Source organism: Corallococcus sp. AB018 (assembly GCF_003986945.1).
GTDB lineage: Bacteria > Myxococcota > Myxococcia > Myxococcales > Myxococcaceae > Corallococcus > Corallococcus exiguus.
Genome location: NZ_RAWR01000012.1, coordinates 1 through 56,619, shown reverse-complemented (window position 1 = coordinate 56,619; position 56,619 = coordinate 1). Strand labels below are relative to the sequence as shown.

The 56,619-nt window shown below is 67.2% G+C and carries 48 protein-coding genes (1 of these 48 only partly in view); 22 read left to right on the top strand and 26 right to left on the bottom strand.

The annotated features are described in order from the left end of the window. A protein-coding gene (locus D7Y11_RS04665; protein ID WP_126933118.1) for a DUF1800 family protein crosses the window boundary here: on the bottom strand, nt 1–180 show its beginning. It extends 1,503 nt beyond the left edge of the window; 180 of the gene's 1,683 nt are visible here — the first part of the coding sequence; the start codon lies at nt 178–180; its stop codon lies off the left edge, out of view. A gap of 190 nt (nt 181–370) precedes the next feature. Between D7Y11_RS04665 and D7Y11_RS04660 the strand changes: the two genes are divergently transcribed. Further along, entirely contained in the window at nt 371–991 is a 621-nt protein-coding gene (locus D7Y11_RS04660) for a hypothetical protein (protein ID WP_233597257.1), read from the top strand. On the opposite strand, the gene D7Y11_RS04655 is transcribed toward D7Y11_RS04660, so the two are convergent. Beyond that, the gene (locus D7Y11_RS04655; protein WP_233597256.1) at nt 972–1,622 is read right to left on the bottom strand and encodes a hypothetical protein; all 651 of its coding nucleotides are present in this window, start codon (nt 1,620–1,622) and stop codon (nt 972–974) included. The two genes, D7Y11_RS04660 and D7Y11_RS04655, sit on opposite strands and share 20 nt — an antisense overlap. Here D7Y11_RS04655 and D7Y11_RS04650 point away from each other — a divergent pair. Continuing rightward, on the top strand, nt 1,621–2,364 hold the full coding sequence (locus D7Y11_RS04650) for a hypothetical protein (protein ID WP_121752453.1): 744 nt from the start codon (nt 1,621–1,623) through the stop codon (nt 2,362–2,364). The genes D7Y11_RS04655 and D7Y11_RS04650 overlap by 2 nt on opposite strands. Nucleotides 2,365–2,373: 9 nt before the next feature. On the opposite strand, the gene D7Y11_RS04645 is transcribed toward D7Y11_RS04650, so the two are convergent. The 6 genes from D7Y11_RS04645 to D7Y11_RS04620 form a co-directional block, all read right to left on the bottom strand. Beyond that, a complete protein-coding gene (locus tag D7Y11_RS04645) occupies nt 2,374–2,574 on the bottom strand; it encodes a hypothetical protein (protein ID WP_120580979.1) in 201 nt (66 codons plus the stop codon). Beyond that, a complete protein-coding gene (locus D7Y11_RS04640; protein ID WP_120580980.1) occupies nt 2,571–3,428 on the bottom strand; it encodes a hypothetical protein in 858 nt (285 codons plus the stop codon). The genes D7Y11_RS04645 and D7Y11_RS04640 overlap by 4 nt, the downstream gene beginning before the upstream one ends. After that, complete coding sequence (locus tag D7Y11_RS04635) at nt 3,425–4,543, bottom strand: pilus assembly protein (protein WP_233607198.1); 1,119 nt, start codon at nt 4,541–4,543, stop codon at nt 3,425–3,427. The genes D7Y11_RS04640 and D7Y11_RS04635 overlap by 4 nt, the downstream gene beginning before the upstream one ends. Further along, nucleotides 4,516–6,150 (bottom strand): pilus assembly protein, encoded by a 1,635-nt coding sequence (locus D7Y11_RS04630; protein WP_126933117.1) that lies wholly within the window; start codon nt 6,148–6,150, stop codon nt 4,516–4,518. Before D7Y11_RS04630 ends, D7Y11_RS04635 begins: the two co-directional genes overlap by 28 nt. 35 nt (nt 6,151–6,185) lie before the next feature. Next, the gene (locus tag D7Y11_RS04625) at nt 6,186–7,010 is read right to left on the bottom strand and encodes a TadE family protein (protein ID WP_121752455.1); all 825 of its coding nucleotides are present in this window, start codon (nt 7,008–7,010) and stop codon (nt 6,186–6,188) included. 174 nt (nt 7,011–7,184) lie between these two features. Then, the gene (locus tag D7Y11_RS04620; protein WP_169819810.1) at nt 7,185–7,808 is read right to left on the bottom strand and encodes a TetR/AcrR family transcriptional regulator; all 624 of its coding nucleotides are present in this window, start codon (nt 7,806–7,808) and stop codon (nt 7,185–7,187) included. 107 nt (nt 7,809–7,915) lie between these two features. Here D7Y11_RS04620 and D7Y11_RS04615 point away from each other — a divergent pair, with 107 nt between their 5' ends. Then, on the top strand, nt 7,916–8,902 hold the full coding sequence (locus D7Y11_RS04615) for an NAD-dependent epimerase/dehydratase family protein (RefSeq protein WP_126933115.1): 987 nt from the start codon (nt 7,916–7,918) through the stop codon (nt 8,900–8,902). Nucleotides 8,903–8,912: 10 nt separating this feature from the next. On the opposite strand, the gene D7Y11_RS04610 is transcribed toward D7Y11_RS04615, so the two are convergent. From D7Y11_RS04610 to D7Y11_RS04595, 4 genes are all read right to left on the bottom strand, one after another. Further along, nucleotides 8,913–10,802, bottom strand: coding sequence for a chloride channel protein (locus tag D7Y11_RS04610; protein WP_126933114.1), 1,890 nt, complete (start codon nt 10,800–10,802; stop codon nt 8,913–8,915). Then, a complete protein-coding gene (locus D7Y11_RS04605) occupies nt 10,789–11,292 on the bottom strand; it encodes a MarR family winged helix-turn-helix transcriptional regulator (RefSeq protein ID WP_233597469.1) in 504 nt (167 codons plus the stop codon). The genes D7Y11_RS04610 and D7Y11_RS04605 overlap by 14 nt, the downstream gene beginning before the upstream one ends. Nucleotides 11,293–11,524: 232 nt before the next feature. Beyond that, on the bottom strand, nt 11,525–11,830 hold the full coding sequence (locus D7Y11_RS04600; RefSeq protein WP_126933113.1) for a hypothetical protein: 306 nt from the start codon (nt 11,828–11,830) through the stop codon (nt 11,525–11,527). A gap of 65 nt (nt 11,831–11,895) precedes the next feature. Continuing rightward, nucleotides 11,896–12,879, bottom strand: coding sequence for a LysR substrate-binding domain-containing protein (locus D7Y11_RS04595; RefSeq protein WP_126933112.1), 984 nt, complete (start codon nt 12,877–12,879; stop codon nt 11,896–11,898). Between the two features lie 123 nt (nt 12,880–13,002). Here D7Y11_RS04595 and D7Y11_RS04590 point away from each other — a divergent pair, with 123 nt between their 5' ends. Beyond that, nucleotides 13,003–13,917, top strand: coding sequence for a DMT family transporter (locus D7Y11_RS04590; protein WP_120577911.1), 915 nt, complete (start codon nt 13,003–13,005; stop codon nt 13,915–13,917). Between the two features lie 4 nt (nt 13,918–13,921). Here D7Y11_RS04590 and D7Y11_RS04585 read toward each other — a convergent pair whose 3' ends face one another. Further along, nucleotides 13,922–14,731, bottom strand: coding sequence for an SAM-dependent methyltransferase (locus D7Y11_RS04585; RefSeq protein WP_158641890.1), 810 nt, complete (start codon nt 14,729–14,731; stop codon nt 13,922–13,924). A gap of 68 nt (nt 14,732–14,799) precedes the next feature. On the opposite strand from D7Y11_RS04585, the gene D7Y11_RS04580 reads away from it, so the two are divergent. Further along, nucleotides 14,800–16,176 (top strand): HEAT repeat domain-containing protein, encoded by a 1,377-nt coding sequence (locus D7Y11_RS04580; RefSeq protein WP_120577913.1) that lies wholly within the window; start codon nt 14,800–14,802, stop codon nt 16,174–16,176. Between the two features lie 8 nt (nt 16,177–16,184). On the opposite strand, the gene D7Y11_RS04575 is transcribed toward D7Y11_RS04580, so the two are convergent. Then, the gene (locus D7Y11_RS04575) at nt 16,185–16,712 is read right to left on the bottom strand and encodes an ureidoglycolate lyase (RefSeq protein ID WP_120577914.1); all 528 of its coding nucleotides are present in this window, start codon (nt 16,710–16,712) and stop codon (nt 16,185–16,187) included. 343 nt (nt 16,713–17,055) lie between these two features. Here D7Y11_RS04575 and D7Y11_RS04570 point away from each other — a divergent pair, with 343 nt between their 5' ends. After that, nucleotides 17,056–18,276: an MxcI protein gene (locus D7Y11_RS04570; RefSeq protein WP_120577915.1), complete on the top strand. Its 1,221-nt coding sequence runs from the start codon at nt 17,056–17,058 to the stop codon at nt 18,274–18,276. Nucleotides 18,277–18,293: 17 nt separating this feature from the next. Next, the gene (locus D7Y11_RS04565) at nt 18,294–18,926 is read left to right on the top strand and encodes an MXAN_6652 family MXYO-CTERM-anchored protein (RefSeq protein WP_120577916.1); all 633 of its coding nucleotides are present in this window, start codon (nt 18,294–18,296) and stop codon (nt 18,924–18,926) included. Between the two features lie 68 nt (nt 18,927–18,994). Here the strand turns inward: D7Y11_RS04565 and D7Y11_RS04560 are convergent, their stop codons facing one another. Both D7Y11_RS04560 and D7Y11_RS04555 read right to left on the bottom strand, forming a co-directional pair. Then, a complete protein-coding gene (locus tag D7Y11_RS04560) occupies nt 18,995–21,277 on the bottom strand; it encodes a hypothetical protein (RefSeq protein ID WP_126933110.1) in 2,283 nt (760 codons plus the stop codon). A gap of 85 nt (nt 21,278–21,362) precedes the next feature. Further along, nucleotides 21,363–22,178, bottom strand: a complete 816-nt coding sequence (locus tag D7Y11_RS04555; protein WP_126933109.1) for a hypothetical protein — start codon at nt 22,176–22,178, stop codon at nt 21,363–21,365. 314 nt (nt 22,179–22,492) lie between these two features. Between D7Y11_RS04555 and D7Y11_RS04550 the strand changes: the two genes are divergently transcribed. Further along, nucleotides 22,493–23,356: a caspase family protein gene (locus D7Y11_RS04550; RefSeq protein WP_120577919.1), complete on the top strand. Its 864-nt coding sequence runs from the start codon at nt 22,493–22,495 to the stop codon at nt 23,354–23,356. Nucleotides 23,357–23,372: 16 nt separating this feature from the next. Here D7Y11_RS04550 and D7Y11_RS04545 read toward each other — a convergent pair whose 3' ends face one another. Then, nucleotides 23,373–23,729 carry a GFA family protein gene (locus D7Y11_RS04545; RefSeq protein WP_126933128.1) on the bottom strand — a complete coding sequence of 119 codons (357 nt, stop codon included), beginning with the start codon at nt 23,727–23,729 and terminating at the stop codon, nt 23,373–23,375. A gap of 85 nt (nt 23,730–23,814) precedes the next feature. On the opposite strand from D7Y11_RS04545, the gene D7Y11_RS04540 reads away from it, so the two are divergent. Then, entirely contained in the window at nt 23,815–25,470 is a 1,656-nt protein-coding gene (locus D7Y11_RS04540; protein WP_126933108.1) for a hypothetical protein, read from the top strand. Between the two features lie 56 nt (nt 25,471–25,526). On the opposite strand, the gene D7Y11_RS04535 is transcribed toward D7Y11_RS04540, so the two are convergent. Next, the gene (locus D7Y11_RS04535) at nt 25,527–27,188 is read right to left on the bottom strand and encodes an invertase recombinase-like protein (RefSeq protein ID WP_126933107.1); all 1,662 of its coding nucleotides are present in this window, start codon (nt 27,186–27,188) and stop codon (nt 25,527–25,529) included. A 213-nt stretch (nt 27,189–27,401) separates the two neighbouring features. Between D7Y11_RS04535 and D7Y11_RS04530 the strand changes: the two genes are divergently transcribed. The 3 genes from D7Y11_RS04530 to D7Y11_RS04520 all read left to right on the top strand — a co-directional run bounded on the left by D7Y11_RS04530 (nt 27,402) and on the right by D7Y11_RS04520 (nt 32,767). Beyond that, entirely contained in the window at nt 27,402–27,716 is a 315-nt protein-coding gene (locus tag D7Y11_RS04530) for a hypothetical protein (RefSeq protein WP_126933106.1), read from the top strand. A gap of 59 nt (nt 27,717–27,775) precedes the next feature. Beyond that, nucleotides 27,776–28,549, top strand: coding sequence for a TylF/MycF/NovP-related O-methyltransferase (locus D7Y11_RS04525; protein ID WP_199753689.1), 774 nt, complete (start codon nt 27,776–27,778; stop codon nt 28,547–28,549). A 126-nt stretch (nt 28,550–28,675) separates the two neighbouring features. After that, nucleotides 28,676–32,767 (top strand): ELWxxDGT repeat protein, encoded by a 4,092-nt coding sequence (locus D7Y11_RS04520; RefSeq protein WP_158641889.1) that lies wholly within the window; start codon nt 28,676–28,678, stop codon nt 32,765–32,767. Between the two features lie 137 nt (nt 32,768–32,904). Here the strand turns inward: D7Y11_RS04520 and D7Y11_RS04515 are convergent, their stop codons facing one another. After that, a complete protein-coding gene (locus D7Y11_RS04515) occupies nt 32,905–33,810 on the bottom strand; it encodes a LysR family transcriptional regulator (protein ID WP_120577924.1) in 906 nt (301 codons plus the stop codon). A 203-nt stretch (nt 33,811–34,013) separates the two neighbouring features. On the opposite strand from D7Y11_RS04515, the gene D7Y11_RS04510 reads away from it, so the two are divergent. From D7Y11_RS04510 to D7Y11_RS04500, 3 genes are all read left to right on the top strand, one after another. Further along, nucleotides 34,014–35,213, top strand: coding sequence for an MFS transporter (locus D7Y11_RS04510; RefSeq protein WP_121752465.1), 1,200 nt, complete (start codon nt 34,014–34,016; stop codon nt 35,211–35,213). Next, complete coding sequence (locus D7Y11_RS04505) at nt 35,210–36,286, top strand: alpha/beta hydrolase (RefSeq protein ID WP_233597118.1); 1,077 nt, start codon at nt 35,210–35,212, stop codon at nt 36,284–36,286. Before D7Y11_RS04510 ends, D7Y11_RS04505 begins: the two co-directional genes overlap by 4 nt. A 351-nt stretch (nt 36,287–36,637) precedes the next feature. Beyond that, on the top strand, nt 36,638–37,279 hold the full coding sequence (locus tag D7Y11_RS04500; RefSeq protein WP_121752469.1) for a DUF4386 domain-containing protein: 642 nt from the start codon (nt 36,638–36,640) through the stop codon (nt 37,277–37,279). Here D7Y11_RS04500 and D7Y11_RS04495 read toward each other — a convergent pair. The 3 genes from D7Y11_RS04495 to D7Y11_RS04485 all read right to left on the bottom strand — a co-directional run bounded on the left by D7Y11_RS04495 (nt 37,257) and on the right by D7Y11_RS04485 (nt 41,437). After that, nucleotides 37,257–37,862, bottom strand: coding sequence for a Crp/Fnr family transcriptional regulator (locus D7Y11_RS04495; protein WP_121752466.1), 606 nt, complete (start codon nt 37,860–37,862; stop codon nt 37,257–37,259). The genes D7Y11_RS04500 and D7Y11_RS04495 overlap by 23 nt on opposite strands. A gap of 38 nt (nt 37,863–37,900) precedes the next feature. Beyond that, nucleotides 37,901–39,922, bottom strand: coding sequence for a hypothetical protein (locus D7Y11_RS04490; protein ID WP_233597119.1), 2,022 nt, complete (start codon nt 39,920–39,922; stop codon nt 37,901–37,903). 195 nt (nt 39,923–40,117) lie between these two features. Continuing rightward, nucleotides 40,118–41,437, bottom strand: a complete 1,320-nt coding sequence (locus tag D7Y11_RS04485) for an amidohydrolase (RefSeq protein WP_120577930.1) — start codon at nt 41,435–41,437, stop codon at nt 40,118–40,120. A gap of 304 nt (nt 41,438–41,741) precedes the next feature. Here D7Y11_RS04485 and D7Y11_RS04480 point away from each other — a divergent pair, with 304 nt between their 5' ends. Continuing rightward, entirely contained in the window at nt 41,742–42,827 is a 1,086-nt protein-coding gene (locus D7Y11_RS04480; RefSeq protein WP_126933104.1) for a hypothetical protein, read from the top strand. A 33-nt stretch (nt 42,828–42,860) separates the two neighbouring features. Here D7Y11_RS04480 and D7Y11_RS04475 read toward each other — a convergent pair whose 3' ends face one another. Together D7Y11_RS04475 and D7Y11_RS04470 are read right to left on the bottom strand one after the other, a co-directional pair. Then, nucleotides 42,861–43,790 carry a methyltransferase domain-containing protein gene (locus tag D7Y11_RS04475; RefSeq protein ID WP_158641888.1) on the bottom strand — a complete coding sequence of 310 codons (930 nt, stop codon included), beginning with the start codon at nt 43,788–43,790 and terminating at the stop codon, nt 42,861–42,863. Between the two features lie 217 nt (nt 43,791–44,007). Further along, complete coding sequence (locus D7Y11_RS04470; protein WP_126933102.1) at nt 44,008–46,275, bottom strand: zinc-dependent metalloprotease; 2,268 nt, start codon at nt 46,273–46,275, stop codon at nt 44,008–44,010. Between the two features lie 607 nt (nt 46,276–46,882). Here D7Y11_RS04470 and D7Y11_RS04465 point away from each other — a divergent pair. Continuing rightward, nucleotides 46,883–47,899, top strand: coding sequence for a helix-turn-helix transcriptional regulator (locus D7Y11_RS04465; protein ID WP_121755908.1), 1,017 nt, complete (start codon nt 46,883–46,885; stop codon nt 47,897–47,899). A 10-nt stretch (nt 47,900–47,909) separates the two neighbouring features. Here the strand turns inward: D7Y11_RS04465 and D7Y11_RS04460 are convergent, their stop codons facing one another. Further along, nucleotides 47,910–49,037, bottom strand: a complete 1,128-nt coding sequence (locus tag D7Y11_RS04460) for an oxygenase MpaB family protein (RefSeq protein ID WP_121755907.1) — start codon at nt 49,035–49,037, stop codon at nt 47,910–47,912. Nucleotides 49,038–49,040: 3 nt separating this feature from the next. Beyond that, a complete protein-coding gene (locus tag D7Y11_RS04455) occupies nt 49,041–49,922 on the bottom strand; it encodes a hypothetical protein (RefSeq protein ID WP_158629202.1) in 882 nt (293 codons plus the stop codon). A 333-nt stretch (nt 49,923–50,255) separates the two neighbouring features. Between D7Y11_RS04455 and D7Y11_RS04450 the strand changes: the two genes are divergently transcribed. The 5 genes from D7Y11_RS04450 to D7Y11_RS04430 all read left to right on the top strand — a co-directional run bounded on the left by D7Y11_RS04450 (nt 50,256) and on the right by D7Y11_RS04430 (nt 56,293). Next, nucleotides 50,256–52,163: a CHAT domain-containing protein gene (locus D7Y11_RS04450; RefSeq protein ID WP_158629201.1), complete on the top strand. Its 1,908-nt coding sequence runs from the start codon at nt 50,256–50,258 to the stop codon at nt 52,161–52,163. A gap of 126 nt (nt 52,164–52,289) precedes the next feature. Next, nucleotides 52,290–53,360: a nucleotidyltransferase gene (locus tag D7Y11_RS04445; protein WP_126933100.1), complete on the top strand. Its 1,071-nt coding sequence runs from the start codon at nt 52,290–52,292 to the stop codon at nt 53,358–53,360. Between the two features lie 44 nt (nt 53,361–53,404). Next, a complete protein-coding gene (locus tag D7Y11_RS04440) occupies nt 53,405–55,135 on the top strand; it encodes a ThiF family adenylyltransferase (protein WP_158629216.1) in 1,731 nt (576 codons plus the stop codon). 44 nt (nt 55,136–55,179) lie between these two features. Beyond that, a complete protein-coding gene (locus D7Y11_RS04435) occupies nt 55,180–55,626 on the top strand; it encodes a Mov34/MPN/PAD-1 family protein (RefSeq protein ID WP_158629217.1) in 447 nt (148 codons plus the stop codon). Nucleotides 55,627–55,846: 220 nt separating this feature from the next. Further along, complete coding sequence (locus D7Y11_RS04430; RefSeq protein ID WP_233605309.1) at nt 55,847–56,293, top strand: ATP-binding cassette domain-containing protein; 447 nt, start codon at nt 55,847–55,849, stop codon at nt 56,291–56,293. The last annotated feature ends 326 nt before the right edge of the window (nt 56,294–56,619 follow it).

Below are 56,619 nucleotides of genomic sequence, written 5' to 3'. Positions count from 1 at the left end.
CTGCTCCAGGAAGCGGATGCTGTTCGCCTCACCGGGCGTCTCCAGGGACTCGGCGGCCTGTTCGGCCCGGCCCAGGACTTCCTGCTGTTCGGGGGGAGGGGACTCTGTTGCGGAGGGCCCTTCAGCCTGTGTGCAGGACGTGGCGCACAGGACGAGGGCCAGGGCGGTGCGACGAAGCATCCGGAACCTCCTGGAGACTGCGGGGGTGATCGACCCCGGAACGCCGGGGCCGCGACGTCGGAAAAGATTCTAAGAGATATGTAAATTCATTGAAAGCGGCTTTTTCTGGTAGTTCCGGAACCATGGGATGCCGGAGGTTTCCCGGGTGGGTGCTCGGGTCCTGGGGCTCAGGTGGTGTAGAGACAACCGGGTGAGTCGTTCCCTGGTCCCCACGCGCCCCGTCTCCACGGCCGCCTTCCATGGCGTGACGCTGGCCTTCTTCACGGGCTCCGCGGCGTGGCTCGTGCGCGAGTCGCGGGAGCTGGGAGGCCGTCCCGGGATGATGGCGCTGGCCGTGGCGGTGGCCGCGGCGGGCCTGGCGCTCGTGGCGCTGGGCGCGCTCGTGGGGCTGCTGCGCGGCGGAAGGCTCCTGGCGCTGCGCTCGCGCGCGGAGATGGGCACCTATGCGCTGGTGCTCGCGACCATGGCCGTGCTGGCGCTGGTGGGCCTGCGGCTCTTCTCGTCGGAGGGCCGGCCCGCGCTCGCCACGTTCTGCCTGGGCGTCGCCGGGTGGCTCGCGGGCGTGGGCCTGCATGGAGTGCCCGCGCTGTTCCTCGGCCCCACGGGCTTCATCGATTCGCTGGGGCGGCGCACGCCGTTCTCCCGGCTGGAGTGGTTCACATTCCAGCGGGAGACGGGCGACCTGCCTCGCGTGCGCCTCCAGGCGGGGCACGGGACGCGGCTGCTGCTGGCCGCTCGGCTCGCGAGCTCGGACGAGGACGCGGTGCGGACCGCGCTCGTCGGGGCGGGCCTTACTTCCCGGCGGAGGTAGCGTCCTTCCACGGGTCTCCGCCCACGCCGAAGGCCTCCAGCTGGAAGGACTGCGTGCCGGAGACGCGCACCAGGCCCAGCACCGGGACGCTGGGGGACCACTGGGCGGTGATGCCTCCGGCGTACGAGTACTCCGACACCGCCAGCTTCTTGCCGGCGAGGGTCTCCGTCGTCGTCCGCAGCGGGTGGGGCCTCCGCTCGGCGCCCGGTTGGTTGAACGGCGCGGGCGTGTCGTTCGGCGGACGGCCGGGCACTCGCAAACGCATGAGCAGCACGCTCTTCGCGCTGAAGCGCTCGCCCTCCACCAGGAAGTCGAAGCCCACGCGTCCGGTGGCGGGGACGTCGAGCTCAATGAGGACCCAGCGGCCACGCTTGCCCTCGTGGCGTCCCGGACCGCCCAGCTTGATCACGAACTCCGGAGGCCCGTCCGGCGACGTGTTCACGTAGCGCGCCCAGCCGCCTTCACGCACGACGAGCGGCAGGCCGAACAGCGCATCCGGTGCGCCGTCCTGCGCCCGCGCGGGCAGGGCCCCCAGGCCCACGAGCAGCAACGCGAGCAGCGTCAGCAGCCGTCCCATGTGTCCCCCGGACTTGTCCGGCGCGGAGCCCCGGACCGATAGTGCTGTTCCCATGCGCCGCCTCCTGTGTCCCGTGTGCACCGCCGTGCTGCTCTCCGCCACGCCGGCCACGTCCGCCGCGCCCGACGCGGGCATCGCTCCCGCCCCGCCCACTACGACGGTGGCCACCTCCGACGCGGGAACGCCCGCCCCCGAGGATCCGCCCATCGCCCCCGAGCGCCTCGCGGAGGCACGCGCCCTGGTGCCGCCGCTGCTGCTCTACGGCCAGCTCCAGCCCGTCGTGGGCACGTGGGTGGAATACACCGTCCGTTCGAAGCAGGTCACCTTCCCCGTGCGCGCCGCCGTCGTGGGCGAGACGCCGCGCGAACGCGACACGCTCTACCAGGTGGAGCTGGACTACCAGACGACGCCCCGCGCCCTCATCATCGCCTGGGTGGCTCGCGCCGGTACCGGCCGCGCCGTGGTGGAGCGGCTGGCCATCACCGTGCCGCCCAACACCCCCGTCGCCATCCCGGTGGACCTGGTCGCGGACCACGCCGCGCTCCGGGGCGCGCCCGTCCGCCAGCGCGACACCGACCTGCGCACCGGCCTCTTCGCTGGCAAGGGACGGGAGCAGACCTTCCGCCTGGCGTCCGGCGAGCAGGTGACCGTGGTGACGGCGGCCACGGTGCCGGTGTTCGGCGTGGAGTCCCTGCGCGACGCGGAGGTCACCTGGACGGCGCGCAAGAGCGGCACCGGAGCCCGTCCCATGTTGGACGTTGTGCCGCTCACGCTGCCCCGGCTGCCCGTGCCCTGAGCCGGGGCCTCAGCCGAAGGGGTAGCCCAGCACGCAGTAGAAGCCGCGGATGTAGATGGTGAGCGCCGCGAACATATCCGGCGCGAACGTGGTGATGGAGACGCCGGTGAGAATGAACACCATCAGCAACACCGTGAACTCCGCCATGGCCTGCCCCCGCGAACGGGGACGCCGCAGCCACCGGTAGCCTCGCGACAACCAGCCATTCATCGATTCGACTCCTGGGGAAGAGGGGCACGTTCCATCACGAACGTGATGAGGGATTCGGGGGGACCGTCCTTGTCGAGCGGCGACAGCGTCAGCGACAGCCGCTCACCGGGGCGCTCGAACTCCAGGAGCTCCACGCCCTTCGCCAGGCGCCCGCCCGAAGGCATGTAGCCGCGAGAGGGCATCTGCGCCCGGTAGAACTCCGCGAGCATCGCGGGCGTGCCATGCGCCACCTGCGTGAGCGTGGTGCTGCCCGCGCTGGCGCCGCCGCTGCCTTCGTCCAGGCGCAGCACCGTCACCACGCCCGGAGGCTGCGGCAGCGACGCGGGCGCCGTCCCCTGCAGGTGGATGCCCTCGGGCGCCTCCACCAGCGAGGGGAACACCAGCGTGCGCGTCGTGGCACCGCCCGCGCGGATGGTGGTGACGGCCACCAGCGCGCCCATCCGCTCGTCGTAGTAGTTCACGGAGCCGCCACCCGAGCCGTCGTCCTGCGTGACGATGTTGCGGCCGCGCAGCCGGAACTCCCGCGCGTAGTACTCCAGCACCTCGCCCGGCGGATGATCCGTGTCGAAGTAGCCCATCTCCATGGGGCTGCCATTGGTCATCAGCCGGCCCATGGGCACCATCACCGCGCCGGGGAAGGACGGCATCACGCGCATCAACTTGCCCACGCCCGCATCAGGGAACGGCGGCGCCGGGGGCAGGGCGACCTCCGGCTGCGAGGGCGGCTTCGCCGGGAGCGCCGTCGCCGGAGCCGGCGGATCCTTCAACACCACGGCGGTGGCCACGAGCGCGAGCAGTCCGCCCAGGCCCAGCCAGCGCGTGAGCGCGCCCGTGCGGTCCGTCAGCCCACTCATGGGAGGGTGCATGCGTCGTCGCTGTAGTGGAAGTACGCCGCCGCCGCGGAGGTGGACTTCGTGTAGATGGATTCCGGCGCGTTGGAGATGGTGGCGCCCTGGAAGAAGTTGCCCCGGCACCGGTACGCGCGCATGGGCCAGTTGGCATCCCGGCCGGTGGAGCTGGAGAGGCCACGCTTGGTATTGATGGCGCTGGGCTCGCAGTTGCCGTAGCAGTAGCTCGTGTCGTTGCGCCAGTAGGCGGCCTGGAGCACGTCGCCGGGCACCGTGCGCGTGGGCCGGACCGCGTTGAAGTTGCCCGCGGCCGGCACCTCGCGGATGACCACGGACTGGCGGATGTATTCATCGGAGAAGGGGAAGTCGATCCCCAGCACGCCCAGCACCGACCCGATGGAGTTCAGCGTCCCGCCGCTCACGCCCGCGTAGACGATGTTGCTCGAGCGGTCGTGCGTGAGCTGCTCCACGCGGGGATAGGTCTGCGCGGGATTCTCACCCGGCCCCCAGGCCCTCCACGTGTCGTGGTAGAGGTAGAAGTGCTCCTCGAAGTGGAGGTCCAGCTGATTGCCGTCGAAGCCCGTCGTGTAGAGCGCGATCTCCCGGGGAATGATGCGGTTGACCAGGCGGATCTGCACGTCCGTCTGGACCGCCCCGACGCTGGGGTCGAAGCCCATGTCCTGGGCCAGCTGCGCCGGCGAGCCGCCCAGCGCGCTGACCGCGGCGGCCGCGATGCCCCCCACGCCCGACTGCGCACCCAGGTCGGACATCCCCACCTCTTCGAGCGGCGCCTCCGCGTTCCGGGCCTGGACGTTGATGGTGAGCCCGTTGCGGTAGGCCGTGCCCAGCGTGCCCGTCTTGGTGGAGCCGTCCAGGTCCTGGTAGCGCGTCCTCGCCTCGGCGACGACGGCGTTGAGGTCCTGGCGCACCGTGCGCTCGAAGGCCACGAAGCGCGCCATCTCCGCCATCTTCAGGCGCGCGCGCTGCACCTCCCAGAAGTAGTTCGCCCAGAGGACCAGCACGACGAGCAGCGGCGCCAGGAGCGCCAGCTCCACCGTCGCTGAACCCCGCGCCGCGCGGCGGCCCGGCCGCGTCAGTAGTTGATGCCGTTGAGCAGCCATTCGCTGTCCTCCCAGGCGGGCACCATCCACTTGAGGTGGTCTTCGTCCCAGTGCGTGTTGATGGGCGCCAGTCGCGCGGTCCAGAGCGGGTTGAAGAAGTTGGGCTCCTCCTTCCACGCGTTGGGCCGGTGGTAGATGGCGCGGCCCACCGCCATGGCCATCATGCCGCCCGTGCGCTCGCGGAAGTCCGCCGCGTAGCCGTCCTGCTTGCCGCCCACGTAACGCCAGGTCATGTCCAGGTACGACTCGCGGATGCCCTCTTGGGTGTTCTCTTTGAGGAGTTTGTCGTACTCGCCGCTGCCGCTGCCCGCCATGAACGCGTTCTGGGACAGGTTCTCCATCTCGTAGACCGGCTTGTTGCCGGTGCGGTCCGCGCCCATGTCCTTGCCCAGGACGATGAGGTTGCACGGGTAGCCGAAGTGGTTCTGCCGGGGGGTGACGAAGCTGGTGTCGGACGTGACGAACGGCGTGATGCCCATCCAGGGGTGGTGGTCATCCGTCTTGTTGGAGCCGTATTCCTGGTGGAAGCCGCCCCGGTTGTCCGCCGCCGCCCGGAAGCGCAGCCGGAAAACGTCGCTCCAGCCGAAGATGAAGCAGGTGGGGCGCACCTCGATGCGGATGTCGTCCGACGCGAAGAGCTGATCCTTGCGGTTGTTCTCGAAGTTCTCGTCGAAGCTCTTGATTTGACTGTCCGCCGTCTTGCGGATGCGCAGCTCGCCAATGACGACGCACAGCCGGAACTCCCACCTGCGCCCGATGAGGATGGGCCCCTCGCCCTCGGCCGTCCACCGCCGGCGCACGCCGTTGGCCAGGTTGCCCATGAGCAGGCGGTACTTGGCCATGTTCGGATCCGACAGCTTGTTGCCCGTCACCAGCTTCCCCCGCGTCATCATGCCGGTGGGGTCCACACCCATGGTGGGACTGCTGCTGAAGGGGCCGTCGTCCAGGACGTGCAGGAAGTTCTTGGCGTTGGAGTAGTTGATGTCGGTCGAGTTCTTGAACAACGCGGAGACCGTGGCGGTCTTCGTGAAGGAGTCCCCTGAATTCATGTCCTTGGTGACGACCGCCTTCGGGTCGGTCGTCTCGATGACGTTCCCGTGCCCCTTGGAGGTGTAGAGGTCGAAGAGGGTGCCCGTCAGCATCGCCTCCTGGGCCAGCCACAGCGCGATGTTGAGCGCTGTCAGCACCGGGATGAGTAACCGGGAGATGGTCTCCACCGTCACCTTCCACGTTTTTATCGCCGTGGAGACGGCGGCGAAGACAGCGCCGATGCCTGGGATGTATTGCAGGTACTTGGCCGCCACGCCGATGGTGCGGTCCAGGTACACCGCGTGGCTCACGTAGGACATCACCGTGAGCATCGCGGAGTAGTGCACGATCATCGCGCGGTTGGTGTACGCGAGGAAGTTGTAGGCCCGCGCCTCCTTCACCGCCAGCGAGTACGCCTGCGCGTCCGCGGCGTCCTGCAGCTTTATCTTCTCGTACACGCCCTGGCCGATGTTCACCGACACCATGACGGTGACGGCCAGCACCAGCATGACCACCACCCCCAGCACCATGGCCTGTCCGCGCTCGTCGCGCCGCAGCCTCCGCAGAATCCGAAACATCGAGGGGGTCCTTCTGGCCGGCGCCGGGGGAGACGCTAGCCGTCCACGGCGCACGCGTTGGGACCGTGCGAGCCGCTGTTGAGGAGGTTGGACTGCATGCGCATCGAATAGGTCGCGACGACGGGGATGGCGAAGACGTTGCTGTCCGCGAGCGCGCGGATCTTCTTGTGGTCCGGGCTCTGGCCCGCGCCCGCGTCCTCCAGGTGGTCCGTGAGGCTGCCGCCGTTCACCTTCTGGGTGGTGAAGTTGACGCCCCGCATGGCCAGGCCGTTCAGCGCCTCGCGGCCCATGTAGAACGCGTGCAGCTGCCAGTTCGCGAACGGGATGCGCATCTCATAGAAGTAGGTGATGCGCACCGTGAGGAGGTTGGCCTCGATGACCTGCGCGTTGCGGATGTCGTCGTAGTCCACCTCCAGGCCCTGCATGTGTGAGCCGTAGGAGGCGAAGAGGGTGGGCAGCTGGCTGCGCCGGGGGTTGGTCACCTCCACCCGCACGCGCTCCAGGTCCACCTGCTGGAAGCGCTGGTTCTGGGCGGCCTGGCTTCCGACCGTGTACGCGTCATGGACCTTCGCCACGTTGATGAGCGTGTCCACCCGGCCCTTGCCGCCGGAGCTGGGGGGGCCCAGGGTGGGCAGGACCGCCGCGTAGGCGGCCTTCTTCATGATCTCGCAGTCGCCGCTGTTGACGATGCCCGCGCGCGCCGCCCGGTACGCGGCGTACTCCGTCATCAGCCGCGCGTGGTGGAGCGTCCCCAGCTGGAGGATGCCCAGGATGAGGAACACCATCACCGGGATGACCAGCGCGGACTCCACGAGCACCTGGCCCGACTCACCGGGATGGGTTGAAAGGGACCTTTTCATGGGACGTCCAATCTTCACACGGCGTGTTACCGGGATGCCAGTCGGCGGCCCTTCGGTCGCCCGCCAGCCTCCCCCATGAAACAGGGCCCTATCCAATACACGACGTAAAAAGACGGTATCGGGCACGTGGCCGCGCCGTGCCGCGGGACGCCACCCGGCGGGTGGAGGCGAAAGCTACCGGGAGCGCCGCGCGGGCTTCGGGCCCTGCACCAGCGAGGCGACGAGGGTTCGCGCCAGCGCCTCCGCCGGTGAGCCCTGGAACCCGGAGCAGGTGAGCTTGAGGCTGATGATGCCGTGCAGCCCCGCCCAGAAGACCTCCGCCAGCTGCTCCGCGGGAGTGGCCTCCGGGGCCCGGCCGGCTGCCTTCAGGTCCTCGAAGGCCCTCACCAGCAGTGCGAAGGACCGGGGGCCCTCGCCGTGCTGCTTGTCCTGGAAGAGCTCCGCGGACAGCTTGGGGTCCTCCATGAAGATGAGGCGGTAGGTCTCCGGGTGCTTCAGGCCAAAGGCCACGTAGGCCTCCGCCATGCGTGACAGCCGCTCCACGGGCTCCTTCACGGTGGCCGGCGGCTCCAGCGCCGCGAGCAGCTCCTGGAAGCCGCGCACGCACAGCTCCCGCGCGATGGCGTCGCGGTTCTCGAAGTGCAGGTAGAGCGTCGCGGGCGCGTACTCCACCGCGTCCGCCAGCTTGCGCATGGAGAGGGCCCCGAACCCCTCCTTCATCACCATGTCGCGAGCCACCCGGAGGATGTTCCCCCGCAGCTCCGCCCGCTGTCGCTCCTTGCGCTCCGTGATGCCCATGTCACGAGGGTAGGCCTTGACGTAACGAACGGACAGCAATAAATGAACGGCGTTCACCGAACGGTGTTCATAAAAAGCCGGTCCGTTCAATTTTCCGGGAGAGCGACATGGAAACGGTGGCGTTGTTCGGCGCCTCGGGCGTCATCGGTCAGTCCGTGGCGCGGGCGCTCCAGGCGCAGGGGCGGGCCTACCGGGTGGTGGGGCGCTCGGAGGGCAGCCTGCGCAGGGAGTTCGGCGCGGATCCGCGAGCGGAGGTGGTGATGTGGAATCCGGAGGACCCGGCCTCCATCCGGGCCGCGGCGCGGGGCGTGCGGACCCTCATCTACATGGTGGGGGTGAACTACTGGCAGTTCCACCTGCACCCGGAGTTGATGCGCCGCACGTTGGACGCGGCCATCGCGGAGGGCGTGGAGCGGGTGGTGCTCATCGGCACGGTCTATCCCTACGGCCTGCCGCGCACCGCGACGGTGACGGAGTCCCATCCGCGCGAGCCGAATTCCTACAAGGGGCGCATGCGCAAGGCGCAGGAGGACCTGCTGCTGGAGGCGGACGCCGCGGGAAGAATCAAAGGCACCATCCTCCGGCTGCCGGACTTCTACGGGCCGGGCGTGGAGCGCAGCTTCCTGTACCGGGCCTTCGTCGCGGCGAACCAGGGCAAGCGCGCGCCGCTCATCGGGCCGCTGGACACGCCGCATGAGTTCGTCTTCGTGAACGACGTGGGCCCCTTCGTCACCGCGCTGATGGACGAGCCGCGCGCGTACGGCCGCTTCTGGAACCTGGCGGGCGCGGGCGCCACCACGCAGCGGGAGATGGTGAAGGAGATGTTCGCGCAGGCGGGCCACGCGCCGAAGACGATGGCCATGGGGAAGGGGATGGTCCGGTTGGCGGGCCTCTTCGATCCCTTCATGCGGGAGCTGGTGGAGATGTACTACCTGCTCACGAACCCCGTGCTGATGGACGACTCCGCGCTGCGCGGCCTCTTGGGCACGGTGCAGAAGACGCCGTACGCGGAAGGCATCCGCCAGACGCTCGCGGCGCTGCGCCGCGAGCAGGAGGCGAAGGCAGGTCCGGCCCGGGTCGCCGCGACGACCTGAGCCGGAGCGCTCACGCGGGCCGGGGCGCCGGAGGACGCGTGGGGCCCAGGCCGCGCTCCCGCGTGCGTTCGTTCGCCAGCCGCTGCCGGTGGCCCGCGAGCAGGTCGCTGCGGGTGAGGATGCCCACGACCTGCTGGGGCTGCGCGCGGGAGACGACGGGCAGGCGGCCCACGCCCTCGTCCATCATCAGGTCCGCCGCCTCGCGCAGGGAGCTGTCCTCGAAGACGACCGCGGGCGGCCGCTTCACCACGTCTCGCAGCCGCCGGCCTTCGCTCGCGAGGCCATCCAGCAGGTCCCTGCGCGTGACGACGCCCACGAGCGTCCCTTCCCGGGACACGACGGGGAAGCCCTGGTGTTTGGAGCCCGAGGCGTCGGACGCAAGCCACGTGCGCACCTCCTCCAGGAGCATGTCCGCCTGCAGCGTCACCACGAGCTTGAGGCCGTGGTCGCGCACGAGCGCCGTCCCCAGCGCGTCCGCGCCCAGCTCCGTGGGGATGCGGGCGCCTCGGCGGGCCAGCTTCTCCGTCATGATGGAGTGCCGCATGAGCAGCGCGGACACCAGGTAGGACGCCGCGCAGCCGGCGAGCAGCGGCAAGAGGCCCAGCGGCTGCCGCGTGGTTTCAAAGGCGAACACCACCGACGCGAGCAGCGCGCGTGACGCCCCCGCGAAGAGGGCGGCCATGCCCACCAGCGCCGCGACGCGCACGTCCACGCCCAGGCTGGGGAACAGCTGCGTGGCCAGCAACCCCAGGCCGGAGCCCAGGCCGCCGCCCAGCGTGAAGATGGGCGCCAGCGTTCCTCCTGAAGTGCCGCTCCCCAGCGCGACGGACCAGGAGATGAACTTGAGCGCGCAGAAGACGAGCATCGCCGTCCCCACGAAGCGGCCGGACAGGATGTCCTCGATGTTGGTGTAGCCCACGCCCAGCGTGCGCGGGGACACGAAGCCCACCACGCCCACGACGATGGCGCCCAGCGCGGGCCACCACATCCAGTGGATGGGCAGCTTCTCGAACATGTCCTCCAGCCAGTACACCGCGCGCGTGCACGCCACGGAGGCTGCGCCGATGAAGAGGCCCATCACGCCGTAGAACGCGAGCGCGCTGCCGGACGGAGTCGTCAGGTCCGGGATGGCGAACGCGGGCGCGCCGCCCATGAAGGCGATGCGCACGCCGGTGGCGGTGGCGGTGGCCAGGGCCACGGGGATGACGGAGCGGGGCTTGAACTCGAACAGCAGCAGCTCCACGGCCAGGAGCACGGCGGACACCGGCGCGCCGAACGTGGCGGCCATGCCCGCGGCGGCGCCCGCGGCGAGCAGCGCCTTGCGCTCGTCCGCGGTGACGTGGAGCACCTGTCCCAGCAGCGAGCCCAGCGCGCCACCCGTGGCGATGATGGGCCCCTCCGCGCCGAACGGGCCGCCGGTGCCGATGGCGATCGCCGCCGACAGGGGCTTGAGCAGCGTCATGCGGGGCGGGATGCGGCTCTGGTTGAACAGCACCTGCTCCATGGCCTCCGGGATGCCGTGGCCCCGGATGGCCCGCGAGCCGTAGCGCGCCATCAACCCCACGATGATGGCGCCCGCCACGGGCACCAGGATGACCCAGCCGCCCAGCGTGTTGTCTCCGGGCGACACCGGCTGCACGGACAGGCGCCCGAAGAAGGCCAGGTTGGTGACGAAGTGGATGAGGGAGCCCAGCCCCTGCGCCACCAGGCCCGCGAGGACCGCGAGCACCACCGCCATGCCGCTGATGAGCACGGTGCGGGAGTCCACCGACACGGAGACGGGAGGGGTGCGCAGGCTGGCGAGCGCGGGGCCCATCGACGGGGCCACGGGGAGGCTGGAACGCGCCTCCGCGCCCTCGCCCAGGCCCTCTTCGATGCGTTCCCCATCAGGTTTCTTCATCGGTGTGCTCCTGTGTCTTTCCGCGCCGCGAAGGGCGCGCGTTTTCTTCCTCGAAGAAGAGCGGGGCCACGTCCCCGTCGAGCCCCAGGGCGCGCACCCATGCGTCCAGCCCCTGGACCAGTCCCGCGCGCACGTCGGGCTTCATCCCGCGCAGCCCGGAGATGAGCCGGGCCTGGGCCATGGGCGGCGCCTTGCGGATGAGCGCGCGGCCCTTGGGCTCCAGCGCCACCTCCACGCGGCGGCCGTCCTCGTCGGAGCGGCGGCGGCTCACCAGCCCCTGCTCAATGAGCCTGGTGACGACGACGGACACGCTGCTCTGGTGCGTGAGCGTGCGCTCCGCGAGCGTATTGATGGAGCAGGGCCCGCTCTCCGCCAGTTCCTGGAGGATGAAGAGTTGGGCGCCGCTGATACCGACCAGCCGTTCGGAAGCGCGAGCGGAAACTCGCAGCAGCCGTACCAGCCGCCGCACGCCGTCCATGGCCGCGCGCACCTCTCCGGATACCTCCGGGGGTGGTGGCGGCCGATTTGTATGGGAGCCCATATAACTGCCCGCAACCTACGGAGCAGGGGAGGCGGACACAAGCGAAAGTGCGGGGGTGCCTGGCTGCCTGGGGGCTGGGGAGTGGTTCACCGTCGGAGCGCACGGCCGGTACGTGTCACGACAGGAACGACAGCGAGGCCCGGACATGAAGCCCGGGCCTCGCGAGGAAACGGACCGCGGCTCAGGTGCCGGCGGTGAGGGACTGCTCGGCGGCGGGGTGCTCCTCGCTGCACACCTGCGATGCGTCCTCGGCCTGGCGGGCCTCGGCTCCGGTCACGGATGCGGTGGGCTCGGAGACCGCCGCGCCGGCAACGCAGGCGTAGCCGTAGTACTCAGCACAGGTCATCTGCTCCGACCCAATGTGACACAGCACGTTGCAGTCGGGCAGCCAACAGTCGATGCACTGGGGCGGAATGGCAAGGGCAGCCGTGGGGGCCAGCGACACCACAGCGGAGAAAGCCAACAGCGACTTCACCAGAGTGCGCATGCGTGCTCCTCGTGAGGGAACGGCGCGGCCACTGTGAACCTGTTTCCCAGACAAGTAAATGCATGTCATTGGGAGGGTTTGTCATCACCCTGGGCTGAAGCGTGTTGTTGGGAAACTTTCCTGCGTGACGGTGCAACGCCTTGCGTCGCGGGCGGCGGCACTGACGCGCTGTCGCGTTGTGCCAAGAGCCAGTCCACGAAGAGGCGCGCGGCAGGACGCAATCGCCGGTGCGCGGGGTACACCACGAAGTAGCTGGCGCGGGTGGGCACGATGGGCCCGGGCAGCCGGATGAGGCGGCCGTCCGCGAAGTAGGGCGTGGCGATCTTCTCGCGCGCCAGCGCCGCGCCCAGGCCCTGCACCGCGGCCATCAGCGCGCCGGTGGTGTCGCTGAAGCTGTAGCGCTCCTCGAACCTGGCCCCGCGCACGCCCGCCGAGCGGAACCAGTCCTGCCAGCCCTGACGGCTCAGGTCCGCGATGAGCGGGAGCTTCGCCACGTCCGCCGCGTCGCGCACGTGCTCGATGCCCGCGAGCCGCGCCGAGGCCACGGGGAACAGGGCGTCGTCCATGAGCGGCTGCGCGCTGAGGCCGGGCCAGGGCCCCTGGCCGTAGCGGATGCCCAGGTCCGGCCCGCCCTCGTCGAAGCGGGTGAGCGCCATCTCCGTGTCCACGTGGATCCGGATGCGCGGATGCCGCGTGGTGAACTCCGGCATGCGCGGCAGCAGCCACGCATAGGCCAGCGAATGCACCGTGGTGACGCGCACCACGGCGTCCTCGTCCCGCGAATGCTTGAGGCCCCCGAGCACGTGGTCCATGTCCGACAGGGCGTTGCTGGCGGCGTCCGCGAGCTGGCGCCCCTCGGCCGTCAGCGCCACGCCCCGGGCATGCCGTTGGAAGAGCGCGACGCCCAGGCGGTCCTCCAGCTTGCGGACGTGGTGGCTGACGGCGCTCGCGGTCAGGTGCAGCTCCTCCGCCGCGCGGGCGAAGTTCTGGTGGCGGGCGGCGGACTCGAAGGCCGCCAGGGCGGGGAGTAGGTCGGTGTGAAGGGGCATGGGGACGAGCCTCAAATCTGGCTCATGTCTGACACGGAAAGGATGCGCTTGTGAAGAAAGGGCCTCGGCGTGAAGAGAGGGCCAGACAGAAGTCAGATTCCTTCCTCGTACGAGGGGGCCGCCATGAGCGCATCCGTTCCCACCCATCCCCAGGCCGTGACTCCCACCTTCAACCGGGCGTGGCTCACGCCGCTGGAACTGGGCGGGTTGGCGGCCATCTGGGGCACGTCCTTCCTGTTCCTGCGCATCGCTGCGCCGGCCTTCGGCCCCATTCCCCTGGTGGCGCTGCGCCTGGTGCTGGGCGCGGCGGTGCTGATGCCCTTCCTCTGGCGCGCGCGCTCGGCCCTCCGTCCCGCGCTGTGGCCCCGGCTGGCGCTGGTGGGCGTCGTCAACGCGGCGGTGCCCTTCACGCTGTTCGCCTGGGCCGCGCGGCAGGCCCCCGTGGGTGTCGGGGCCATCACCAACAGCATGGCGGTGCTCTTCACGGCCCTGGTGGCGTTCCTCTTCTACGGCGAGCGCATCGGGGGCCGGCGCGCGGTGGCGCTGTTCGTGGGCTTCGCCGGGGTGGTGGTGCTGGCCAGCGGCAAGGCCGCGGGCACGAGCGTCGCCTGGGCCGCGGCGGCGGGGACCACGGGCGCGTTCCTCTATGGCATCGGCTCGAACCTGGTGCGCCGCCACTTCACCGGACTGCCAGCCGCCGCGGTCGCCGCCGCCACGCTGGCCTGCGGCGCGGTGCTGCTGCTGCCCTTCGCGGTGGCCACGTGGCCCACGGAGCCCATCGGCATGCGCCCCTGGCTGGCGGCGACGGCCCTGGGCGTCATCTGCACCGGCTTCGGGTACGCGGTGTTCTACCGCCTCATCCAGCGCATTGGCGCTCCGCGCGCCGCCGTCGTCACCTACCTGGTGCCGCTGTTCGCGCTGACCTGGGCCTGGCTGCTCCTGGGCGAGCCGGTGACGCCCACCATGCTGGCGGCGGGCACCCTCATCCTGGGGAGCGTTGCGCTGGGACAGGCTCCCGCGGCGCCGAAGGCGAAGTGAGGCGTCAGCGCCGCTCGAACTTCCAGATGCGGTAGCCGTCGCGAACCGGCTGCATGAACCGCCGGACGAGGAACGCCGGGACGCGCTTCCCGGCCAGCTCCAGCGCGCGTTGGGGCACGGAGGTGGAGGACGCGGCCGTGTAGCCCGCCTCCAGGAAGAGGGACTCCGGCGTGTCCGTCATGTCCCGGAAGGACGCGCCCATGCTGGCGAGCACCGCGTGAATGTCGGCGCTGTACTCGCGCTGGAAGCTGGCGCGCATCAGGTCGCAGTACACGGCGTGGTGGGGGAACACCTGCTGGAGCACCGTGAGCATGTCCCGGCGCTGCGCGGTGGACAGGTACATGAGCACGCCCTCGATGATGACGTGCGTGCGCCGCGAATCCTGGTACGGCTCAAGCTTCCGGGCGAGTGACTCCGTCCCGAAGTCGATGGGGAGCCGCTCGAGCGGATTCTTCGCCTCCGTCACCGGCAGCTTCGCGTCCTTGAGCGTGAGGATGGCGGGCTCGTCCACCTCCAGCCACCGGCCTCCACGCAGTCGGTAGGCCCGCGTGTCGAAGCCCGCGCCCAGCACCACCACCCGCGCGTCGGGAGCGCGGTCCAGCTCCTCCTGCACCAGCGCGTCGATGATCCGGTGCCTCGCGGCGTTGCTCGCGTTGGGCCGGTCGAAGGACTGGAATCGTGTCCAGATCCGCCGCGCCTCGTCATCCATGAAGCGGGCCGCGAAGGTGTCATTGCACAGCGGCCGCGGCTTGCGCGCGTCCTCCGCCCGGCAGGCCAGGGTGTAGTACGCGGTCTTCGAGATGGCGTTGGCCATGGTTGGGGCTCCTTGAAACCTGCGCGCAGCTTGCATGAGATACGCGCTTTCTCGAAAGGTTGGTCCAGATGCGATTCGTGATGGCGCTGGGTGTGGTCGCGTTGGGTGCGGGCTGTGCGCATGCTCCAAAGCCGGCGGACCCGGCGGCGCGAGCGCAGCAGCTCTCGGCGGAAGCAGAGCAGGCCTATGAGGCGCTGGACTTCGAGCGGTGCGCGGAGCGCTTCCGCGCCTCCGGAGAAGCGAGCGGGGAGGGGCCGGACCGCGCGGACTCCCTCTATCGCGCGGCGGGGTGTGCCTCGCTCGCGGGCCACACGGACGCGGCCGTGGAGGTGCTGAAGCAGGCGGTCCAGGGTGGCTACTTCGACGCGGATCACCTCGAATACAACCCGGAGCTGGCGGCGCTGCACACGCTGCCCGCGTGGAGCGGCATCGTGGCGGAGGCCCGCGCCAACCTGTCGAAGGCGCCCGAACCTCCGTTCCCTGTGATGACGCTCATGGGGGTGGATGCGTTCGGTTCGCGGAAGGTGGACCGCGAGGCGGTTCAGCGCGTGATGGGGCTGGAGTTGGGCAAGCCCATCGTGCACAGCGCCGCCGTCTTCAAGCAGAAGGAGGCCGCGCTGCGCGAGCAGTACGGCCTCGCCTACGCCCACGTGGGCATGTCCATCTACTTCGCCGATGAGCGCAAGGGCACCGCCTATGTGGTGATGGACATGGTGGACGCCGAGGACGCAGCCCGGCTGCGCTTCCTGCCCGAACCCAAGGGCCACCCCGCCGATCCAGAAGGGCTGGTCGCCCGGTGGGACGCGTACAAGGAGCGCCTGAACATGCTCCAGATGATGGGCAAGCTCGCCGAGGACTCCAGCTGCAAGGTGGCGCACTGCATTGGTGGGTTCGGCCATCCGGACCTCGCGGCCTACGAACCGGAGTTCCTCGCGAAGGTGCCCCAGCAGATGGACGCGCTGAGCGCCGTCCTGCGCGAGGAATCGGACCCGGGGAAGCGAGGCGCGGCCGCGTCCCTGATGGCCTACGCGCCTACGGCCGAGGAGACCGTGAAGCGGCTGGAGCCCTTCATTCGGGATCCGGACTACGGGGTGCGCAACAACGTGCTGCGCGTGCTGACGGCCACGCAGGAGGCCGCGACGAAGCCGCTGCTGGACGTGGCTACGGTGGCGGACGCGGTGGCGCTGCCAAACTCGAGCGACCGCAACAAGGCGACCTATCTGCTGACCTACCTTCTGGCGGACCTGCCGCCGGAGGCCCTGAAGGCACAGCGGGCCGGACTGCTCCGCCAACTGGGGGAGCGGCTGGTGGAGATGTCCGCGCTCCAGATACCCATCAACAGCGAGCCTGCGGTCCTGGTACTGAAGCAGCTCTCCGGTGAGCAGTACGAGACCGCCGAGGAGTGGCGCGCTTGGCTCGCGCGTCAGCCGAAGACGGAAAGGTAGGGGACTGCTCAGTCCCCGACGACGACGGAGACGGGCGTGGAGAACTGCCGCACGATGCAGTCCTCCGCGCGCCCGTCCTCCCACGCCAGCATCGCGAACTCGGCCGGTTCATCGAGCGCGATGATGGGGTGGTGCCACACGCCCTGGTGGTAGTTCACGCCCTGGCCGGGGCCGCAGACGAACGCCACGAGCCCGTCCAGGTCGGGCCCGCCCGAAGGCGCGGTCGGCGCGACGCACACCAGGAAGCGCGAGCAGCGCATGGGCAGGAACGCCTGGCTGGACTGGGGATGGTGTTCCAGCAGCTTCACGGTGAAGGGAAGCGGCTGCGGCACGGAGCGGAACACCGCGAGGTTGGGCTTCGCACCCGGCCGGCCGTTCTCCAGCCGCGCCGACCAGTCGAAGCGCACAGCGGTGCCCTGGTTCGCCGAAGCGCCGCTCTTGAGCCCGGCGGACACGACGTCGCCAAAGGGCGCGAAGCCCTCCTGCGTCAGGGGCAGGGCGACGATGGAGCGGAGCGGGGCGGAAGCGTCCTTCATGAGAGGACTATAGGAGCGAGTGCCAGGACCGGCGTATCGGGCTCGACTTCCAGCTCCCCACCGGCGAGTCCCCCGGCAGCGCGAGCCGCCTCGCCATGGCGCACGACACGGACTGGGACGTCACCTACGGCGAAGAGCTCCGCCTCGGCGGCGCCTGATTCCGAAGGGCTCCCACCCCACCCCCGGTAGTCCTGATTCAAGGAGAACACGTCTCTTTCTTGACATCACGCGTCTAGACCTCTAGAGGGGATGAAAATGAGAATGCCTATCATTTTCATGTCCGGGCCCCCGTCCCGGCTGAAAGGGCAGGCGCTCATCCCCCCACTCCAAGAGGCCACTGCCGATGAAGCATCTGTTTGCCTTGCGTTCCTTGCGACTCTCCACCGCGGCGATCGCCCTGACCCTGTTCGCGGGCTGCGGCGACGACGAAGAGGAAGGAACGGACACGGACGGTCCGCTGTACGCCATCACCACCCAGATGCTCGCGGAGGATCCCTCCGACAGCTACGTCCTGGTGACGCCGGACGCGGAGAAGGCCGCGTCGCTGTCGCTGGACGGCGCCATCAAGATTTCCGGCCGCGCGCTGGGCGTGGGCATCCCCAAGACGGGCTCCGTCTACGTGGTGAGCGACGAGAGCGCCACGGTGACCCGCTACAAGCTCAACAGCGCCGGCAAGCTGGAGGCCTCGGGCACCGTGAGCTTCAGCGCCCAGGGTGTGACGTCGCTGGGCGAGTACCAGGCCAACTTCCAGTTCGTCTCGGAGACGAAGGCGTACTTCTTCGACGGTAACGCCGCGAAGATCGTCATCTGGAACCCCACGGCGATGACCGTGACGGACACCCGCTCGCTGGACGCCCTGGTCCTCCCGGACACGGTCATGGCGTTCTCCGGCGCGGTCGTGCAGACCGGTGGGCAGATCATCATGCCCGTGGGCTGGAGGCCGGTGGAGGGCAGCAGCGTCACGAAGAAGGCGGGCGTGGTCTCCATCGACACGGCGACGGACGCCGTCACGCTCGCGACGGACGACCGCTGCGGCTACACGCACGACGCCGCGCTCGGCACCGACGGCAAGGTCTACATCGCGACGGAGGCGTACGGCGCGGCGTCGCGCCGGGTGGTGGGCGCGGACTCGCCGGAGCCCTGCCTGCTCCGGTTCGATCCCACGACGCGGGACTTCGACAAGACCTTCTACCGCTCGCTGGCGGAGCTGGTGGGCGGTGGCACCGCGGGCGCGCTCATCCCGAGCCACACGCCGGGAACGGCGTACGTGCGCGTGCTCGATGAGAGCATCACTCCGGTGTCGGAGGGTTCGCATCCGCGCACGCTCGCGAGCGGCACCGGCTGGCAGTGGTGGGAGCTGAACCTGGCCACGCTGACCGCGACGCGGAAGGCCGACTTCCCGTCCACCTCCGGCAGCGTCTTCCTCTTCGAGTCGGAGAACCAGACGCTCTACACCGAGTTCGGGGCCGGCGCCTCGTCCACCACCTTCCGGGTGCTGGGCGACAACGGCAAGGCCACGGTGAAGACGCCGGGCCTGTCCTTCTCCTTCCTCCAGCTGCGCTAATCCCAGGACCCAAGACCATGAACAGCAATTCGATGCGCCACGCGGGCGTGTTTGTCATTGCGCTGTTGGGGGCGGCGTCCGCCTTCGCCACCAGCACGGGCATCAGCGGCAATTCCGGCAAGGACACGGCGACCTGCAACACGTGCCACAAGGGCGGTGAGGCCCCCACCGTGGAGTTCGAGGGCCCCTCGACGCTGGAGAAGGGCGCCACCGGCCAGTACACCCTCATCATCCGGGGCGGGACCGCGAAGACGGGCGGCGCGGGCATCGCCGTGGACGACGCGGGGGCCAGCCTCGTGGCCGGCACCGGGCTGAAGAAGCTGGGCAGTGAGCTGTCCCACTCCGCGCCCCAGCCCTTCACGGGCACGGAGCTGCGCTTCAACTTCTCGCTCGTCGCGCCCGCCACGGACGTGACCCTCAACCTCTTCGGCGCGGGCAATTCGGCGAACGCGGACCAGAAGAGCGACGGCGACCGCGCGGCGGCCACGAAGCTGAGCATCAAGGTGGGCAACGGCACGCCGGTAGTGCAAGAGCCGGGTGGCGACGAAGACGAGGGCGGGGGCTGCGCCGCCGCGAGCAGCGCTCCGTTCTGGGCGCTCGCGCTGGCGGGCCTGCCGCTGGCGGTGATCCGCCGTCGCCGCCAGAGCTGAAGCACCCCCGGTCGTCTTGAAGTATCGGGCCCCTTTCTCGCATGCGTGGGAAGGGGCCTTCTTTTGCGTCAGTCCGTGAAGGAACCGGGCTCCTTGCTGAACCCCGCCTTCGCATGGTGCGCCAGCCGCTCCGAGCGCGAGGCGTGCTCCAGCGCGGCGATGATGGCCTTCTCCGCGTCCGGCCCCCATTCCTTCACCTTGGCGGGGTCCACGCCCTTGTCCTTCACGTACTTCTCCAGCGCGGCGGCGGCGACCTTTCCGCCCGACCCGGCGTTGACCGCCAGGTCGGTCATGATGGCATTGCCGTACTCGCTGGTGACGACGTCCTTGAGCTTCAGCTTCGCGCTCTTGGGATGGCCCTCCGCGTCCTTGCCCGTCACGGACACCGGCCTGTCGCGGGTGCCGGAGATCTTCCCCTCGTTGGCGAACTTGATTTGAGCCTGCTGCATGGCCGGGTCGGCGCCCGCGGCCATGAAGATGGCGGACAGCTTCACGTCGGTGCGGATGGCCTCGGCCGCGGCGACGCCCTTGAGCACCGTGCCGTCCGGCCGGGTGAGCACCACGCCCTCCTTGCCAATGTCGATGCCGAACTTGCCGAAGCTCTTCTCGTACTGGGCCGGGTCGGTCGTCTTCAGGTCCCGCATGAACTCGGCGAGCGTGCCATTGCCATTCTTACCGAGCGTCCACTGGGTGAAGCCCCACGACACGCGCCCGATGTCCCAGGTGTTCACCTTGCTGAAGGTGCCCTCCAGGCCGGAGATGGACCCGAGGACCTTCTGCCGGTCCTCGCTGATGCCGCTCTTCTCCAACTGGGACGTGACCTGCGCGGCCGAGTCCCCGGAGACGGCGCCGCCATCCACCGCGTTCCACGAATTCGTGTAGGCCGTCTCGCGGCCATCCCGCATGCGCACGGTCGTCCCATTCACGGTGACGTCCGAGCGGGTCTGCTTGACGCCGACCATGGGCGCGTACGCGTCGACCCGAGCGAGCAGCCCGTCCTTCACGGTCTTCATCCGGGCCTGCGCGTCGGTGACCTTCGCCTTCGCCGCGTCGAGCGCCGTCTTCTGGGACTGCCGGAACGTCTCCGCCTCGGCGGGGTCCTTGGGAACCTTCGCCTTCTTCTGCTTCGCCTCCAGCCCGGCGAGCGCGCGTTCGGAGACCTTCACCGCCGCCTTGGCATCGCGGAGGGCGGGATTGTCGCCAATGTTCTTCCTGAGCCACTCCTTGACCTTCTCGCCCTCGGCCTTGACGGTCTCCTCCGCGGCCTTGAGCTTCTCCTGCGCGGCCTTCTTCGCGGGCTCGGTGGTGGCCGCGTTGACGGCGGCCTCCGCCTTGTTGCGCGCCTCCACCGCCTTCTTCAACGGGGCGTAGGCCTTCGCCTTGGGGGGCTTCAGGGTCGCGACGTTGCGGGGGATGAGGTCGTTGAGCTCGACGGCGTTGCCGCGCTGGAGGGTGCCCTCGTCCTTGGCCGTCACCTGGATGGCGTCGAGGTTCTTCTGGATGTCGCTGACGGACGCGGCGGCGACCTTCGTGGTCGCGGCGGCCTTGGTGGAGGCCTGCACTGGCGCGGAGGGAGCGGCCGGTGCTTGGGGCTGGAGCGCAGTGAGCGCGCGCTTCAGGTCCGCGCCCTCGAGCTCCAGGTGGAGCGCGTCTTCCAGAGGGGTACTGGTCAGCTTCTCGTACTTCTCCGCCACCTGCTTGAGCTGGGATGCATCCAGGCACTCCAGGACCTCGAAGACGGCGGCCTCGTCGGTGCCCCAGATGTCATCCATCGCCGTCTTGAGCTTCGCCGCGGCGGTGTCCACGGCGCTGGTGGGGGCCGAGCGCTTCGTGGCCCCCGCGGACGCGGACATCGGGTTGAAGGAGAAGCCCTGATGGGAAGGGGGCCGCCCTCGAATCTGATCCGCCAGGCGCTTGAGCGTCGCGCCGGAAGCGCCGCCTGCCACGGCCTTGAGGAGGAAGGTGCGCTCCGCGTCCGCGTCGGAGCGGGGTGAGGCCTTGGTGCTGACCCCCGCCTTCGACAGCAGGCCCGACAGCTCCTTCTGTTGCGCGGGGCTGAGTCCGCCCACCGCCGAGGCGATCGCGCCCGCGTCGGCGGGGGGCAGGCCGCTCGAAAGCGCCTTCAGCAGGGCCTGCCGCGTGGGGCCCTCCGGGAGCGCGGAGAGCTGCTGCTCCGTCTTCCGCTGCGCTGGAGACTTCGCGCCCGCCGAGACCGCGGCGGCCATGGACGAAGTGGCGCTGGAGGGGCGCGAGGGCGCCACGGTCGCGGCGGAGGGCGCCTGCGTGACAGGCGTGTCCACACTCGCGACGCGCGTCGCCTTGGGGCCAGGGGAGCCGATAATCTTGACCATGCGGCCCCGAGCCTAATGCACTGTCAACGTGTCTGATATCCGGCCGCCGGACAGGGGAGGGCCCTGTCCGGCGCGTCAAAGCCGGTTACTTCGCGGCGACGGTGGACTCGCCCAGGATGTTGAAGGTGCTGGCGGCGGCCTTCACGTCGATGGAGGAGAAGCCGGTGTACGGATAGTGGCCGTCGCCGATGTCCTCGACGATCTCCAGGAAGTCGCCGCTGATGCGCTTGCCATCCACATCCAGCGTGAAGGCGTCACCGGTGCCGCGGAAGGTCCAGCTGCAGGCGCCCGGGGCGACGCGGCCGTACATGCTGCTCCCCATGCCGTGGTTCTTGAAGCCGAAGTCGTACCGCGTGAGCCCGATGTGGATCTGGTACCACACCGAGCCGACGCCGTAATCGGGCTCGAAGTAGTGCGAGTTCATCAGCATGTTGCCGCGCCACAGGTTGACGGTGAAGGGCGAACCGCCCGACCGGCCCGTGAACGAGGGCCGCAGGGTCACCTGATCGCGGTCCTTGCCCGGCTGGACGCTGATGGTGCTGACCACCTGGTCGCCGTCACGAGCGGCGAGCGTGAAGCCCTGGCCCGCGGCGCCCACGCCACCCAGCTCCGTCTTCAGCACCCAGTCGACGGCGCGAGGGAACTCGCTGGAGAAGCCGTCCGTCTTCACGTTGGTCAGGTTGGACACGGCGATGCTCTTGCCGGTCTTCGTGAGCGTCGCGCGGCCCGTCGCGCAGTTCTTGATGCCCTCGAAGCCTTCGATACAGGTCCGCTCGGCCTTCGCTTCCTGCGTGGCGAGCGAGTCACCCGTGCTCGTGGTGGGCTCTTCACCCTGGCAGCCCGCGGCCGTGACACTCAGGAGCGCGGCCGTCAGCAGGCGGCCCGTCAGCTTCATCATCATGGAGAGATCTCTCGTAGGTGGGGGATGACTGCGTGCCGGTCCCGGTAAAGCCCGGCGCGGGTCGTTCATGCACTCACCGAGCCACCCGTCGACCCGGTGGCTCCTCCTCTGGGCAGGGCGCCGTGAGGCCAGTCCGCGTGGCGTGTCAGGTCACAGCCGGACGCGCTGAGTAACCCGTCGTGTCACACGGGAGCGGAGGGAGCGAGCCCCGGGTTCCCGGTCGGGACAGGGCCGGAAGGACGCGGCGCGCCCCGCCCCCTCCCTGCCATCCCGGCCGTCCGTCTCCACCGTGAGTGAAGGAGGCAAAGACTGTCATGGCGCAGGGATATTCCATCAACATCGGTTTGAACGCGGTGGATCCGAAGCACTACGCGGGCTGGGATGGCCAGCTGCAGGCGTGCGAAGCGGACGCCGAGGACATGGTCAGCATCGCGAAGGCGCAGGAGTTCAGCCGCGTCCGCCCCTTCCTCACGAAGGACGCCACGCGCGCGAAGGTGCTGGCGGAGGTGGGCGAGGCGGCGTCGGTGCTCCAGGCGGGGGACCTGCTGCTCTTCACCTACTCGGGGCACGGCGGTCAGCTCCCCGACATGAACGGGGATGAGGACGACGGGCTGGATGAGACGTGGTGTCTGTATGACGGGGAGCTCGTCGACGACGAGATCTACCAGGCGATGGGGAAGCTCAAGGCGGGCGTGCGGGTCTTCATGCTCTCCGACAGCTGCCACAGCGGTTCGGTGAGCAGCGTGGCCTATGCGGCCCTACGCTCCAGCGGCAGCCTGCAGCTGTTGGCGGATTCGTTGCGGAGCACGGAGCCCACGGAGCGGCGCTTCAAGGAGATGCCCCTGGGCATCGAGCAGCGCACGTACCGCGACAACAAGGCGATGTACGACGCCATCCTGAAGGGGCTGCCCAAGGAGGACCCGAGGCTGACGCTCAAGGCCACGGTGCTGCTCATCTCCGGCTGCCAGGACAACCAGCTCTCCAGCGACGGCGTCCACAACGGCCTCTTCACGGCCAACCTGCTGCGCGTGTGGAACGGGGGGAAGTTCAAGGCCAGCTACCCGACCTTCCACCGCCGCATCCTGGGCCTCATGCCGCCCATCCAGTCACCGGCGTACTCCGTCATCGGAGTCCCCAGCCGCGAGTTCGAGCGGCAGATGCCATTCCACGTCAGCTGATGCACGGCGGTGGGTCTCAGTCGATGTATCGCTCGGTGCGGGCACCATCGAGGTGCCGCACGCGAACCTTCGCGAGGAGCTCGAGCGGCATGCGCCGGGCGTTGACGCCCATCCGGTCGCGGGCGGGGTCGAGCGAAGCCCAGTGCGAGACACAGCCGCAGTGCGCGCAGCGGTGGAAGGCGATCTTCTCCTCGCCCCACTGGTACGTGTCCTGGGCCGCTACTTCCGCTCGAATGTGGACCTGGCGGGGCGCGTAGTACGACCACAGCACGCCGTAGCGGCGGCAGATGGAGCAATTGCAGTCGGTGACAGTAGTCGGCTCGGACTCCACCTCGAGTGAGGCGCGACCGCAGTGACAGGTGGAGAGAATCATCACGGCCCGAACGTACTGTGAACAGTGCAAGCACACCAACCCCTGGGCTGTCAGCACCGGGCAGGGGTGGCGTATGATTCCTCTCATGAGAGGCCTGATCGTCCTGCTGTGTTCGTGCTGGTGGCTCAGCGCGATTCCCGCTCACGCGGAAGCACCGGCGCCCGCCGACATCGAGCGCAAGCTTCGAACGTTGCTCACACGCTGCCTCGCGGGGACCGATGAGTGCCAGGAGTTCGACTTCCGGGTCCCAGCTGAAACGGAGGACATGCAGCAGGTGGCCAGGAGCGTGAAGGGGCTCATCGACGAGCTTGGCGAGCACGGCGGCGCGGAGGTGCTTCCACTTCTCTGGCAACTGGATGCACGAGGCTCCTTCGACGCGATGCAGGCCCGCGAGGTCATCCAGACGCGGTCGATGCTCCGGGCCCTCGCCACGCGGTCCTGCGCTCCCCCTTCCAACGAAGAGATCGCCGCGGAACGAGCCGGCCTGGGCGACTTCGCGGTCCTCCGTGCCCAGGGCGGGAAGCTCGTCGCCGTGCGGCCTACGCCGGAGGAACTCGAGGACCTCTCATACTTTCTTGTCGCGGTCCGTGAGGCAGGCCCGCCGGTGGGGGAGACTCACGAGCCCGGTGGTGACTGGCGCAAGCCGGCGCAGGCCAATGCGTCGCTCGACGCTGCCGATGCGGAGCTGCGGTCCGCCCGCCTCCGAGGCGACATCCGGGGCATGGACACCGCCGCACGGCGCTACCTGGTGCTCCTTGGCTATCCCGCTCCCCTGAAGGCGTCCGAAGAGAACGCCTACGGCTGGCACGGTTCCCGCTATGCATCGGTGATGCGGGAGTGGGCCGCGGTGCAGGAGGACCTTGGCGCGTTCAGTGAGGCCGCGGCCCTCTATCGCCGCACCAGTCCCGTCGATGGCGCCTGCGGGACGGGATGGGAAATCACGCTGAACGAACAGATCCTCGGCGTCATCCGGACCACCGAACAGCACGCGGGCTGCCGTGGCATCGTCGCCGAGCGGCTCCTGGACGTCGGAGACCGGTACTGGGGAGACCTGGCCGCGTCGCCACCCTATGGGCCGACGCGGCTGCGCGAAGCAGGCTTCGACGTGGCGCGGCTCTACCGGGGCGCCCTGGTGACACGTCACCGGGACCTCCCGCCGGAGGAGTTGAAGCGGGTGCTCTCCGCGGCTCCGGAGCCCTTGCGAACGGACGCCCTCCGGCGGCTCCAGCAGCGCGGACCGGAGGCGTGGGAGAAGCGCGTGCTGGCGCTGGAGGGCTTCGCGGATGTCGGGCAGCGTGACGCGCTGGATCCGCTGGCTGCCCTGGCCTTGGACTCCCTGGGGGAGACGCAGCACCGTGCGGTCGCCGCGCTCGGCATTCTCGCGGGGCGGCCCCGGTCAGACCCCTGTTCAAAGAACCATGTCCTGGGCGGCGGATCCGGCGAAAGGCGCCCCATCCGCATGCTGGGGGATCAGTGCGCAACGGCGCTGAACCCGCAGGAACGGGATGCCATGGCGACACGACTCCTGCCGCTCCTCAAGGCGAAGGATGGGCAGACCCGCGAGGTGACGGCGAAAGCGCTGGGCCAGCTCGGCTCGCCGTTGGCTGCTCCCCAGTTGCGGAAGCTGTCCAAGGATCCGTACACGCGAGGTGGCTACTTCTCCGAGGACCACACCCGGACGTATCCGCGCTACCCCGTCCGGGAAGCCGCGGCTGATGCCCTGAGTCAGCTCAAGCCGTAGCCCTGGGAGCGATGAGGCTCCACGCCCCATCGCTCCCTTCATGTCAGCGACGATTCCTAGTCCTTCGTGCAGACGACGTCATCGACCTGGAGGTGGTCGCGGTCGGCGACGCTGCGGCTCGGATAGAAGAACAGGCGCCAGTCGCGCACGTTGCCGGTGAAGCGGAAGAACACCGGCTGCCACTCGTCGCTGTCCACGGTGACGAAGTCCGTCTGCGGGCTCCAGCCGCCGCTCGAGTAGCTGCGGTGGCGGATGCTGCCGTGGCCGCGCACCCGGTACGAGCAGGAGTAATTGCCCACCGGCACGTTGAACTTCTCGGTGGTGAAGCGCTCCGCGACCTGGATGGGCACCACGAACTGCAGCGCCGCCGAGCCGCCGTGCACCGCGCTCGTGTAGCGCGCGAGGCGCGAGGGCTTGATCTCCGAACCCGGGTCCGTGATGCCGTTGTCCAGGCCGTACCAGTAGTCCGGGACGTAGTTGTTCCCGTAGTAGGGGATGGAGCGGGTGCTCCAGTTCTCGAAGCCGCCGTTGCGGATGATGTTCGCGGAGTGCCCGGCCGCGACGCAGCGGCGGGTGGCCGGGTCGCAGGCGGGCAGGGCGCCGCGGCAGTCATACGTCGTGAAGCAGGCGCCTTCGGCCAGCTCGCACACGCCCGTGCTGGGGTTGCAGCTCGTCGCCGGGTTGCTGCACGTGACGCCGGCGCAGGGGTCGCCCTCGATGCAGAGGTGCGAGGCGGTGTCGCAGACGGGCGTCGCCGGGGTCCCCGCGCAATCCGCGTGGCGGGTGCAGCGGTCCTCGGCGGTCACGCAGGTGTGGGTCGCGTCGCAGGACTGCCACTCGCTGCAGTTCGTGGCGTCGTCGCAGCGGCCGGAGAGCGGCTTGCAGGTCACGGTGGCGTTGTCGCAACGCGCCCAGGCCTCGCAGGTGACCGAATCGCACGGCTCGGGGGCCCGCACACAGCGGACGTCGTCGATGAGCAGGTGATCGCCGCTGGTGTTCCGGACGCTGAAGATGAGCTCGAAGGTGTCGAAGACGGAGCTGGCCAGGTTGAAGTTGTAGCTCACCTGGGTCCACGACCGGGAGTCGACGGAGGTGTAGGACGAGTAGCTGGAGTAGTCAGTGCCGAACCAGGCGTTGCGGACGTCACCGGTCCCCCGCGCCTGGTAGGTGCAGGAGTAGCGGCCCGCGGCCATGGACTTCGCCACGGTGGTGAAGCGCCTGTGGGTGGCCGAGGTGTTGATCAGCTGGGCCGCGTTCACGCCCTCGAAGGGCTGCGTCGTGACCTTCCGCACCACTTCTTCGATGTTCGTCGTGCTCCCGGACCACAGCGCCGGAAGCGCGCCGGACCACTCCTCGAAGCCACCGTTGTCGATGACGTTCACCTCGGTGGACCCGCCCGCGTCCGGATTCCCGGAGCCCGCGTCGGTCGGCTCGGTGCCGGAGTCAGGCGTCTCGGTGCCCGAGTCGGGAGTCTCGGAGCCCGCGTCAGGCGTCTCTGTGCCGGAATCCGGCGTCTCGGTGCCCGAGTCCGGCGTTTCAGTACCGGAGTCCGGTGTCTCGGTGCCGGAATCCGGCAGCGGATTGCCCGAGTCGGGCGTCTCGGTGCCCGAGTCCGGCCGGGACTGCCCGGCGTCGGGCGCCTCCGGAGAATCCGAATCACCGCCGCACGCGACGGCCAACACCAACAGCGAAGTCAGGCACACTCGAAACAACTTCAACGCAGCCTCCGGTTTCAGAACTGGATCTTTCGTACCACACTGTACCGGTGAGCGACCTCCCCAGGGGCCGTTGGCGCGTTTCTTCCTCCGGAATGGACCGCGGACTGGCGGGCCTCAGCGGCTTCCGGACGGAGCCCGCCGCTTGGCGCGAGCGTGGATGGGCGCGAGCACGAAGGAGAGGCTCATCAGTTGCTCGCGGCCGGGCGCCCTCGGTTGGCTGTGTCCACCAGCTTCTGCCGCACCGGAGAGGTGATGCGCGGGATGGGGCGCACGCTCGCCAAGGACGACACGGTGGAGCAGATGGCCCGGCATTTCTGGATGGCCGCCGACTGTCAGAGCGCCGTGCACGCCATCGGCGATTTCGTGACGAAGGTCCGCTACCTCTCCGTTCGTGGAAAGAAGGAGGGCGCGCTCGTGAAGCAGCTGTCGGCGGCCCTCTCCGTCTGGAACCGCGATGACCTGCTCAAGCTCATCATCGAACAGCATGGCGAGCAGTATCAGAGGCCTTCCGCGCGGCGGGTGCTTTGACGCAAGAGCCCCCCTACACGTTCGAGTTCCTCCTTCCGCCCGGTGCTAGACTCGACGCAATGAAAGCCAACCTGTTCGGAACGCGCGTCCTCATCTCCCGCTTCCTTCCACATCGCGTGTCGGGATGGATGCGGCGCGCGCTCGAGCACGTGAGCGCTCCCCCTGACTTCTCGGAGGAGGAGCTGCGGCTTTGCCAAGAGGTCCTTGCCTTCACGATGACCAGCCCCGAGCGGATGGTCGCACTGCTGCATGCGGTGCGCTATGTGGTGGCGAACGACATCCCAGGGAGCATCGTGGAGTGCGGAGTCTGGCGTGGTGGCAGCATGATGGTCGCCGCCAAGGCCCTGCTGGCCCTTGGCGTGCAACGTGCGCTGTACCTGTTCGACACCTTCGAGGGAATGACGCCTCCCTCGGATGCGGACCGTTCCTGGCGCGGTGTCTCGGCGGAGCAACTCCTGTCCAGAGAAGCCCGGGAAGAGGGCTTCAACATCTGGTGCATCGCTGACGAGGCGGACGTGCGCGCCAACGTGAGCAGCACGGGCTATCCCATGGAGCAGGTCCATCTGGTGAAGGGGAAGGTAGAGGAGACGCTCCCCGCGCAAGCGCCCGACACCATCGCCCTGCTGCGCCTGGACACCGACTGGTACGAGTCCACGCGGCACGAATTGGAGCACCTCTATTCCCGGCTCTCGCCGGGCGGAGTGCTCATCATCGATGACTACGGCTACTGGCAGGGGTCACGTCGGGCCGTGGACGAGTTTTTCGCGAAGCAGCCGCGCAAGCCGCTACTCCAGCGAATCGACATGTCGGGGCGTCTGGCCATCAAGGCGTGAGCACGCATGAATCACCGAGCCACCAAGGCTTGATTGGGTGGGGCTGCCGCGCCGCGTGCTGCTCGCGGGTGAGTGTGTCCGAACCCGGTTTGATCTGGAGTGGCTCCCCCGGCGATGGTTCCCGGCATGAGTTCGTTGGGGTTGAGGCTGTTCGCGGTTCTGGCCGCGGTGGGGGCGCTCATTGGCGTGGGCGGTTGCGAGGAGGCGAAGGAGAAGCCCTTCTCGCCCGTCACTCAGTCGGCGCGACTGCTGGACCCGCCCCAGTACGCCGCTGAGTTCCTGGGCGACCTGTGGCCGGGGGACACCGATTCCTCGCCCATGACGCTGACGGAGGCGAATGGACTCCTCTATTTCTCGGCCGGACTCTTTCCCGACTTCCATGCTCCCTGGAGGAGCGATGGGACCGTCAACGGGACCGTCCGCCTTCTTCCTCCCTACCCGCGCCCAGAGCTGAGCCTTCATGAGGTGGCGTCCTTCACCGCGGTGAACGGCACCGTCTTCTTCACCGCCGGAGATGCGGACACCAGCAATCAGGATGTTGAGCTGTGGAAGACCGATGGCACCGCCATGGGAACCTCGCGCGTGAGGAACCTCCACCCGTCGGATAGCTCGTATCCGGAACAGCTCACGGCGGTGGGGAACACGCTGTTCTTCACTGCCGACGACGGCGTGTACGGAAGACGCCTTTGGAAGAGCGATGGAACGACCGCGGGCACCGTCCTGGTGCAGCCCCAGAAGCCCCCCACGATGCAGGAGCCCGGCTGTCTGACGAACTTCAACGGGACGCTGTTCTTCGTCGCAGACAGCTCGACGTACGGCCTCGCGCTGTGGAAGAGCAATGGCACCGCGAACGGCACCGTCGTCGTCAGGACCCTCAACGAAGAGAACTTTGGCGACTTCATACCGACCCCGGACCTGGCCTGCGCGGTCATCGGGAACCGGCTGTACTTCGAGGGGCCCAAGCCATCGGGTGGACGGGCGCTGTGGCGGAGCGATGGGACGGCTGCGGGCACCGTGCGCATCAAGGACATCACCTCCCGTGGCGCGGACAACCGGCTTGGTGTTTTCACGAACGTCCATGGCACGCTCTTCTTCACCGCTCAGGATCGAAGCCTTGTCGCGTTGTGGAAGAGCGATGGCACCGCGGAGGGGACGGTCGAGGTCTCGCTGTTTCCCGCCTCCCGGGAAGAAGACAGGCCGCAGTCTCTGACCGTGGTGGGCAACCTCCTCTTCTTCACCCGTCGCACCGGGGCGGGCGTCCGCGAGTTGTGGAAGAGCGATGGCTCGGAGTCGGGGACCCAGCGCGTCATGGTGATCCGTCGCGGGAGCTCGGTGCAAGAGCGCGTTTCGCTCGCCGCCTTCCAGGGCCTGCTGTACTTCACCGCCGAAGATGAGACGAGCGGAGCCGAGTTGTGGCGCACCGATGGCACGGAAGCCGGGACGGTCCGGGCGGTCGACCTGTGGCCTGGCGCCGCCAGCTCGGCGCCATCCTCCCTGCGGGTCGTCCGGGATGCGCTCTACTTCGCGGCCAATGACGGGGTGAGCGGCCGCGAGCTCTGGAGGAGCGATGGCACCTTGGCTGGCACCGTGCAGATGCGGAATATCTCCACCTTCAAGAAGAGCTCCGCTCCCTCTTTCGGCGTGGCCTTGAATGGCGTGCTGTACTTCGACGCTGAGGATGGCCCGCATGGGCGGGAACTCTGGCGGACGGATGGCACTCCGGCGGGAACCGCGTTGGTGAAGGACCTCTTGCCAGGGCAGAAGCGGGGCATGCCCACGCAACTGACGCCGATGGGGGGCCTGCTCTACTTCACGGCTTTGGACGCCGCGGGGTCCTCCCTGTTGTGGAAGAGCGACGGCACCGAGTCAGGCACCATGCAGGTGCTGAACAGCTTTCCCGAAGGAGGGAGGGATGTCGCGAACCTGCGGCGACTGGGGAACCTGCTGCTGTTCACGGCCTCGGAGCGAATCGGGGGGCGAGAGCTGTGGCGGAGCGACGGGACCGAGGCAGGCACCGTGCGGGTGAAGGACATCGATCCCGTGGCGCAAAGCATTCCGCCCCTTCCCGGGCTCGCGATCCTCAAGGACCACGTCTACTTCACGGCCTCCGAAGGCACCTCGGGCTACGAGCTGTGGAAGAGCGACGGGACCGAGGCGGGCACCGTGCGGGTGAAGGACATCGCCGTGGGCAGCGGGAGCAGTACCCCCATCGACATCTCCACGGTGGGCGAGCAGCTCTTCTTCTTCGCCAATGATGGCGTCACGGGCTCCGAGTTGTGGAAGAGCGACGGCACCGAGGCCGGCACCATGCGGGTGAAGGACATCTGGCCCGGGACCGCCAGCAGCAGGACGCCCGACTGGGGCCAATTCGTCGATGTGGACGGAGTGGCCTTTTTCATGGCCAATGATGGCTCGAGTGGCACGGAGCTTTGGAGGAGTGACGGCACGGAAGAAGGCACCGTGCGCGTCAAGGACCTCTCTCCTGGGAGCGCCAGTTCCACCATCTCCGCATCCAACCTCAAGGTCTACCAGGGGCAGCTCTTCTTCGGATTCTTCGACGGCCAGCAGGGCAACGAGCTGTGGCGCACGGATGGCTCCGAGGCGGGCACGGTCTGTGTCAAGGACCTCGTCCCCGGCGTCGGGGGTTCCTATCCCAGCAACTTCGTGGTCGTCGGGGGAACGCTCTTGTTCACAACCTTGTCTGGCCAGGGCCGAACGACGATCTGGCAGAGCGATGGAACGTCGACGGGGACGCAGCCCTTCGCGAGAGGCGGGGAGTGGTCCAATCCGGGGCAGCTGGCGCAGCTGGGCGACGATCTGATCTTCGTCGCCTACGACGGGTTGCACGGGAGTGAGGTGTGGCGCCTCCCGCGGGTCATAGACCAGACGCCACCCCGGTTGACGTGCCCAGCGTCCCTGGTGGCCGAGGCGACGAGCGCCCAGGGTGCGACGGTGGACTACCCGCTCGTGACGGCAACCGATGAGCGCGGGGAGACTCCGACGCTCCGCTACAGCCAGGAGAGCGGGACCCCGTTTCCGCTGGGGACCACGTCGGTGGTCGTCACCGCAGCCGACGCCGTGGGCAATAGCGCCACCTGCTCCTTCACGGTCGACGTGTGGGACACCACGCCGCCGGAACTCACCTGTCCGGTGGACGTGAGCACCTGGGCGACGGCCAATGACGGCGCCACGGTGGAGTATCCGGACGCCATCGCGACGGATACGGTCTCCGCCGCGACGCTCGAATACAGCCATGCGACCGGGACACGGTTTGGTCTGGGGCTCACCAAGGTCACGGTCGTGGCGACGGATGCCGCCGGGAACTCCTCTTCGTGCGCCTTCCAAGTCCAGGTGGCGGAGACGCCAGCACCGGCAATCACCTGTCCGGTGGACATCCAGGCCGAGGCCATTGCCGCCACGGGTGCGCCCGTCCATTACCCGGAAGCGAGCGCCACGGGGACCGGCGGGGTGTCGGTGACGTACAGCTCCGCGAGCGACAGCGTGTTCCCGCTGGGGGACACGTTGGTGACGGCGACCGCACGTGACGAACGAGGGCGCACGGCGAGCTGTGCCTTCACCGTCACCGTGCGCGACACCACGCCGCCGCAAGTGGGCTGTCCGGGGGACCTCGTGGCCGAAGCAGAGGGCCCCGACGGCGCGTCCGTTCCGTTCCTTCTCGTGAATCCCCGGGACGCGGTGACGCCTTTCCCCTCGGTGACGTCCAGCGCCAGTGCGGGGGCCCGCTTCCCGCTGGGAACCACGGAGGTCACCGTGACGGCGACGGATGCGGCGTCCAATGCCGCCACGTGTGCCTTCTCCATCACCGTGAGGGACACCACGCCCCCCGAGCTCAGCTGCCCCTCGGATGTGGTGATCAAGACCGGGAGCGACGAGGGCACGGTCGTGACCTTCCCGGAGGCCGTGGCCCGGGATGCGGTGACGCCGGTGGTTCCCGTGACCTACAGCCACGCGTCTGGCAGTGGGTTTCCGCGCGGCGCGACGGTCGTGACAGCGACGGCCCAGGATGCGTCAGGCCTCTCCGCTTCGTGCACGTTCCAGGTGACGGTGGCGTACTTCGTGCCCCCACCGGCGGGCGGGGAGGTGACGACGGGGTGCGCGTGCTCGGCGGAGGCTTCCGGCGGTGGTGGAGGCGCCGCGTGGTTCGCGCTCCTGGGGAGCGCCCTCTGGCTCCAGAGGCGTTCCCGCCGGGAGTGTTGAGGCAAAGGGCCCGGGGCCACTCCCTCGTGCAGGGCGTCCCGGACCTGCTGGTGCTCAAGCGCGTGGGCTGGGGCGACTCCGCGCAGCCACGAAGGGCCACCTGGAACTGCTCCGCGAAAGCGCGGCACCCGAGCAATTCAGCCCGCCCTGCCAGCCAGCTCCTTCGCTGCCTCGATGAAGCGGCGCAGGGGCTCCGAGCGCTGTGCGCGGCTGGGGGAGTAGAGGAAGAAACCCGGCACGAAGGGCGCGTAGTCCTCCAGTACCCGCACGAGGCGTCCGGAATCCAGATGCTCCTGGATGGCTGGCTCTTGGACGTACGCCAGCCCCAGCCCCTCGATGGCGAATGTCACGCCGGCCATCTCGTCGTTGGTGGCGACATTGCCGCGCACCGGGATGCGCCAGGTCCTGCTTTCGCGCTCCAGCTCCCAGGCATAGGGAGTTCCGGTCGTCTGTGAGCGCAGGACGATGCATTCGTGCTGGAGCAGGTCCTCGGGGCGCTCAGGAGCCCCGCGCTTATCGAGATAGGCCGGTGCACCCACCACCACGAAGCGGAAGGCATCCGTCAGACGTACCTGCACCATGTCGCGCTCGATGGTCTCGCTCAGACGCACGCCTGCGTCGTAGCCCTCCGCGACGATATCGATGAGGCGCTGTTCGACGATGATGTCCACCTCCACGCGGGGGTATCGCGCGCGGAAGGCTGACAGCACGGGCGCGATGAGCAGGGACACCGCTGCTCGTGGCACGGACAGCTTCAGCCGTCCGACGACCTCCCCTGGCTCGGCCGAGGCACCGTGGAGCGCGGCGGCCGCCTGAGCAAGGCCCGGACCGGCCTCCTCCACGAGCCGCCGTCCCGCGTCCGTCAGGGACACGCTGCGAGTGGTGCGGTGGAGCAGGACCACGCTCAGCTGCTCCTCCAGCTGCCGGACGGACTGGCTCACGGCGGCCGTGGAGACGCCGAGCTCGCGCGCCGCGCCGCGGAAGCTCTGAAGCCGCGCGACGGCAAGGAACACGTGCAGCTGCTGGAAGAGGACCGTCTTCATGTCGGGACTCCTCTGGGGCACGAATCGCCGGGCCACCATCAACCCCTGCTTAACGGCCCGTTCGCTCCTCGACATCTAGTCCTCGGAGGGTGCGCCGCGTAGTTCTTTCACCGGGCCCTGCTGCTTCGGGGGCATGACGCGCACGGCAAGGGCCTTGCGGACGTCGAAGCCTTCCAGCGCGCCCGACAACCTGAGGGAGCCTCATGTCCATCTCACTCGCTGGCGCGTCCGTGGCGCCGGCCCCGCGCTCCGCGTCATGGAGCGCCGTGTTCGCGCTCACCCTGTGTGTCTCGACGCTCATCGCGTCCGAGTTCATGCCGGTGAGCCTCCTGACGCCCATCGCGTCGGACCTCCACCTGAGCGAAGGCCGCGCGGGCCAGGCGATCGCCGTCTCCGGTCTCTTCGCCGTGCTGACGAGCCTCTTCATCACGTCCTTGGCCAGGTCCGTCGACCGCCGGAGGCTGCTCCTCGGTCTCACCGGCGTCATGTTGGCTTCGGGGCTCGTGACCGCCTTCGCGCCCAGCTACGCCGTGCTCATGGTGGGCCGTGCGCTCATCGGCGTCGTCATTGGCGGCTTCTGGTCGTTGTCCGCGGCCACCGTCATGCGCCTGGTCCCCCAGGACGAGGTACCGCGCGCGCTTGGCCTGCTGAACGGTGGCAACGCGCTGGCCACCACCATCGCGGCGCCGCTCGGCAGCTTCCTGGGCCAGTACATCGGGTGGCGGGGCGCGTTCTTCGCGGTCGTTCCGCTCGCGGCCATCACCCTCGTGTGGCAGGCCTCCACCTTGCCCCCAATGCCCACGGAGCGCGCCGCTCCGCCTCCGAGCACCTTCGCCATCCTCCGGCGCCCGAAGGCGCGGTGGGGCATCCTGGCGGTCACGCTCTTCTTCATGGGCCAGTTCGCCCTCTTCACGTACCTGCGTCCCTTCCTGGAAACCGTCACACGGGTCGGGGTGTCCACCCTCTCGCTGCTCCTGTTGGGAATGGGCATCGCGGGGCTTCTGGGCACGTACCTCATCGGCTTCCTCGTGAGCAGGCGGTTGTCCGCGGTGCTCATCGCAGCCCCCGTGGCGATGGCCGTCATCGCGGTCCTGCTCATTGCCTTCGGCCCATCCCTCGCGGCAACGGCCGTCCTGCTGGTGGGGTGGGGACTCATCGGCACGGCGGCACCGGTCGCGTGGTGGACGTGGCTCAGCCGCACACTGCCGCGCGACGCGGAGGCTGGCGGCGGCCTCATGGTCGCGGCCATCCAGCTCGCCATCACCGTGGGCGCTTCGCTTGGAGGGCTGCTGTTCGACCGGAGCGGCTACCGGAGTTCGTTCGGAGTGAGCGCCTTGCTGCTCGGGGGCGCGGCCCTGCTGGCCATCCGAGCGTCGAAGCCTGAAGGCTCAATCAACCCATGAGGATGAAGACAATGAAATCACGTTTGCCTGGCGCGCTCCTGCGGGTGTCCCTCTCCGCGCTCGCGGCCTGCGCATCGCCGTCGGCAGCAGTGGCGCGTCCAACACCGGGCCTCGCGTCTGGTGACACATCCAACGGTGCGGACAACTTCTACACGAGCGACCAGGTCACCGTGGAGAAGGTTGTCTTCAAGAACCAATACAAGATGGATGTCGTTGGGAACCTGTTCGTTCCCAAAGGCCTGAACCGCGACGCGAAGACCCCGGCGATCGTCGTCGGACATCCCATGGGTGCGGTCAAGGAGCAGAGCGCGAACCTGTACGCCACGAAGATGGCGGAGCAGGGATTCGTCACCCTGTCCCTGGACCTGTCCTTCTGGGGCGAGAGTGCGGGCCAACCCCGCAATGTCGTCGCGCCGGACATCTATGCCGAGGACTTCAGCGCCGCGGTGGACTTCCTGCGCTCCCAGCCGTTTGTCGACAAGGAGCGGGTGGGCGCCATCGGAATCTGCGGCAGCGGGAGCTTCGTCATCAGCGCGGCCAAGATCGATCCTCGCATCAAGGCCATCGCGACCGTCAGCATGTATGACATGGGCGCCGCCAACCGGAACGGGCTCCGGCACTCGGTGAGCCTCGAGCAGAGGAAGAAGTACATCGAGGAGGCAGCCCTGCAGCGCGATGTGGAGTTCGCGGGCGGTGAAACGAAATATACGAGCGGAACGCCCGAGACCCTGAATGACCAATCCACTGCGACGGATCGCGAGTTCTACGACTTCTATCGCACCGCGCGTGGGCACCACTCGAACACCACGACGCACCCGACGCTCAGCAGCAATACCCGGTTCATGAACTTCTACCCGTTCACGGACATCGAGACGATCTCTCCCCGGCCGATGCTCTTCATCGCGGGCGAGAACGCCCATTCCCGGGAGTTCAGCGACGAGGCCTACCGGCTCGCCGGTGAACCCAAGGAACGGGTCCTCGTGCCCGGCGCGGGTCACGTGGACCTCTACGACCGCGTCGGCCGGATTCCCTTTGAAAAGCTGACCACGTTCTTCATGACGAACCTGAAGTGACCGAGGCAAGCGGGCCCTTCCTCCCGGAGGAGGCATCGGGTCCACCACGGCCGGTGCCTTCGCGCTCGAAGCGGCGACGGTCGCGGAGCTGCGGGCGGGCTGACTGAGGCCTACCTCGGGCGCATCCGTGCGCTCGGCCGCATCGAGGACCTGCCGCTGTGCTCGGTCATCAAGCTCAACGAGCAGGCTTCGCACGCGCGCCGCAAGCCCGGGTTCACGCGGAGCATGGACCCGCGTGGCGGGTAGGGTGGACCGGGCCGTGCCCACTTCTTGATCCTCGTCAATGCGGGCGAGGGCTCCCCCCTCCAGTCTGGAGGCCACAACGTCGCTGAACGTTCTGGTGCCCTCGTGATGAACATCTCCCGCCTTCACTCCCGCTCCCTGGGAGCTCTCTTTCTCCTTCCGTTCTTCGCCTACGGCATCGGCACCGCGCTCGTCACCTCCGTCCTGAATGAGCCGGAGCACCTGGCCGGACAGAGGACGCTGTTCGTGGGGGGCGCGCTGCTGCTCCTGTTGAACTCCCTCTTCGTCGTCGGAATTGGCGTGCTGTTCTTTCCCATCCTCCGTGATCGGAGCCCGGGCATCGCCGTCGCGTACGTCTGCACGCGGGTGATGGAGGCGCTGACCCTCATCGTCGGAGTGGTGTTCCTGCTGTGCATCCTTGAGCTCGGAGAATCCGCGCAAGGGCAGGCGACGCTGTTCCAGCTGCTGTCGAAGGGGAACTTCTGGGCGTATCAGCTCGCGATGATCATCCTGGGGGTCGGCAGCGTGGCGTTCTGCCTGTCGCTGTACCGCTCCCGGCTTCTCCCCTCGTGGCTCCCGCTGGTGGGCGCGGTGGGCTACGGGCTTCTGGCGCTGGGGTCCGTGCTGGAGCTCTTCGGGCTGCCGTGGGGCATCCACTTCTCCGGGCCCGGGGGCCTGTTCGAGCTGATCCTCGGCGGCTGGCTCATCGCCCGGGGGTTCCGGACGGTCACGCCCTCCGTCGCGGCGTAGCCGGCTTGCCGCGCGTGGCGATGCGCTTCCGGATCCGGCTCAGCGACTCGGGCTTCACGCCGATGTAGCTGGCCAGCTGGTATTGGGGAATCCGCTGGAGGATGTCCGGCCGCGCCTTCGAGAGCTTGAGGTAGCGCTGCTCCGGCGTCTCAGTGAGATAGGAAGCGAACCGCTCCTGCTGTTCCGCCAGGACCTTCTGCATCACCCTCCGGGAGATGCTCTCGAAGCGCGGGAAGCGCCGATACAGGTCCCCCTCGCGTTGCTCGGTGCCCACGACCACCGTGGTGTCTTCCGCGCAGACCATGAAGTGATCCGCCGGGGTCCGATTCATCATGCTGTGAATCGAGAGGACCCATTCGTCCTCGCTGAAGAACCCGTTGCTCCGCTCCTCCCCGTCGACGAGGGCGTACTGGCGGACGCAGCCCTGGAGGACGAAGTAGGCCTCGGTGGAGACCTGGCCCGCCATGAGCAGGTGAGTGCCTTTCGGACAGGTCCTCACCACCATGCTGTCCAGGATGGCCTGGGCTTCCTCGTCCGACAGAGGAGCGATGCGGCGGAAGTAGTCGACGAGCTTGTTCTTCATGGGAGCCCCGCGCGACGGCGGGGCCCCATCTTCTCAAGTCAGAGCGTCTTGAGGTACTCGATGATGGCCAGACGCTCCGGGTCGGTGAGCACGGAGTTGAATTCGTGGCCGCCGTTGTCCTGGCCGAAGGCGTTGGTGTTGTAGATCTTCCGGTCCTCGAGCTGCTGCCGCGTGCGGGTGGGCGGGAAGAGGATGTTCCAGGAAAGAGCCAGGTTGCTGAAGAGCACGTTCATCATCTCCTGCGCCAGGGGAGTGGTGAACTCGTCGCCCGGCTGGCAGTTGATGTACGGCGACACCGCTGGATTCAGGGGCGTGCGCCACTTGCAGGGGATGGTGTCGTACTTCCAGCCGAGCCTGGTGGAGTCGTAGGCGCGTTGCAGGTCCGTGTCGAAGCCCATGAGGCTCAGCGGCTGATCCCACCGCGGCGGCGCGGAGACCCGGCGCCAGATGGGCTTGCGGTCAGCGGGCTTGAGCACCTCCCAGACATTGGGAACCGAGCCGTTGTGCAAGTACGGCGAGGTGGCCCAGACCCCGTACAGCGGCGGCGCGAGGTAGCCGAGTTCCCGATTGCCACGGATGTGCGGCTGGTTCTGCGGACCACAGTCGTTGGCGGTGCCAGCCGTTGAGGGGTAGCCGAAGAAGTTCTTGGCGCCCGCGGACTGAACCGCCGCGTTGTTGGTATTCACCCGGACCGGGTCGGTGCCAATGATTCTCAGCGGGGCGATGTAGCTCGCCATGCCCTCCAGCGCCGGTGTCGCCAGGAAGGCCGGGTTGTTGACGTAGCGGGGCGAGTAGGCCCCATGGCAGCTCGCGCACGAGCCGTTGCCCTGCGGTCGCGGCACGGCGTTGTTGCGCCCCGGTGCCCACATGTCGAGCGTGTGGAACAGCACCGCCCCCTGCTCGGCCAGCGCCTGGTTGATGGGCAGTGGATAGGGCGGTGACTTGAGTGAATCGACCCAGGTGTTGAGCGCCGGGCCGTTGGTCCGCATCCAGTCCTGGCCCGCTTCACTCAGCGGCCCGCCGGCGCTTCCGAACAGGCCGATGAACGGCGTGTAGAACACCATGTCCACGCGCGGCGCATCCATGGGGAAGACGCCGTCGACGAACTTCACCGGCCGGTGCCCCATGTTCCACCAGGCGGGCGTATCCATTCCGGCGGTCGAGCCGGAGTTGATGAGCCCAATCACCTCGGAAGGCGTCAGCAGGTTCTCGTCCGGGAACAGGAAGGCGAGGTTGATGTCGCTGGCGTTGTTGGTGCCACGGGTCCGGTTGAGGTTCAGGAACGTGGCGAGCGACGCCGGGTAGCCCAGGGGCAACAGGTCGCTCAGGAACAGGTCCAGGTCCGCCAGGCTGCTGCCGCCGCCCACCTGCACCCCCAGGCCCGGGCCATCCCCGGGTTTGCCCACCATGCCGCTGTGGCAGGCATGACAGGTGACGCCGATGCGGCCGCTCCAGCTCCCATCCGGGTTGCGAAGCTGCGTGAGCATCTGCGGCAGTTGTCCGCTCCCGCCGTTGGAGAGATTCGGAAGCTGCCCGGGCAATGGATAGGGATTGCGCGCGGTACTCTGCCCCGACCCGTAGCGCTGGGCGACCAGGGTGTCGAAGTTGTCGGGACGGAAGAGAAAGCCCCAGACGCGCCACAGTTCGTTGTACTGCGCCGCGGAGAAGGTAGCGATGCCGAACGCAGCCTCGGGCCGTGTGTAGTTGGTGCCGGTGAACAGCACGCCCACTCCGGGATGGCCATTGGTCAGCAGCCCCTCGCCATGAGCGAAGCGCGCACGCAGTTCGCCACAGCTCTTCGCTGCTCCCTGCTCCTTCACGGCCTCTGGATCGACATGACAATTCTTCCAGTAGGCATTGAAGTGCACCGCCCGCCCGTCACTGATGCCGGGCTGCACCAGGGTCCGAGGATCCACCGGCAAGAGCGCACTGTCCGGCTTGCCATAGCAGAAGTCCCACTGCGCCGAGCCGCCTCGACTGCTCCCCAGCAAATCACTCGCGGCGCCGACGCCAGGCACCGCCAACGCCGCCATGACAGACAGCATGCGAACGAATGGCACGGCGGCGCCGCTTCCGACGAACGGCCTTCTCACAACGCGCATGAGCTCCTCCTGCTTCGCGGCTGACTTTGCTGACGGCGAGGCGGAGGGGCGCGCGGAGGATGAGGGTCGGGCGCCTCGCTAAGCGAAACGATAGGCCTCTATTGGCACTCCGTCAATAACGGATGAAAAGCCCGAGGCGCCCGGGTGGGGACGTCAGGGTTTGCCCAGCAGCTCCAGCGCGGAGGTGGTCATCAGGGTGACGCCGGTGCGCAGCGCGCGCTCGCGGTCCGGCGCGTAGAGGGGCGAGTGCGGGGAGGGGAGTGCCTCCTCCGTGCCCTTGGCCTCGGCGAAGCGTTTGGGTTCGGTGATGCCCAGCCACAGCATCACCGAGGGCACGCCCGCGCGGCCGTACTCGGAGAAGTCCTCTCCGCCCATGACGGATGGCGTCTCGCTGAGGTTCTTCTCGCCCAGCACCTTGCCCACCGCGGCCACCAGCCGCTTCGTGAGTTCCGGGTCATTGTAGGTGGCGGGCGTGCCTTCGGTGACGTTGACGGTGGGGGGGCGGGGCGCTCCAGATGCCATCGCCTCCGCCTTGGCGATGCGCTCGATGCCAGCCAGCAGCGCCTTGCGCACCTCCGGCTTGTACGTGCGCAGCGTGATCTGCAGGCGCACCTCGTCCGGGATGATGTTGCTCTTGGTGCCACCGTGGATGGAGCCCACCGTGAGCACGGCCGGCTCCAGCGGGCTCTTCTCCCGGCTGACGAGCGTCTGCAGCGAGAGGACGGTGCGCGCCGCCATCACCACCGGGTCCACGGTGGTGTGCGGGTACGCACCGTGCCCGCCCTTGCCGTAGAGGGTGACGTCCACCGAGTCCACGCTCGCCAGCGCATAGCCGGGGGTGAACTGCACCATCCCCGCCGCGGCGTTGGCCACGGTGTGCATGGCCACGGCGACGTCCGGCTTGGGGAAGCGCGTGAACAGGCCGTCCGCCAGCATCTGCCGGGCCCCGGCTCCAATCTCCTCGGCCGGCTGCCCCACCAGCATCAACGTGCCACGCCACCGGTCCTTCGTCCGCGCCAGCAGCGTGGCCGTGCCAATCCATGACGTCATGTGCACGTCGTGCCCGCACGCGTGCATCACCGAGACCTCCGTCCCGCCTGCATCCTTCGCCTTCGTCCTGCTGGCGTAGGGCAGTCCCGTCTTCTCCTCCACCGGAAGCCCGTCCAGGTCCGTGCGCAGCATCACCGTGGGGCCCTTGCCGTTGCGCAACAGGGCCACCACGCCGTGCCCGCCCACCTTCGGCGTCACCTCGAAGCCGAGCTTGCGCAGGCGCTCGGCCAGCTTCGCCGCTGTCTTCTCCTCCTGGAGTGACAGCTCGGGCGTCTGGTGCAGGTCGCGGTAGAGCGCATCGAGTTCGGGGTACAGCGCGTCCAGGCCCGCGAGGACCGTGGGAGGGGGCGCCGCCGCGAACGCGGGGCCGCCGGGCGCCGCGACACAGGCGAAGAGCAGGGGAAGCAGGGGGAGCGTTTTCACCAGGGGGTCTCCTGACCGTCAGGGAGCCCTCACTGTACTCGGGCGAGGCATACATTCGAGCCGGGGGGACATATGTCCACGAGCAATCTTCCGATCGAGGTCGAGCTCATCTACGAGCTCATGCCCTGCAACGCCATGCGCTCGGCGCAGGAACCCCTCCGGCCGCCCCATCCCTGCGCCTATTTCCGTCAGTGGGGGAGCTATCACAGCTACGACTACGTGGAGGACAGCCCGCCTCCCGAGCCAGGCATCGTCCACCCGGCGAAGTACGTAGGGCGCGCACCCCTGGTCCCCGAGGCGCTGAGTGGCTGCCGCAAGGCCCCCATCATGGCTCGGGATCAACCCCAATCTCCCGGCGTGGTGGAGCGCGAAGCGCCAGTCGCTCTACCCGCTGTTCGACGACTACCAGCAATACGCGCACTACTTCCGGTACCGCGCGGTGGACAAGCTGGAGGTGCCGCGCGCCGACTACGAGCGCTTCGGCGGCGGAGCGCAGGACACGCCGTACTCCGACTTCGAGCTTCAAGTGCCCGCGGACGAGACCGGTGCTCGCCGGGTGCCGCTCAAGCTCCAGCCCCAGAAGATGTATGAGACGTACCAGGGACTGCTGGACGCCGTGGCGGAGGAGATGGGCTGGAGCAATCACAAGCTCCGCGTAGGGGAGGACCTCTCCTACGGGAACATGGTGGCGTGTCCCTCGGCGAAGTGGACCACGAGAGCCTCCCCGGAGGATCCGAAGCTGCCCCCAATGACGGTCGCCCAGCGGGATGGCATCGTCAGTGAGTGCTTCCGCGAGCGGAGGTATTTCCTCCGACAGCTCTTCCAGAGCCTACCCTCCGTGCTGCTGTGCTTCAGCCAGAGCACCGCGAACGCGCTCATCTCCGAGTTGAAGTCTCTCTTCGTGAAGGGGAATCCCCAGCCGGGGGAGCCGCTGGAGTCGCTGATGTCCCGGGAGATCCGCCTGACGTTCGGCGCCGCGCCGGATGGCAGCGAGCTGGGGGCGCGAGTCATCTTCGCGCCTCACATCACCGGGGACTCCGCCGACTTCGAGAAGTCCCGAGCGCGGGTCATCGAGCAACTCCTGGAGGAGGCGAGGGCGGGACGGCTCGCCATGAATCCACAGACCGGGCACCTGCGGCGCCCCAAGGGCGCCTGCGTCCTCTGCACCCTGATGCGGATTGGTCCGTGTGACTACGAGCGTGAGCTGCAGCCGCTCAGCCCGCAACCGGCGCTCACGGCCGCCTCGCCCGGGCCGCTCCTGGCCAGGGAGAAATCCGCACAGCTCGCGTGGGTGCGAGACACGTTGGCCGTGTCCCCTCCGGTTCCGGTGGCGTGGGGCGACACGGATGAAGAGGCAGGGGAGCGCTTCGATTCGGGAGAGCTGCCGTGAACCCCCTGCGCGGAGCCGCGCGCCGCAAGCCCCTCACGCGAAGGCGGCGCTGCGCAGGATCATCACGTCGGCGAAGTCGTGGCGCCCCGGCGCGAGACACAGCGCCCCCTGCGACACCTGCTCGAGGAAGTGCTCGCCGTAGTCGTGGCGGGGGCCCGAGGCGTACACGGTGATGTCCCGGGCCCGCGCGACGTCTCCGAGCATCCGGGCCACCGCGTGCGCCACCTCTCCCCAGAAGGGGAAGTACAGATAGAACGCGGTGCCGTCCGACAGGTCCACGTCTCGGACATCCGCGTGGATGAACTCCAGGTTCGGCAGCGCGAAACGTGCGCTATTGCCGCGCGCGGACTCGACGTATGTCTTTGCGAACTCCACGCCCTTGACCCGGGCGGAGGAACTCGCGGCGACTGTGATGGCGAACTTCCCATTGCCACAGCCGAGATCGTAGACCGTGTCGCGCGGCCCTGGCTTCGCGATGGAGAGGAAGTCTGAGATGCGCTGGGCCCGGGATGCCAGGTTCACCTGACCGAATGGGGGGCGGTCCTGGCCGGTGGTGATGCGTGAAATGCGCAGCAGGCCCTCGAGCCAGTCATCCGCCGCCGTGCTCGCGCGTCCCGTGGCCTCGGTGAAGCCGAGCCCCTCCCATTGCTCCCGGAAGCGTGCCGGAGAGAGGTCCCCCGTTCGAAGCCGCTGGGCGATGTCATCTCCGGCCGCATCCAGCGCCTCGGTCACCAGGAGTACACGCGCCTGCAGCGCGGCCCAGAGCGCCTGGAGCTCCGGACGGGCCCGCACATCCAGAAGGAGCAACTCCGGTTCCACGTTCTCCTGCACGAAGGCGAAGCGCTCAAGGAGCTCCCACTGCGCGCCCAGGCCCAACGTCCGCGAATCTCCTGGGGCCAGGAGGGCCTCGGCGCGCTCGGCCCACCAGGGAGGGGCAGGTAGGACGGGGGGAGAGGGCGGCATGGGGCAGGAGGCTATCAAACAGCCAGGTCCCATGTTGGGGCACGTCCAGGGCCGCCCCTCTACCCACGTTGTGAAGGCACTCCGCTCGGTACCGCGCTTGATTCCAGTCCTGGAGCCCCAGCTCACCAGCCCGTTGCTGATTGACGGCGCCGACGTTCCGGGTCCACTGAGGGTGTGGCATCACCCTCGCCGAGGGCTCCAGCAACCAGGCTTCGCGTCAGTGGTAGTAGGGCGAGAGCGCGCTGGAGACGCGCGCCAGCAGATCCTCGGACTGCAACCGATCCTCCCCCGTGAGCGACGGGAGCTGCGCGGTGAGCGTGTCGCGGGCCTCGCGCAGCGCCGAGTACGCGGGCAGTGTCTGGAATTGCTTCAGGATGTCCACCATGGCGCGGCGGGCCGCGTAGCCGCGCACGCCGTCCACGTTGAGCAGGATGCCGCGCACGTCCGCCATCACCGGCGCCGTGAACTGCGGCGTGGTGGGCGCATTCGCGGTGAAGATGCCGCCGCGCGACGACACCGGGTCCAGGTAGAGGCGCGTGAGGACGCGGCGGGCGAGCTCATCCGCGCGGGAGGCGTAGACCGCGGGCGCGCCCGGAGGCACGACGAGCGGCGGCCGCACCTGGGCCAGGATGTCCTGGTACGCCCGCACCTGCTCCGTCCCGGCCCGCACGAAGCCCAGGACCTGGTTGGTGCGGGTGCTGAGGGTGAGGTTGAGCCGGTTGGTGACCGAGGCCGTGGTGAGGAAGCTCTGCGCGTAGACGTTGAAGTCCGCCAGCGTGAAGCTGAACGTGTCATTCGTGCGGTCGTACATGGCACAGCGCGGGTCGGTGAACCGGTCTTGATCCGTGCAGAACTCCCAGGTGGGCAGCTGGGTGTCCAGCCCATAGAGGTAGCGCACCGCCTGCACGTCGTAGGGGCCCGGCGCGCTGTCCAGGACGGAGTCCTCGTTCGCGACGTAGTCCATCACGGAGCTGCTGCGCAGGCCCGTGGGCGTGCCGTCGTAAGCGAGCGATCCGGCGAAGTTGTGGCGCAGGCCCAGCGTGTGGCCAATCTCATGCAACACCACGTGCGTGAGGTAGGCCTCCACCTTCTGCTTCTTCGTCTGCGGAGTGACCGCCGTCAGCGACGACGCGAGGCCAGCCTCCGGGTCGCCGAAGCGCTCGAGGACGTTCAGGTCGCACAGCTGCTCCGCCTTCATCCCGGACCAGGACATGCTCACGGGCGAGAGCGTCCGCGCCCGTGCGGCGGCGAACGCACCGGGGTCGCTCTCGAAGGTCTCGTCCCCGAGCACCAGCCACATGGCCGGCAGGTAGACGCTGGCGCCGCGCAGCTCGCTGGTGTTGGGGTTGATGCGGAAGTTCGCGAAGGCGTAGGGCACGCCCTCGTCCGGGTCGAAGATGAGGACGTTCTTGTCGTCATCCGCGAAGTCGAGCCCCGCGCCGCCCACCGTGGCCTCCAGGACCTTGAAGCCGAACGCTTGGTTCCAACCCTCCACGCCGCGCTTGATGGCGCCCACCAGGTCATAGTCCTGGAAGCGCGGGTCGGCCTGGATCGAGAGCACGGACGGGGTGATGAACCAGGAGATGGGCTTCATCCCGGGGTGGATGTTCCACTTCATCGCCGGGATGTCCTGCCAGCCACCGGCGTTGGTGATGAAGCTCGGCGCTCCCGCGAAGTAGAGCGTCTGCTCGGGCATGGCCGTGGGCGTGTAGCCGGGCCCCTCCTTGTAGCGGCGCAGGGCGAGGCCGAGCGTGCCGGAGGCGCGGTAGCCATTGGGCTCCAGGTAGTCCGCGGCGAACGGATCGGACACCTCCGAGTAGCCCGTGAAGACCTGCTCGAAGGCGATGCCGTCGGTGATGGGGTGGAAGCGCTGCGCGAAGCTCAGCTCCGTCTGGAATCGCGTGGAGACGGACAACGAGTCCCCCATCACGCCGAAGCGGTTGAGCCCCGCCGACGGGTCGATGAGCACGTACTGGTCGGCGTTGCGCAGACGGTTGAAGGGGCCGTAGTCGGTGACGACGGGGTAGGCCTCCACCAGCACCTGTGGGTCGAACACGTCGCTGAGCTTCTTGCGGTCGTCCACATCCACCACGAAGAGCCGGCCGTTCTGCTCCTGGAAGGAGACCACCCGCGTGCCCAGGGACCTGCCAGCGCCGAAGAGCACCCCTCCCGGATGGAGCTGCTTGAGGAACGCGGACAGGAACCACTTCTGCTTCAGCTCGCTGCGCTTGATGGCCAGGTAGAAGTGGGTGCCCGCGTCCTCCACGATTCCGGACAGGCGCTGTTCCACCTGTTGGCGCTGCTCCGTGCTCGTGGCCCGGGGCACCGCCACGAAGGCGTCCTCCAGGCTGACGGCCAGCGAGGCTTCGGGGGCTTCCGTCTCAGTCGCGGGCCCGCCGGTGTCACAGCCGCCGCTCGTCAACATCACCACCAGCGACGCGGCGCCCAGCCAGCGGCGCCGCGAAGACCACGTCCGTCCAAGCATCGAATCACTCCACGGGGTTGGGGCGGCATCGCGCCGCCCGTTGCACCGGAGGAACGACATTTCGGAGGGGGGCATACCGGAAGGGCGCCAGGCTTCGGAAGAAACCCTCCACTGCGCAAGGACTTTCAACCCGGACGATATGCCGGCCCGGTTCTCGCTCGCATACCGCGGTTGCGCTTTCAGCTGGCCGGACCTGCCGGATCGGGGTGCGCAATGGATTCCCTCCATCCGCATCTGCGAGAGTCACCAACGTACGCCATGAGGCACACGCTCTATCGACCCATGCCACCGCCCCCGTCCCACACCGTTCCCCATGGGGTGCCTTTAACCCTCCTGGAGGGGTAGCCGACCTCGTGGGCATCTCGATGGTCCCGTACCTCACTGACCTCTGCGCGCCCGGCGCGCGTTGTGCTTCACGCACGCTCAATCGAGGCCTGCCCGAAAGAAATCGATAAATCTCCATGCCCCCATCTCGTCCTGACGTCACGATGATCAACGACCGCTACTGAGTCTCGGCAGCGTTGACCTAACGTTAGGCGTCGGAGTCGACCTTTCCTCCGAAGGGAGTGACACTCAGCATGCTTGAGTGTCGCCAGGGGACAGTTGCATGGCCAAAGCTGACCTATTGAGCATCGTAGAAGCCGCCTATCGCGTGGATCTGGGGGACGCCACGTGGGTGGAGGGACTTGCGGAGGCGGTGCTCCCACACCTCGACGACGGTTTCGGAGTGGCCGCTTTCGAGTACTACCGCCCTGGCAATGGACCGCCGGAGGTGGTGCAGCGGTACCACTTGGGAATTCCGGACAGGCTCGCCGAGATCTACCCAACCATCTTCCAGACCATGGATCCCGAAATTCGCCAACGGCCCTTCCGCATGGGGCCATGCATCACCGGCAGCCAGATGATGGGAATGCGGCGGGGATTCCTGGAGGAACCGCACATGAAGCGGTTCGCCCAGAAATTCGGAATGTACGACTCCTTCTGGATCACTGCCGCTGAGCCGTCCGGACGGGGCCTTGGATTTCATGCGGGCCGGACGCGGCTCACGCGAGCGACAACGGCTCAGGTGCAACAATGGGGGCGAATCGCAGCTCACCTCTCCACCGCAGTTCGCTTGCGGCACGCGCTGAAGGGGCTCCCGTCGGGACGGGCCGGCGCGGAGCCCGAAGCTGTCTTCGACCCCAGCGGCAAGCTCCATGACGCGACAGGGGCGGCACGAAGTGAGCATGCTCGCGACCTTCTGAAGCATGCAGTTCTGATGCTTGAGAAGTCGAGAGGACCCCTCCGGACAAAGGATCCGGAAAAATCCCTGGCCATCAGGAAGGCGCTCATTGCCGGGCGTTGGTCGCTGGTTGACCAGATCGAACAAGACGGCCAGCGCTACATCGTCGCTCGCGAGAATGAGCCTACCGCTCCTGGCCCAGCGCTGTTGACCAAGCGTGAGAAGGAGATCGTCGGGTACGCCCAGCTTGGGCACCATGACAAGCTGATTGCCTATGAACTGGGGATTGCTCCCTCGACGGTGCGCGTGCTGTTAGGGCGGGCGAAGGAGAAGCTGGGTGTTCGCAGCCGGAAGGAGTTGCTGGAAGTCTGCCGTGGCACTGTTCGTGCCAAAGCCGATTGAGGCAATGACGCTATCTGGCCGCGTGCAAGCCCCAACGCCTCCTGAAGTCTCGTGGCACATGGAAGGGCGTATTTCCATCCGGACGTTGGTGGAGAATCATGCGCTGGGCGAATTGTCTGGCCACCCAGCTGCGACGCCTCCGCGCCCCCGGAACCCAGTCCAGCCAGCTCAGAATCATCCTCTTCTGGGCTGCCCTGGCCATTACAAGCAAACGCGTCCAGTTCGCCTTCGGGAGAGCCAGCGCCGCGGCCACATCCTTTCCAAAGACAGTGTCCTGAAGGAAGAATTGCGTAAGGCTCGTGGCATAACCCGGGACAGGCAAAAGCGTCTGCACCGAACTCAGCAGCTGCTGCGTCAGTTGACGGCCTTCCGGCGTGGGGCGAACCTGGCGCGTTCCTATCCGCATCGCCAGGAGGGTCGCCTCCTCCTCCGTCGAAGGCAGAAGTGAGGGGTCTACGCCAAGGAGACGCCCCACCGTGGACCACGCGAAGATGTACGCGTCAGCTTCCTCCGACGTCACCTTCGCCCCCATTCTTCGGAGACCGTGCAGGGTAGCAATGGAGAAGGTCAGCAGCGTTCCAGCTTGATCCTCCTGATTGATTGGCACGCCCCATTCCGTGCGCCAAGGGTTTGCGGCGTCCAACTGGACCCGTCGGCGCACGAGCGCATGAATCAATCGGACCTTTCGAGTTGCGCACCATCCCAGTCCTCCCTCCTCCAGTTCACCGCGCTGCATGACGTTCACGACCATCTGCGCCGTGTCACAGAGACGGCGGATGGGATCGTCTTTTAGCCGGCGTGAACGATAGACCACCTGGACTCCGTGACCCGCGGCGTAGGCCAGGGGTAGAGAATAGGAGCCCAGAATCAGAAGCACCTCCGGTCCATAGAGGCCGAAGAGCTGTTGCCCTCTCGCGATGGCCTCCCGCTCGATGAGGTCGAGACGGGGCATCTCGGTCAGGTATCGACCTACCAATGGATCGGTCTCGGGTAGTCGCTGGGTCTGAAACAACGTTCCCAGCAAGCGATCCAACGATTCCTGGCCTCTCGTTGCAACATGCTCGGCGACCAACCCGTCAACGATAGGGTCACCAATGCTCCGCATTTGATCCAGCCACTCATTGCTCGCGTTGAACATGAACTACTCCTCCGGAATCACCACGAGCTCAATGCCGTACCGCTTGGCGAGTGCCCCGACCCCGCCATCCGTCACCACATAGAGCGCACCCTCACGAGGTTCGGTCCCCCGGATTGGCTCCGGTGGCTGCGGGAGGAGATCAATTATCTGATGGACGCACTCCTCCGCGCTCAACCCAGGCTTGAACCGTCCGGCGGCATCCATCCAAGTAGTCATCCAACGGAAGGCCCTCTCGTGGAAGTCCTCGTCTTCGAACGTGAGCTGTAACTCGCGCTGAAGCCCCCGGAGCTGCACGGATGGCTGGTCACGATTCGCAAGAACCGTCTGCAGCAACTTGCCCATCCGCCAGTAGGCCTGCTTGGCGGTCGACTCCAACGTCTCCGCGAGCGCGAAGAATGCGCGCGCATCCATCCTGCCGAGCTCCCCTGCGAAGCCCGGTACGGCTCCCGGAGCAATGGCAGCGCCGGCCATGAGAAAGAGCTGGGCCAAGGCCTGGCCCAGGCCTGGGCGCGATGACGTGAGGCTGCTCAGCATTCGTCCCTCGATATCGCCCATGAGCTGGATCCACGCAGGCGACAACGAGCTGCCCCCAATGCTCATCAGTCCCGAAGCGAGGCGCGCACGTGTCAGTTCCTTGTGCTTTGCTTCCTGTTGCCAGATTTCCGTCAACGTATCCCATGCCGCAATCTCCGCCCCGCTCTCCGGGTTGGGCAGGCGCTCACGGCGTCGAGCCTCGCTGTAAACATGGTACACGAGCGCCTCTCTTCGCGCCGCGACCTCAAGCCAGGCTCTCAACTCGCCCTCTGGATTATCGCTGAACCTCCGCCTGTACTCCGCTGCGAGCGCGTTCGTCTCAGCGATGATCTTGGAGCCAAGTCCGGTCATGACGCTCTAATAAGCAACGAAGGAAACGCTGTCTCGAAGGATATTGCAAAAAGTTGTTTACGCTTCTGCGTAAACATCATTCAGGTGGCGTTCGGCTGTGTTCGTGCTCAAGATTCGTCGCGGATTCTTCAGGCACGCACCCGCGAGAGCTCAAGCCGCCACTCGGTTTCGAGTTCTGAAGCCAGTTCCTCACGGCTCTCCATGAACGATTATAAAGAGGTTCACCTGCGCTTCACGAGGAGCGGAGCGGAGTCATACCGGGTTGCCGCGGACTCCAGTTCCGTTGGCAGCGCTAGCGCGCCCACTTCGCCGAGCTTTCCTCTGTCCCGCTTGATGGAACTGCGACTCCAGATTCAGGCCTCATTGCAGAAGTCGAGGTCATCTGATGCCGAAATCGATGACGGGATAAAAAGGCTCGGTAAAGAGTTGTACGAAGCAGTCTGTCCACCAGAGCAAGTGCGCGAGGTTCTGACGCTCGCGCTTGGCAGCGCGCTTTACTCGCCCCACGCTCAACAACAGCGGCTGCGTCTCGTTCTGCACTTCGATCCGTACGATCGCGAGCTCATATGGCTCGCTGAGCTTCCCTGGGAGGTTTTGTGGCTCCCTTCCGGATCCCAGACCTGCCACGCTGCATTGGATCCTCGCCTCTCAATCGTCCGTGCATTGGATGTGAGGCAGCCGGCACAGCCACGACCGCTCGCTCAACCTGAGCGGGTGCTTTTGATTCGCGCTGGAGCACGGAGGCAAGGAGGTCTCCAGTTAGCGCCGGAGAAGGACAGCATCATTGACGCCCTGTCGGACAACACCCATGTCGAGTTCGACTCCATGGACATGCCAACTCGAAAGGGTTTGCGGCGCAAGCTTCGCGATTTCAACCCTCAAATCATTCATTTCATGGGGCACGGCAATGTAGACGAGCGCACAGGGGCCGGATGGGTCTACCTGCGGGATGAGAAAGGTAGCCCCGAACCTCTGCGAGCGCATGACGTTGCGGAACTCTTCAGAAGCGCTTCCCCCCCGGGGTTGGTGGTCCTCAACGCATGCCAGTCGGCACGGGGAACGGTGTCCGTCACTGGCCACGGGAGTGTCGCTGGAGCGCTTGTTTCCGAGGGAGTCGCCGCGGTCATTGCCATGCAATTCGCGATTTCAGATTTGGCGGCGCTGGCATTTGCCGAAGAGTTCTACGCATGCCTAGCAAAAGGAGAGTCAATCGATTACGCGGTCACCGAAGGCAGGGCGGCCATACGGTCGAAGACTCGAGACTCATTCGAATGGTGTACTCCGGCCTTGTACATGCGCGGCGGGCTTGCGGGAGTATTGTTCCAGCCCGCCACGCCGAGTTCTCTGGCTCGGACGGATGATGGCAGTGGAGAGACTCAGGTTCAGCCCGCTCCATCCACCGCCCCGCAGTTCTCACCGGCGCAATCCCAACTACCGCTCATCCTCATTCGTCACGAAGCCTACAAGAAGGCTACCGAGCAACCGGGGCAAGCGGATGACCCCACGTTCTTCGCAGGTCGACAGCCTCGTGTCGTCCACATCGACCAGACGCCAGGGCTGGAACAGCGCAGCTGGAAGAATCTGGAGGCCGAAGTGAAGCGCTTGGCCGCGCGAGATGGCATCCTCCGGCGCACCTTCGAGGAGCAGGATGCCGATATCGGTTATTACGGCTTCCCGTTCGTACCGTTGGCAGTGCTAGCAGGCCGTCTGGCCAGGAACCGAAGGGTGCACGTCTTCGAATGCGTCTCAGGTCGGTTCCAGTGGGATTCTGAATCGGACACCCTGACGCCACCCCTGAACTGCGATGTTCAGAAGGACGGGAAGGGCAAGGCCGCCCGGATTCGGGTCTCCGTATCCGCGCTTGCCAACCTGGATGACTGTCGCCAGGTGCTTCCTGACTCGGACGTAATGATGGACCTGCACTTCTCGCTTGTGAATCCCGGACAGAACAGCGTGCGGCGTGAAGATCAGCTCAAGGCGTATGTGCGTTTGATCCGCGAGACGATCAACAAGCACGTTACCTCCAATCAAGACCCGGAGCGCCGCCCAGAGAGCGTTCACATTTTCGCCGCCGTTCCCGTGAGCTTGGCTTTCTACCTGGGAGACATACTCACGGCGAGCTGGTTGCCGGAATGCTTCGTCTATAACTACGGCTTTCCCTCTGAGTGCCCCCGCTACAAGTGGCGGCTCAGTTTGCTGGCAGCATTCAAGGGCAAGCGGTCTGTCAGGGTTTTCAAGTAGCGAGAAGAGACGGGGTTGGGCGAATGCATGCGCGGTGGCGGCTGGCATTGCGTGCCCAGTTGCGTGGCTTCTGGTTGAGCCAGCAGTTCATGTGCCGGTGTTTCAATTCAACAAGGAGTGGTGAGCATGGCCAAGATCCAAACGCAGATCGAGCAGTTCGACAGCAACATCCGGCTCAAGCGGTTCGATGAGAACAAGATGCTCCGCGAGAAGCGTGACGCCATCCTGAACCGGCTCCGCGAGAAGTTCGCGGCACTGCGAAAGGAAGGGAAGGAAATTCCCTCCTTCGACACGTTCAATCAGGGCAGCTATCAGATGGGCACAGGCATCCAGCCCGCGGATGGTGACTATGACATTGACGTGGGTGTCCGCTTCAACTGCGCCAGCACAAAATACCCGAATCCGGTGACCCTGAAGATCACGGTTGCGGATGCTCTGGAGGGGCATACCGAGATCGGAACAGACATCCGCCGTTCCTGCGTCACCGTGTATTACAAGCTCAACGGTGAGCAGGCCTACCATGTAGATCTCGCCGTCTACACCTATGACAACCCTGAGAGCCCGGGCCGGAAGCTCTTCCTGGCGAAGGGCAAGCGCAATGCCGCGGAAAAGGATCGCTCGTGGGAAGAATCCGACCCCATCGGACTTGGCACATGGATCGAGAACCGCTTCCCGGTGGCTGAAGAGGAGCAGCAGTTCTTGAGAGTGGTCCGCGCACTCAAGCGGTGGAAGACGGAGAAGTTCAAGAAAGACGGGAACAATGCTCCTTCGGGTATCGGCCTCACGGTCGCTGCGGGCATGTGGTTCTCGCCCCTCCTCACTCGCGACGAGTTCTCCAAGAAGACCACCTTCGATGACCTCGGAGCCATGCGGTCCTTCGTCGCGCTGCTGATCAATAAATTCCACACTGTTGGCTCAAATGAGGATGGTGCTGCGCTCTACCGGCTTTCGGTCAATATCCCGGTTGCCCCTGGGAAAGACATCTTCACGCGCATGACCGATGGCCAGATGACGACCTTCCGAGAACGCCTGATCCAACTGAGGGACCGGCTCGACGAGGTCGCGAAGGAAGCGGATCCCGTCGACGCTTGTAAGCTCATGCGAAAGGAGTTCGGTGAGGAGTTCCCTGTGCCTGACAAGGATGAGACCGGACAGCCCCGAGGCCGCGCTATTTCCACTGGAGGAACTTCGGCTTGAGCCAGATGATGCGCTCTTCCGACGCCCCACCGATTCAGGATTCCATGAGTCTCCTCAAGTGCGTTGCCAGCACCGCGCTGCTTGAGGGGACTCGGGTCCTGCCGCCCACGCAGGCATTGACGTGGAGAAAGGCGCGAGACGTGGAGAGCGCAGTGATCGGGTGCATGACCATTGAGGGGCATGCGATCGAACTGCGTGTGGGGCTGCCGCGATCGTTTCCGCTATGTCTGCCAGAGATCGCGATCGAGAGCGTTCATCCTCCAGTCGAACTCCCACATGTCTCCGACGATGGAAAGCTTTGCTATGAATCGGAGGCCAGCATCCTGCTCGACCGCCGTGACTCCTGGCACATCATCAAAGAGTCCCTGGAACGAGTCAGGAAGCTACTCAGTTCACTCCTCGCTGGCAGGGACGCAGGGATGCTTGCCGAGGAGTTCGCGCAAGAAGCCGTCGCCTACTGGCATCATCTGGCGGTCAGTCACATCAACTGTGTCGTCGACGCGGGTGAACATCCACATGAAACCACTGCGCTCTTCTACAAGGGCGCACTGGCCGCCGTTGCTGACAGTCCTTCGGTCTTTGAACAGTCGCTGGCACGGAGAAGCATTGACCATGTGACCCATCGCAATGCCATCTATGTTCCCGTCGATCCTGCCGCTGCCAATCCAGCATTCCACCCGAGGGAGTTGGCGACCTTCGAAGGGCTCCGGAAGTACGTGGGCATGCTGCCCGAGCAGGATCGTCGCACTCTGGCAAAACTGTTGGAACGACTCGATAAGAGCGAAGAGTTCGTGGTGCTAGGGGTGCGCCGAACACAGGGCGAACGCGCCCTCCTGGGTGTCAATATCGAAGCAATTCAGGGAGGCCACCCACTCAGGGATGAACGAGCTCGTGGGCGGGTTCGCCCAGTCGAGCTCCTGCGACGAGACCGCGCTTTTCTCGCACCCAGGGGAGGAGCCAGTACGACGCTCCACGAACGACGTGTCCTTATCGCAGGATGTGGTGCCGTGGGTGGATACCTGGCCTTGCTCCTCGCGCGAGCGGGCGTTGGCCATATATCGCTGGTCGATCCGGACCGGTTCGGCATGGAGAACGCATATCGGCACGTGTGCGGGATGGCCAGGGATCGCGAGCCAAAGGTGGAAGGATTGAAGCAGGAACTTGAGCGCCTTATCCCCTATGTGAAGGTGTCTTCCTATCAGACGCGAATCGAGAAGTTCCTTGTAGAGAAGCCTGATGTGATGCGTGACCAGGATCTCATCATTTCAGCATTGGGCGAGCCCACAATCGAACTGCACCTGAATGAATGGCTCTGGTCATCCGCCACACATCCTCCCGCGGTCTTCACGTGGTTAGAGCCTCTAGGACTTGGAGGGCACGCCCTCGTGACCCACGTCCACCGAGAGGGTGCCCACGCTCGAGGCTGTCTCGAGTGTCTCTACCACCGCCCTCATCTCGACGATCCCCTGGAGAATCGAGCTGGCTTCGCGACCCCGGGAGAAATCTACACGAAGGACATGCTCGGATGCGGTAGCGCGCATCTTCCCTTCGCGGATCTCGATGCCCAACGCACGGCCGAAGCAGCTGGACGCCTCGCGTTGCGCGTACTGCGGGGTGAGATTGAGACTGCTTCGCTCATCTCATGGAAGGGAGATCCTAGGGCATTCGTGCAAGCAGGCTTCGATGTTACTCCACGCTTCAATGCCCTTGAGGACGGGAGCAGCGAGGATTTGGGCACTTATTTCAGGCACAACTGCGCGGCATGCGCCAAATGACGCGCAGTGTGGGACTTGTGTTCTGCCGCATGGACGGAACTTGCGTGAAGCTCAGTCCGGTGGCGCTGTCGCAGATGAATTCATTCCGGCAGACTCGCCTCTGGCACCGCGAAGCGGGCGGAGTACTGCTGGGCCGCTACATCATGGGATGTCGAGACGTAGTCGTCGATGAGGTGACAATTCCCATGACAGGAGACTGGCGCTTGCCCTTCTCCTTCCGTCGGAGCCGCTCGCGCCATCAGCAGGTGATCAACGCACGATGGGCCGTCTCACGGGGTACCTGTCAGTACCTGGGCGAATGGCACACCCACCCAGAGCCCATCCCGAACCCTTCTTCTATAGATATCGCTGATTGGCGGCGTCGCCTACGCATGGATCGTTTTGATGGAAACTCGCTGCTTTTCATTGTCGTCGGGATCCGCGAGGTGCGAGTCTGGGAAGGAACTCGGCAAGGACAGGTCCTTTCCATGCTTCAACAGGACACGGGCTAGGGTTGACAAGAAAGAGGGGCAGGGGCGTCAGAGGGGTTGCTTACTGCAACAGGATACATCTCGTGCTGGTGTTTTGAGGCGCCACACGCAGTGATGGCGCTTGCCGGCGTGGGGATCTAGCCGCTCGAGCAACGCGTACTACAGGAGCGGGGCCGCGTGCCCACGATGGTGTTCTCGGATGTCGTCCTCTGCTCGGAGACTGTCCTGGAGAACCTCTGTATTGGGCGCCCTGAGGCTTCACGCGAGGAGGTCGCATGACTTCGTCGCGGCATTGCCGAACGGCTACGACACTGTGCTTGGCGAAGGAGGCGGATCGCTCTCGGGCGGAGAGCGCCAGCGTCTTTCCATCGCACGCGCCATCCTCAAGGACGCGACCATCGTGCTCCTCGACGAGGCGACGGCTTCCGTCGACGCGTCCGCCGAAGCGGAGCTTCAGCGCGCGATCGACGCGCTGGTCAAGACGAAGACCGTCGTGGTGATCGCGCACCGACTGCGGACCGTGCGACGCGCGCACCGGATTGTCGTGCTCGACAAGGGGCGCGTCGCGGAGTCAGGCACGCAAGACGAGTTGCTCGCCCGGGATGGCGTCTACGCCGCGCTCTGGCGAGAACAGGAGCGGGCGAAGGGCTGGCGCCTGGGAGGAAATACGCGGGTTGTTTGCCCGTGACCTGCTCCTCCTCGACGGAGTCGACGCTGTCGTGATGCTCGACGCGCATGGGGGCGCGTCTCAGCGGCGAGCCGGGCCCCGGACTGGTGCCTTGGTGTGATGGCGCGCGCTCCCACCGTGCCTATCTCTGGCGGGAGCATTCGAAGGGGAATCCGCCATGGACGTCATCGACCTCATCGACCGGACCCGCGACAGCATCTCCGCGCGCAGCGTCTTCGGCCAACCCATCCAGCAGGGGGAGGTCACCGTGATTCCCGTCGCGCGCGTGATGGGCGGTGGAGGCGGCGGTGGGGGCGAGGGCCCGGTGGCTGAGGCCAACTCAAGGG

What these genes read in the sequence shown, in the direction of transcription:
- D7Y11_RS04645 (WP_120580979.1), bottom strand. Translation starts at nt 2,574, where the DNA reads ATGAATGGCTGGTTGTCGCGAGGCTACCGGTGGCTGCGGCGTCCCCGT.
- D7Y11_RS04600 (WP_126933113.1), bottom strand. Translation starts at nt 11,830, where the DNA reads ATGCGCACTCTGGTGAAGTCGCTGTTGGCTTTCTCCGCTGTGGTGTCG.
- D7Y11_RS04500 (WP_121752469.1), top strand. Translation starts at nt 36,638, where the DNA reads ATGAACATCTCCCGCCTTCACTCCCGCTCCCTGGGAGCTCTCTTTCTC.
- D7Y11_RS04630 (WP_126933117.1), bottom strand. Translation starts at nt 6,150, where the DNA reads ATGTTTCGGATTCTGCGGAGGCTGCGGCGCGACGAGCGCGGACAGGCC.
- D7Y11_RS04570 (WP_120577915.1), top strand. Translation starts at nt 17,056, where the DNA reads ATGAAGCATCTGTTTGCCTTGCGTTCCTTGCGACTCTCCACCGCGGCG.
- D7Y11_RS04475 (WP_158641888.1), bottom strand. Translation starts at nt 43,790, where the DNA reads ATGCCGCCCTCTCCCCCCGTCCTACCTGCCCCTCCCTGGTGGGCCGAG.
- D7Y11_RS04595 (WP_126933112.1), bottom strand. Translation starts at nt 12,879, where the DNA reads ATGCCCCTTCACACCGACCTACTCCCCGCCCTGGCGGCCTTCGAGTCC.
- D7Y11_RS04450 (WP_158629201.1), top strand. Translation starts at nt 50,256, where the DNA reads ATGGAACTGCGACTCCAGATTCAGGCCTCATTGCAGAAGTCGAGGTCA.
- D7Y11_RS04465 (WP_121755908.1), top strand. Translation starts at nt 46,883, where the DNA reads ATGGCCAAAGCTGACCTATTGAGCATCGTAGAAGCCGCCTATCGCGTG.
- D7Y11_RS04565 (WP_120577916.1), top strand. Translation starts at nt 18,294, where the DNA reads ATGAACAGCAATTCGATGCGCCACGCGGGCGTGTTTGTCATTGCGCTG.
- D7Y11_RS04510 (WP_121752465.1), top strand. Translation starts at nt 34,014, where the DNA reads ATGTCCATCTCACTCGCTGGCGCGTCCGTGGCGCCGGCCCCGCGCTCC.
- D7Y11_RS04580 (WP_120577913.1), top strand. Translation starts at nt 14,800, where the DNA reads ATGCGATTCGTGATGGCGCTGGGTGTGGTCGCGTTGGGTGCGGGCTGT.
- D7Y11_RS04540 (WP_126933108.1), top strand. Translation starts at nt 23,815, where the DNA reads ATGAGAGGCCTGATCGTCCTGCTGTGTTCGTGCTGGTGGCTCAGCGCG.
- D7Y11_RS04505 (WP_233597118.1), top strand. Translation starts at nt 35,210, where the DNA reads ATGAGGATGAAGACAATGAAATCACGTTTGCCTGGCGCGCTCCTGCGG.
- D7Y11_RS04520 (WP_158641889.1), top strand. Translation starts at nt 28,676, where the DNA reads ATGAGTTCGTTGGGGTTGAGGCTGTTCGCGGTTCTGGCCGCGGTGGGG.
- D7Y11_RS04590 (WP_120577911.1), top strand. Translation starts at nt 13,003, where the DNA reads ATGAGCGCATCCGTTCCCACCCATCCCCAGGCCGTGACTCCCACCTTC.
- D7Y11_RS04455 (WP_158629202.1), bottom strand. Translation starts at nt 49,922, where the DNA reads ATGACCGGACTTGGCTCCAAGATCATCGCTGAGACGAACGCGCTCGCA.
- D7Y11_RS04615 (WP_126933115.1), top strand. Translation starts at nt 7,916, where the DNA reads ATGGAAACGGTGGCGTTGTTCGGCGCCTCGGGCGTCATCGGTCAGTCC.
- D7Y11_RS04610 (WP_126933114.1), bottom strand. Translation starts at nt 10,802, where the DNA reads ATGAAGAAACCTGATGGGGAACGCATCGAAGAGGGCCTGGGCGAGGGC.
- D7Y11_RS04640 (WP_120580980.1), bottom strand. Translation starts at nt 3,428, where the DNA reads ATGAGTGGGCTGACGGACCGCACGGGCGCGCTCACGCGCTGGCTGGGC.
- D7Y11_RS04515 (WP_120577924.1), bottom strand. Translation starts at nt 33,810, where the DNA reads ATGAAGACGGTCCTCTTCCAGCAGCTGCACGTGTTCCTTGCCGTCGCG.
- D7Y11_RS04495 (WP_121752466.1), bottom strand. Translation starts at nt 37,862, where the DNA reads ATGAAGAACAAGCTCGTCGACTACTTCCGCCGCATCGCTCCTCTGTCG.
- D7Y11_RS04655 (WP_233597256.1), bottom strand. Translation starts at nt 1,622, where the DNA reads ATGGGAACAGCACTATCGGTCCGGGGCTCCGCGCCGGACAAGTCCGGG.
- D7Y11_RS04445 (WP_126933100.1), top strand. Translation starts at nt 52,290, where the DNA reads ATGGCCAAGATCCAAACGCAGATCGAGCAGTTCGACAGCAACATCCGG.
- D7Y11_RS04585 (WP_158641890.1), bottom strand. Translation starts at nt 14,731, where the DNA reads ATGGCCAACGCCATCTCGAAGACCGCGTACTACACCCTGGCCTGCCGG.
- D7Y11_RS04620 (WP_169819810.1), bottom strand. Translation starts at nt 7,808, where the DNA reads ATGGGCATCACGGAGCGCAAGGAGCGACAGCGGGCGGAGCTGCGGGGG.
- D7Y11_RS04635 (WP_233607198.1), bottom strand. Translation starts at nt 4,543, where the DNA reads ATGGCTGCTCAACGGCATCAACTACTGACGCGGCCGGGCCGCCGCGCG.
- D7Y11_RS04525 (WP_199753689.1), top strand. Translation starts at nt 27,776, where the DNA reads ATGAAAGCCAACCTGTTCGGAACGCGCGTCCTCATCTCCCGCTTCCTT.
- D7Y11_RS04555 (WP_126933109.1), bottom strand. Translation starts at nt 22,178, where the DNA reads ATGATGATGAAGCTGACGGGCCGCCTGCTGACGGCCGCGCTCCTGAGT.
- D7Y11_RS04560 (WP_126933110.1), bottom strand. Translation starts at nt 21,277, where the DNA reads ATGGTCAAGATTATCGGCTCCCCTGGCCCCAAGGCGACGCGCGTCGCG.
- D7Y11_RS04460 (WP_121755907.1), bottom strand. Translation starts at nt 49,037, where the DNA reads ATGTTCAACGCGAGCAATGAGTGGCTGGATCAAATGCGGAGCATTGGT.
- D7Y11_RS04470 (WP_126933102.1), bottom strand. Translation starts at nt 46,275, where the DNA reads ATGCTTGGACGGACGTGGTCTTCGCGGCGCCGCTGGCTGGGCGCCGCG.
- D7Y11_RS04545 (WP_126933128.1), bottom strand. Translation starts at nt 23,729, where the DNA reads ATGATTCTCTCCACCTGTCACTGCGGTCGCGCCTCACTCGAGGTGGAG.
- D7Y11_RS04440 (WP_158629216.1), top strand. Translation starts at nt 53,405, where the DNA reads ATGAGTCTCCTCAAGTGCGTTGCCAGCACCGCGCTGCTTGAGGGGACT.
- D7Y11_RS04575 (WP_120577914.1), bottom strand. Translation starts at nt 16,712, where the DNA reads ATGAAGGACGCTTCCGCCCCGCTCCGCTCCATCGTCGCCCTGCCCCTG.
- D7Y11_RS04650 (WP_121752453.1), top strand. Translation starts at nt 1,621, where the DNA reads ATGCGCCGCCTCCTGTGTCCCGTGTGCACCGCCGTGCTGCTCTCCGCC.
- D7Y11_RS04625 (WP_121752455.1), bottom strand. Translation starts at nt 7,010, where the DNA reads ATGAAAAGGTCCCTTTCAACCCATCCCGGTGAGTCGGGCCAGGTGCTC.
- D7Y11_RS04550 (WP_120577919.1), top strand. Translation starts at nt 22,493, where the DNA reads ATGGCGCAGGGATATTCCATCAACATCGGTTTGAACGCGGTGGATCCG.